At 70.6% G+C, this 57671-nt stretch carries 47 protein-coding genes and 2 pseudogenes (1 of these 49 running past the window's edge); 27 read left to right on the top strand and 22 right to left on the bottom strand.

The features are described from left to right. The first annotated feature begins 25 nt into the window (after positions 1-25). The 3 genes from AB0C62_RS18470 (at position 26) to AB0C62_RS18480 (ending at position 2333) form a co-directional block, all read left to right on the top strand. A complete protein-coding gene (locus AB0C62_RS18470; protein WP_362974352.1) occupies positions 26-724 on the top strand; it encodes a hypothetical protein in 699 nt (232 codons plus the stop codon). A gap of 266 nt (positions 725-990) precedes the next feature. Continuing rightward, the gene (locus tag AB0C62_RS18475) at positions 991-2070 is read left to right on the top strand and encodes a hypothetical protein (protein ID WP_362974354.1); all 1080 of its coding nucleotides are present in this window, start codon (positions 991-993) and stop codon (positions 2068-2070) included. Further along, entirely contained in the window at positions 2058-2333 is a 276-nt protein-coding gene (locus AB0C62_RS18480) for a hypothetical protein (RefSeq protein ID WP_362974356.1), read from the top strand. The genes AB0C62_RS18475 and AB0C62_RS18480 overlap by 13 nt, the downstream gene beginning before the upstream one ends. Positions 2334-2463: 130 nt before the next feature. Here the strand turns inward: AB0C62_RS18480 and AB0C62_RS18485 are convergent, their stop codons facing one another. Further along, positions 2464-3696 carry a metallophosphoesterase gene (locus tag AB0C62_RS18485; protein WP_362974358.1) on the bottom strand — a complete coding sequence of 411 codons (1233 nt, stop codon included), beginning with the start codon at positions 3694-3696 and terminating at the stop codon, positions 2464-2466. 302 nt (positions 3697-3998) lie between these two features. Here AB0C62_RS18485 and AB0C62_RS18490 point away from each other — a divergent pair, with 302 nt between their 5' ends. From AB0C62_RS18490 to AB0C62_RS18510, 5 genes are all read left to right on the top strand, one after another. After that, the gene (locus AB0C62_RS18490; RefSeq protein ID WP_362974360.1) at positions 3999-4766 is read left to right on the top strand and encodes an MBL fold metallo-hydrolase; all 768 of its coding nucleotides are present in this window, start codon (positions 3999-4001) and stop codon (positions 4764-4766) included. 395 nt (positions 4767-5161) lie between these two features. Continuing rightward, the gene (locus AB0C62_RS18495) at positions 5162-6109 is read left to right on the top strand and encodes a M28 family metallopeptidase (protein ID WP_362974362.1); all 948 of its coding nucleotides are present in this window, start codon (positions 5162-5164) and stop codon (positions 6107-6109) included. 296 nt (positions 6110-6405) lie between these two features. After that, complete coding sequence (locus AB0C62_RS18500) at positions 6406-6966, top strand: hypothetical protein (protein ID WP_362974364.1); 561 nt, start codon at positions 6406-6408, stop codon at positions 6964-6966. Then, positions 6963-7196 carry a hypothetical protein gene (locus AB0C62_RS18505; RefSeq protein WP_362974366.1) on the top strand — a complete coding sequence of 78 codons (234 nt, stop codon included), beginning with the start codon at positions 6963-6965 and terminating at the stop codon, positions 7194-7196. Before AB0C62_RS18500 ends, AB0C62_RS18505 begins: the two co-directional genes overlap by 4 nt. Beyond that, the gene (locus AB0C62_RS18510; protein ID WP_362974368.1) at positions 7189-7575 is read left to right on the top strand and encodes a GntR family transcriptional regulator; all 387 of its coding nucleotides are present in this window, start codon (positions 7189-7191) and stop codon (positions 7573-7575) included. Before AB0C62_RS18505 ends, AB0C62_RS18510 begins: the two co-directional genes overlap by 8 nt. Positions 7576-7753: 178 nt before the next feature. Here the strand turns inward: AB0C62_RS18510 and AB0C62_RS18515 are convergent, their stop codons facing one another. Continuing rightward, positions 7754-8458 carry a TetR/AcrR family transcriptional regulator C-terminal domain-containing protein gene (locus tag AB0C62_RS18515; RefSeq protein WP_362974370.1) on the bottom strand — a complete coding sequence of 235 codons (705 nt, stop codon included), beginning with the start codon at positions 8456-8458 and terminating at the stop codon, positions 7754-7756. Positions 8459-8592: 134 nt separating this feature from the next. On the opposite strand from AB0C62_RS18515, the gene AB0C62_RS18520 reads away from it, so the two are divergent. After that, positions 8593-10155 (top strand): FAD-dependent monooxygenase, encoded by a 1563-nt coding sequence (locus tag AB0C62_RS18520; protein ID WP_362974372.1) that lies wholly within the window; start codon positions 8593-8595, stop codon positions 10153-10155. A 328-nt stretch (positions 10156-10483) separates the two neighbouring features. Here AB0C62_RS18520 and AB0C62_RS18525 read toward each other — a convergent pair whose 3' ends face one another. Genes AB0C62_RS18525 through AB0C62_RS18540 form a run of 4 tightly spaced genes read right to left on the bottom strand, consistent with a single transcriptional unit; the run spans position 10484 to position 15288 of the window. Continuing rightward, positions 10484-11596 (bottom strand): XdhC/CoxI family protein, encoded by a 1113-nt coding sequence (locus tag AB0C62_RS18525; protein ID WP_362974374.1) that lies wholly within the window; start codon positions 11594-11596, stop codon positions 10484-10486. After that, entirely contained in the window at positions 11589-13703 is a 2115-nt protein-coding gene (locus AB0C62_RS18530; RefSeq protein ID WP_362974376.1) for a xanthine dehydrogenase family protein molybdopterin-binding subunit, read from the bottom strand. The genes AB0C62_RS18525 and AB0C62_RS18530 overlap by 8 nt, the downstream gene beginning before the upstream one ends. Beyond that, positions 13700-14692, bottom strand: a complete 993-nt coding sequence (locus AB0C62_RS18535; protein ID WP_362974378.1) for a xanthine dehydrogenase family protein subunit M — start codon at positions 14690-14692, stop codon at positions 13700-13702. The genes AB0C62_RS18530 and AB0C62_RS18535 overlap by 4 nt, the downstream gene beginning before the upstream one ends. Further along, entirely contained in the window at positions 14689-15288 is a 600-nt protein-coding gene (locus tag AB0C62_RS18540; protein WP_362974380.1) for a 2Fe-2S iron-sulfur cluster-binding protein, read from the bottom strand. Before AB0C62_RS18540 ends, AB0C62_RS18535 begins: the two co-directional genes overlap by 4 nt. 163 nt (positions 15289-15451) lie before the next feature. On the opposite strand from AB0C62_RS18540, the gene AB0C62_RS18545 reads away from it, so the two are divergent. Next, positions 15452-16039: a TetR/AcrR family transcriptional regulator gene (locus tag AB0C62_RS18545; RefSeq protein ID WP_362974382.1), complete on the top strand. Its 588-nt coding sequence runs from the start codon at positions 15452-15454 to the stop codon at positions 16037-16039. 131 nt (positions 16040-16170) lie between these two features. On the opposite strand, the gene AB0C62_RS18550 is transcribed toward AB0C62_RS18545, so the two are convergent. The 3 genes from AB0C62_RS18550 to AB0C62_RS18560 form a co-directional block, all read right to left on the bottom strand. Further along, positions 16171-17067 (bottom strand): hypothetical protein, encoded by an 897-nt coding sequence (locus tag AB0C62_RS18550; protein WP_362974384.1) that lies wholly within the window; start codon positions 17065-17067, stop codon positions 16171-16173. Positions 17068-17347: 280 nt separating this feature from the next. Further along, positions 17348-18094, bottom strand: coding sequence for a phosphotransferase (locus AB0C62_RS18555; RefSeq protein WP_362974386.1), 747 nt, complete (start codon positions 18092-18094; stop codon positions 17348-17350). Between the two features lie 86 nt (positions 18095-18180). After that, complete coding sequence (locus tag AB0C62_RS18560; protein WP_362974388.1) at positions 18181-18960, bottom strand: crotonase/enoyl-CoA hydratase family protein; 780 nt, start codon at positions 18958-18960, stop codon at positions 18181-18183. Positions 18961-19063: 103 nt separating this feature from the next. On the opposite strand from AB0C62_RS18560, the gene AB0C62_RS18565 reads away from it, so the two are divergent. Together AB0C62_RS18565 and AB0C62_RS18570 are read left to right on the top strand one after the other, a co-directional pair. Further along, positions 19064-20398, top strand: a complete 1335-nt coding sequence (locus AB0C62_RS18565; protein WP_362974390.1) for a PLP-dependent aminotransferase family protein — start codon at positions 19064-19066, stop codon at positions 20396-20398. Positions 20399-20470: 72 nt separating this feature from the next. Then, positions 20471-21004 (top strand): 2'-5' RNA ligase family protein, encoded by a 534-nt coding sequence (locus AB0C62_RS18570; RefSeq protein ID WP_362974392.1) that lies wholly within the window; start codon positions 20471-20473, stop codon positions 21002-21004. A gap of 192 nt (positions 21005-21196) precedes the next feature. Here AB0C62_RS18570 and AB0C62_RS18575 read toward each other — a convergent pair whose 3' ends face one another. After that, entirely contained in the window at positions 21197-23410 is a 2214-nt protein-coding gene (locus AB0C62_RS18575) for a LamG domain-containing protein (RefSeq protein ID WP_362974394.1), read from the bottom strand. 564 nt (positions 23411-23974) lie between these two features. On the opposite strand from AB0C62_RS18575, the gene AB0C62_RS18580 reads away from it, so the two are divergent. Then, on the top strand, positions 23975-24829 hold the full coding sequence (locus AB0C62_RS18580) for a MarR family transcriptional regulator (RefSeq protein ID WP_362974396.1): 855 nt from the start codon (positions 23975-23977) through the stop codon (positions 24827-24829). 213 nt (positions 24830-25042) lie between these two features. On the opposite strand, the gene AB0C62_RS18585 is transcribed toward AB0C62_RS18580, so the two are convergent. The 3 genes from AB0C62_RS18585 to AB0C62_RS18595 all read right to left on the bottom strand — a co-directional run bounded on the left by AB0C62_RS18585 (position 25043) and on the right by AB0C62_RS18595 (position 30053). Next, on the bottom strand, positions 25043-25381 hold the full coding sequence (locus AB0C62_RS18585; protein ID WP_362974398.1) for a thioredoxin domain-containing protein: 339 nt from the start codon (positions 25379-25381) through the stop codon (positions 25043-25045). Positions 25382-25651: 270 nt separating this feature from the next. Next, complete coding sequence (locus tag AB0C62_RS18590) at positions 25652-26317, bottom strand: nitroreductase family protein (RefSeq protein ID WP_362974400.1); 666 nt, start codon at positions 26315-26317, stop codon at positions 25652-25654. Positions 26318-26339: 22 nt separating this feature from the next. Continuing rightward, entirely contained in the window at positions 26340-30053 is a 3714-nt protein-coding gene (locus AB0C62_RS18595; protein ID WP_362974402.1) for a CHAT domain-containing protein, read from the bottom strand. 43 nt (positions 30054-30096) lie between these two features. Between AB0C62_RS18595 and AB0C62_RS18600 the strand changes: the two genes are divergently transcribed. Both AB0C62_RS18600 and AB0C62_RS18605 read left to right on the top strand, forming a co-directional pair. Next, a complete protein-coding gene (locus AB0C62_RS18600; protein WP_362974404.1) occupies positions 30097-30441 on the top strand; it encodes a hypothetical protein in 345 nt (114 codons plus the stop codon). Positions 30442-30446: 5 nt separating this feature from the next. Continuing rightward, positions 30447-31358, top strand: coding sequence for a hypothetical protein (locus AB0C62_RS18605; RefSeq protein WP_362974406.1), 912 nt, complete (start codon positions 30447-30449; stop codon positions 31356-31358). Between the two features lie 108 nt (positions 31359-31466). Here the strand turns inward: AB0C62_RS18605 and AB0C62_RS18610 are convergent, their stop codons facing one another. Then, a complete protein-coding gene (locus AB0C62_RS18610; protein WP_362974408.1) occupies positions 31467-32195 on the bottom strand; it encodes a PspA/IM30 family protein in 729 nt (242 codons plus the stop codon). A gap of 98 nt (positions 32196-32293) precedes the next feature. Beyond that, complete coding sequence (locus AB0C62_RS18615; protein WP_362974454.1) at positions 32294-34333, bottom strand: TPM domain-containing protein; 2040 nt, start codon at positions 34331-34333, stop codon at positions 32294-32296. A 446-nt stretch (positions 34334-34779) separates the two neighbouring features. Between AB0C62_RS18615 and AB0C62_RS18620 the strand changes: the two genes are divergently transcribed. The 3 genes from AB0C62_RS18620 (at position 34780) to AB0C62_RS18630 (ending at position 42246) form a co-directional block, all read left to right on the top strand. Continuing rightward, positions 34780-36303: a glycosyl hydrolase family 18 protein gene (locus AB0C62_RS18620; protein WP_362974410.1), complete on the top strand. Its 1524-nt coding sequence runs from the start codon at positions 34780-34782 to the stop codon at positions 36301-36303. Positions 36304-37359: 1056 nt separating this feature from the next. Next, positions 37360-41127, top strand: a complete 3768-nt coding sequence (locus AB0C62_RS18625; protein ID WP_362974412.1) for a S8 family peptidase — start codon at positions 37360-37362, stop codon at positions 41125-41127. Between the two features lie 114 nt (positions 41128-41241). Continuing rightward, positions 41242-42246, top strand: coding sequence for a helix-turn-helix domain-containing protein (locus AB0C62_RS18630; protein ID WP_362974414.1), 1005 nt, complete (start codon positions 41242-41244; stop codon positions 42244-42246). An 88-nt stretch (positions 42247-42334) separates the two neighbouring features. Here the strand turns inward: AB0C62_RS18630 and AB0C62_RS18635 are convergent. After that, positions 42335-42403: pseudogene (locus AB0C62_RS18635) on the bottom strand (flagellar motor protein MotB); the annotation flags it as partial. A 1-nt stretch (position 42404) separates the two neighbouring features. Between AB0C62_RS18635 and AB0C62_RS18640 the strand changes: the two are divergent. The 3 genes from AB0C62_RS18640 to AB0C62_RS18650 all read left to right on the top strand — a co-directional run bounded on the left by AB0C62_RS18640 (position 42405) and on the right by AB0C62_RS18650 (position 45367). Then, positions 42405-42893: a hypothetical protein gene (locus AB0C62_RS18640; protein WP_362974456.1), complete on the top strand. Its 489-nt coding sequence runs from the start codon at positions 42405-42407 to the stop codon at positions 42891-42893. Positions 42894-43079: 186 nt separating this feature from the next. Then, on the top strand, positions 43080-44819 hold the full coding sequence (locus tag AB0C62_RS18645; protein ID WP_362974416.1) for a serine/threonine-protein kinase: 1740 nt from the start codon (positions 43080-43082) through the stop codon (positions 44817-44819). A gap of 104 nt (positions 44820-44923) precedes the next feature. Beyond that, a complete protein-coding gene (locus AB0C62_RS18650) occupies positions 44924-45367 on the top strand; it encodes an SRPBCC family protein (protein ID WP_362974418.1) in 444 nt (147 codons plus the stop codon). Between the two features lie 87 nt (positions 45368-45454). Here AB0C62_RS18650 and AB0C62_RS18655 read toward each other — a convergent pair whose 3' ends face one another. Continuing rightward, positions 45455-46759 carry an MFS transporter gene (locus AB0C62_RS18655; protein WP_362974420.1) on the bottom strand — a complete coding sequence of 435 codons (1305 nt, stop codon included), beginning with the start codon at positions 46757-46759 and terminating at the stop codon, positions 45455-45457. 99 nt (positions 46760-46858) lie between these two features. On the opposite strand from AB0C62_RS18655, the gene AB0C62_RS18660 reads away from it, so the two are divergent. Together AB0C62_RS18660 and AB0C62_RS18665 are read left to right on the top strand one after the other, a co-directional pair. Beyond that, entirely contained in the window at positions 46859-47944 is a 1086-nt protein-coding gene (locus tag AB0C62_RS18660; RefSeq protein ID WP_362974422.1) for a DUF5937 family protein, read from the top strand. 225 nt (positions 47945-48169) lie between these two features. Next, entirely contained in the window at positions 48170-48565 is a 396-nt protein-coding gene (locus AB0C62_RS18665; RefSeq protein WP_362974424.1) for a hypothetical protein, read from the top strand. Positions 48566-48630: 65 nt separating this feature from the next. Here AB0C62_RS18665 and AB0C62_RS18670 read toward each other — a convergent pair whose 3' ends face one another. The 3 genes from AB0C62_RS18670 to AB0C62_RS18680 all read right to left on the bottom strand — a co-directional run bounded on the left by AB0C62_RS18670 (position 48631) and on the right by AB0C62_RS18680 (position 52879). After that, entirely contained in the window at positions 48631-50067 is a 1437-nt protein-coding gene (locus AB0C62_RS18670; RefSeq protein ID WP_362974426.1) for an FG-GAP and VCBS repeat-containing protein, read from the bottom strand. 327 nt (positions 50068-50394) lie between these two features. Beyond that, entirely contained in the window at positions 50395-51918 is a 1524-nt protein-coding gene (locus AB0C62_RS18675; protein ID WP_362974428.1) for a catalase, read from the bottom strand. 538 nt (positions 51919-52456) lie between these two features. Beyond that, positions 52457-52879: a hypothetical protein gene (locus AB0C62_RS18680; protein ID WP_362974430.1), complete on the bottom strand. Its 423-nt coding sequence runs from the start codon at positions 52877-52879 to the stop codon at positions 52457-52459. A 335-nt stretch (positions 52880-53214) separates the two neighbouring features. Between AB0C62_RS18680 and AB0C62_RS18685 the strand changes: the two genes are divergently transcribed. The 3 genes and pseudogenes from AB0C62_RS18685 to AB0C62_RS18695 all read left to right on the top strand — a co-directional run bounded on the left by AB0C62_RS18685 (position 53215) and on the right by AB0C62_RS18695 (position 55415). Then, positions 53215-53430, top strand: a complete 216-nt coding sequence (locus tag AB0C62_RS18685; RefSeq protein ID WP_362974432.1) for a DUF6243 family protein — start codon at positions 53215-53217, stop codon at positions 53428-53430. Between the two features lie 362 nt (positions 53431-53792). Next, a pseudogene (locus tag AB0C62_RS18690) lies at positions 53793-54528 on the top strand (hypothetical protein). A 23-nt stretch (positions 54529-54551) separates the two neighbouring features. After that, entirely contained in the window at positions 54552-55415 is an 864-nt protein-coding gene (locus AB0C62_RS18695) for a DUF3592 domain-containing protein (protein WP_362974433.1), read from the top strand. 213 nt (positions 55416-55628) lie between these two features. On the opposite strand, the gene AB0C62_RS18700 is transcribed toward AB0C62_RS18695, so the two are convergent. Together AB0C62_RS18700 and AB0C62_RS18705 are read right to left on the bottom strand one after the other, a co-directional pair. Then, positions 55629-56987 (bottom strand): dicarboxylate/amino acid:cation symporter, encoded by a 1359-nt coding sequence (locus AB0C62_RS18700; RefSeq protein ID WP_362974435.1) that lies wholly within the window; start codon positions 56985-56987, stop codon positions 55629-55631. A 165-nt stretch (positions 56988-57152) separates the two neighbouring features. After that, positions 57153-57281: a hypothetical protein gene (locus AB0C62_RS18705; protein ID WP_362974437.1), complete on the bottom strand. Its 129-nt coding sequence runs from the start codon at positions 57279-57281 to the stop codon at positions 57153-57155. A 303-nt stretch (positions 57282-57584) separates the two neighbouring features. Between AB0C62_RS18705 and AB0C62_RS18710 the strand changes: the two genes are divergently transcribed. Then, positions 57585-57671: the 5' portion of a GNAT family N-acetyltransferase gene (locus AB0C62_RS18710; protein WP_362974439.1), read on the top strand. It continues 402 nt past the right edge of the window; the window shows 87 of its 489 coding nt (coding positions 1-87); the start codon lies at positions 57585-57587; its stop codon lies off the right edge, out of view.

The raw sequence follows: 57671 nt of genomic DNA on the forward strand, positions 1-57671 counted from the left end.
TTCGCATCATATTGGAGGTTCGACCATGACCGACAAGCAGACTTCCCCGGCTGTGACCGTGACGCTCGAGTCCGGGCCTGCCGGATCCGGGAGCATCGACGACTTCGAGCTCTTCTACGCGCGGCGTGCTGTGGACCGGTTCAGGACGCGACTGGGCCGCCAGGGCCTGCTCGATCTGCTGGCAGCGGACATCGAGGAGGGCAACGCCTTCCTGCGGGAGTGCGCGCGCACCTCCGGCGGTGAGTTCCACGCGGGGACCACGGTGCTGCAGGCGAGTGGCCTGACCTCGGGCGAGTTCCTGACCTGGATGGACGCGGCCTTCGCGGGCAAGGACGAGCGCCCCCTCCTCGCGGCGCACCCCGAGCACTACGCGATGGGCACCGACGACATCGGGGCGCGCGTCGTGGAGAACATCGGCCCCCACGTCTGCTCCTTCTACATGGGCGGCTGGGGAACGGCCGCGATGGCGTGGGCCGAGGACGCGGACGAGCTTCTTCCGGAGGCGGAGTTTCCGCGCAAGATGTCCTCGAACCTGTTCCTGGAGGACGGCACGGTCGTCGGGCGGGCGCTGATCCAGTTCGGCGACACCGCCGACGGATTCACCGCGAACCTCACGGTCTACTTCCCCACGTCCTGTCCGCAGGACGTCCTGGACCACCACCTGCGGCACTACGCCGTCGAGTTCAGGAACTGGATCGTCGCAGCGGCGGCGGCCCAGGCCTGACAGATGCCGGCGACGCTCGCCGTCGGCTGACACAGGCCGACGGCGAGCCGACATCGCCGGTCGGATGTCGGGCGGCTCGGCCTCACGAGGCTGTAGGACCCGTCTTCTGCATCAGGCCCGGCCGCCCGACACCCCAGGGCGACTCGCATCCGAGCGCCGGCACCAGCGCTCCCGGCTCTCGACGCCCGGCCGACTGCCTCCACGCCTCAGCCGACAAGGGGCCAACCCTCTCCGGCGGCCGTTACCAAGCAAGGAAAGTTCCCACCATGTCGCACCACGCCACCCCGCCCGGTACGGGACGCAAGCTGACCCTGGTCGTCCTCGGACTGGCGGCCCTGATCGCCGCGATGCTGTGCGCCTTCGCGCTGCCCTCGCTCCACAGCGGTCCGCATCACGTACCCATCGGCGTCACCGGGCCCCGGCAGGCGGCCGAGGCGATCCGGGAGAACGTCGACGGGCCGGCGTGGGACGTCCGCCTCTACAAGACCACTGAAGCAGTCGAGACGGCCGTCAAGAACAAGGACATCGCGGGCGGCCTCGCCGTCACCGGCCACGGAGTCGACGTCTATACCGCCACCGCGGGCGGTCCATCGGCCACCAGCGCCCTCACGGCACTCGGTACCAGCGTCGCCGAGCAGAACACGACGCAGGCCACCGTCCACGATCTGGCGCCGTTCACCGACGACGACCCTCGGGGCGCGGGACTGACGGCCGCACTGATGCCGATGATCTTCGGCGGAATCTTCCCCGCCCTGATCCTCAGCGGCGTCTTCCCCGGCCACCGCGGACTGCGGATCCGGCTGACGGGGGCCCTGCTGTTCTCCGTCGTGGCGGGCGCCGCCGTAACCGCCGTGCTCCGGTTCGGTACGCACTCGATCGACGGCAACTACGGGCTCACCGCCCTGGGCGTCATCCTCGGTATGGCGGCCATGTCCACCACCCTGCTCGGCCTCCAGGCCTTCCTCGGTATGGGCGGCTTCGCCCTCGGCGGCGCCCTCATGATGCTGCTCGGCAACCCCCTGTCCGGCCTGGCCACCGGCCCCCACTGGCTCCCGAACGGATGGGCCACCATCGGCCAACTGATCCCGCCGGGCGCCTCCGGCAGCCTGCTGCGCACCAACGCCTTCTTCGACGGAACGGGCGCCGGCCTTCCCGCCCTGGTCCTCACTGCCTGGGTCGCCATCGGCGTCACCTTCGTCCTCCTCGCCGACCGGCGGGGCAGGCGCTCCACGGCGCCCGAGTCCAACGCCACGACCGGCTCCGAGACGGCCGACATCTCGCATCCAACGTCGGGCTGTGGGGCAAGTCCTACCTCGCCGTCACCCAGCACGCCGTGGCGAGCCTGAAACCAGCCCACCTCAAGGCGATGGTCGCCATCGGCACCGACATCGACCTGTACGAGCAGGTCGCCTACAACGGCGGCATCCTCAACGAGGAGTTCTTCCCGCACTGGTACCGCAACGGCCTGGTGCCGGCCGTGTGCGGTGAACTCGACGCCGCGGACTTCCTCAAGGCGATGCGGGACACGCCGACCAACACCCTGTACACGGGCCCGCGGCACCTCGGGTACGTCCAGCTGCCGATCGTCCCCGGTCGACTCCACAGCTGAATAGGTGCGGTGTCGCCACGAACAACGGTTTCCGCCCTCACGGGCGACAACGCGGTCCACTGCCGGGTGCCGGTGATCTCAAACGGCGCCTCCCGCCTTCTGCCCGGGAGAGGCCGAGTCAGGTCCCTGGTCAGCGCTGCGGCCCTACGGGTGGCGTGTGCTGCGGGGACCGCAGGACGAGCAGGGTGATCTCGCTGGGGGCGAAGACGCGGAACGGCGGGCCCCAGAAGCCGGTGCCGCGGCTGGTGTAGAGCTGGGTGCGGGTGCCGTGGCGGCTGAGGCCGGCGAGGGCGGGCTGGTCGATGCGGACCAGGTGATGGAAGGGCCAGATCTGGCCGCCGTGGGTGTGACCGGAGAGTTGCAGGTCGACGCCGCCCGCTGCGGCCCGGTCGATGAACTTGGGCTGGTGGGCCAGGAGCAGGACGGGCAGGTCGGGGTCGGCGCCGTCCAGGGCTCCGGCGAGGTGGGCGCGGTGGCCGGGCAGGCCGGAGGACTCGGCGGTGACGTCATCGACGCCGGCGACCACGAGGGTGTCGCCGCCACGCTCGAGCAGCAGATGACGGTTGCGCAGCGGCTCCCAGCCCAGCTCGTCCATCAGGTCGACCCAGCCCTGGGCCTCGCTGTAGTACTCGTGGTTTCCCGTCACGTAGACCCGGGCCCGGGTGGCTCGCACGGTGCCGAGCGGAGTGGCCTGGGCGCGGCGGCGTTCGGCTGTGCCGTCGGCGATGTCGCCGGTGTGGCAGACCAGGTCGGCGTCCAGGGTGTTGACCTTCTCGCAGACCCGCGTCGACCAGCGAGCCCGGTCGAGCGGGCCGTAGTGGGTGTCGGTGATGAGGACGACTCGGGTGCCGTCCAATCCGGCTCCGAGGCGGGGGAGTTGTACGTCGAGTCGGCGCACGCGGGGCACACGGCGGGCCTCGGCGTACCCCCAGGCGAGGAGGACGGCGGCCACGCCGAGCACCGCCCAGGTGACGATCCGGGCCCGTTCCTGACCGTCGCCCACGCCGGCCACGGTCATGGCGAGGCGCAGCAGAACGCCGAACAGGACGGACCAGGTGAACAGGACCCAGCTGGCGCCGAGGAGGGTGTCCCCGACGATCGCCGCCCAGTCCTGCTGTCGCCGGCCGTGGCCGCGCGCCATCGCGAGCGGCATGGCGATCAGGCCGAGGACGAACAGGGCGGTGCCGCCCAGCGCTCCGGGGAGCGGCCAGTGCTGGCCGACGTGCAGCAGCACCACACAGGGCACGGTCCACAGCAGGACGGGGGCGATCAATGGGATGTAGCGCATCAGACGGCGCAGCCGGCCCTGCTGGGTCGCATGAGCTGCGTCGTCCGCGGATCGGGCTTCGTCGGTGTCGGTCACGCTTCCCCTCCTCAAGTGGCCGGACTGGCAATGCGCGCACTTTATCCGGTCGTCCCTGAGGACGTCTTACCGATCATGGAACGAGCGGGCAGCGTTCGGGACCGCCTCCCCGTCGGGGCGGTCACCTTGATGCAGGATCGGGCTGACTCACCCTGCGGACGGCCGATCCGCGGAGGACCTGAACGTCGGCGACGACGTCCTCCACCTCAGCCACAACAGGGCCCCGGACACAGGGCGCCGAAAGTGATGAGTTCGGCCGCGAACCGCAGTCTCAGGACGGTGACCAACCGATTGGAGTGGGCATGGGCAAGCTGCAGCAGGTGGCCGATGGCGTCTGGGTCCGGCAGAGCGAGTGGGTCTGGAGCAATTCCGTCGTGGTACGCGTGGAGGGCGGGTTGGTCCTGATCGATCCCGGCATCCATGGCTCCGAGTTGAGCCGGCTCGCCGATGACGTGGACCAGCTCGGCCTTCCGGTGGTCGCCGGATTCGCCACCCATCCCCACTGGGACCACCTGCTCTGGCATCCCCGGTTCGGCGACGTTCCGCGCTATGCCACTCCGGCCGCCGCCCACGTTGCCACCCAAGCCCGAGAGCGGGCGCGGGCGATGGCGGCGGAGAGCGCGTCCGGTGTCCCTCTCGACCTGGTCGCGCACGTCACCGCACTGCCCTCGGACGGTAGGCCCCTGCCGGGCGAGATCATCGACCATCGGGCGCACGCAGTCGGCCACGCCGCGGTCCTCCTCGCCGATCGTGGCGTCCTGGTCGCCGGTGACATGCTCTCCGACGTCCTGATCCCGCTCTTCGACAGCCGTCAAGAGGATCAAGTACGAGCCTACGAGGCCGCGCTCGACCAGCTCACCGAGGCCGCCGGGCACGTCGATGTCGTCATCCCCGGTCATGGCGCCGTGGCCGTGGGTCCCGAGGTGACGGCCCGTTTCGCCGCCGACCGTGCCTACGTCGACGCGCTACGGCGAGGAGTGGAACCGGTCGACGCGCGTCTGGGGCCGCACGCGGACTGGCTCTACGGCCCCCACAGGTCGAACGTGGAGCAGGCGGCCCAAGGACGGTAGGGCCGGGTCCCCGGAGGTCTGTCGGATCGACACCCTGACCGAACTGGTCCGCTCGACACGCAGGCCCCGTGCCCGCCCGAGGCACGTCACTTCTTGGCGGTGTTCAGCAGGCCGGAGTGGTGTCCTGGGGCGGGCGCGGTGGTGGCCGGGCACTGGACGGGCAGCCCTGCAGACGCCGTGAACCTCAAAGGCGTCCGGTCGCACCGCACCCGTGTCGAACAGTCCGAAGCCGGAGAGGCATCCGGCATACGAACACGCGTGACCGAATACCGCTCTTGACGGCTCCTCAGTCCCACCTTCACCATCCAGGCACCCCATTCACCGTGGAATCCCGGACACCCCACGCACCCCACGTGGGAACTCCGCTGGATTCCCTGGAATTCGGAGCCCCCCACATGAAGCTCTCCATTCCTGGGCGCGTCTCGGCGACCGCTGTCGTCGCGGCCGCCGCGCTGCTCACCGGCGGTTCCATAGCCGGGGCGGCCCCCGCCCCCACAGCTGCGGCCGCCGCGCCCGACCTCCCCGTGGCCAACGTCAAGGCCCACCTCGCCCAACTCCAGTCCATCGCCACCGCCAACGGCGGCAACCGCGCGCACGGCCGTACCGGCTACAAGGCGTCCCTCGACTACGTCAAAGCCAAGCTGGACGCGGCCGGATTCACCACGACCGTCCAGCAGTTCACGTCCGGCGGCCGCACCGGCTACAACCTGATCGCCGACTGGCCCGGTGGCGACACCGGCCGGGTCGTCATGGCCGGTTCCCACCTGGACAGTGTGACCGCGGGACCCGGCATCAACGACAACGGCTCCGGCTCGGCGGCCGTGTTGGAAACGGCACTCGCCGTGGCCCGGTCCAACTACCAGCCCACCAAACACCTTCGGTTCGCCTGGTGGGGAGCCGAGGAGTTGGGCATGGTGGGCTCGCGCTACTACGTCAACAGCCTCACCACCGCGAACCGTTCGAAGATCAGCGGCTACCTGAACTTCGACATGATCGGCTCGCCGAACCCGGGATACTTCGTCTACGACGACGACCCGGCCATCGAGAAGACGTTCAAGACGTACTTCACCGGGATCGGCGTCTCCACGGAGATCGAGACCGAGGGCGACGGGCGCTCCGACCACGCCCCGTTCAAGAGTGCGGGCATCCCCGTCGGCGGCCTGTTCAGCGGCGCCGACTACATCAAGACGTCCGCCCAGGCCTCCAAGTGGGGTGGCACCGCGGGCAAGGCCTTCGACGCCTGCTACCACTCCTCGTGCGACACGTCGGCGAACATCAACGACACGGCGCTGAACCGGAACGCGGACGCGCTCGCGTACGCGGTGTGGGAGCTGTCGGCGTAGCCAGGCTCCGGCAGTAGGTCATCCGCGCGCTGGGCCGTCGGACTGCGCGGGGTGTTCGGTGAGGGCGGGTAGGGGTCGGCGGCCCCTACCCGCCCTCTGCTGGGCGGGCCCGCGGTCTCCGGCTTGGGGCCTGATGGTCGCGTCAGCCCTCACGACGACGAGCCCTTCGCGACGGAATCCGTCGCTCCTCGCACGTCGCTCCTCGCATCTCCTTGTATCGATCGTTTGACACAAGATTCCGCCTAGGGCATCTTGTACTCGCTACTTGATACAAGATGATCTGAGGGGATCTCCCTATGCTCGGCACCGCCCCGCTCCAGAGCCGTTTCCTCGATCACGCCGACCACTACGCCCGCTGGTCCGGCCTGGCCATCGGCGTCATCGCCGCACAGGCACTGTCCACACTGGGCAACGTCGAGTTCGAGCAGCGTGTCGTGTTCTGCATCACGGCCTTCGGCCTGTGCGCGGTGGCGGGTGTCCTCCTTGCCGACGCGCTGACCCTGGTTCCGCAGGATGTGGTGCGCACGGCGAGTCTCGCGCCACGCCTGGTCAGAGATCATGTGCCGCCGCGTATGGGCCCCTTGATCGTCCTTCAGGGTGTCTCGCTCACCGTTCTGTTGGTGATCACGGCTGTCACGGCCTCCATCGACTCCGGCCGCACCTTCAGTACGGGGAAGGTCGTCGCCGTCACCTGCAACGGGATGCGAGCGCTCCTGGGCCCCTGGCCCGGCTTGTACTACAGCCTCCCGATGTTCGGCGCGCTCGCCATAGCCACTCCCACCTGTATGTGGGCCCTGCGCCGCATCGCCGACGGGCCGGGCGGGAAGCAACAGCGTTGCGACCGTCCTGGGCGGTGACCGGGGCCTGGGGTCTGCTGGTCTCGAGCCAGCAGTTGTACGCCGTCGTGATGGTCTCCATCTCGCTGACGGAGACGGGCTGCGCCGGGGCGTTGGGTGCGCTCACCTTCTGGGTGTTCTACCCTCTGGCCCTGGTGAACCTGTTCACCGTCGCGTGGTCCCTGGTCACCGTGGTCGCTCCGCGCGCCGTCGGCGACCATGCGGCAGAGGGGTTCCCCGGCGATGAATGAGCCCGCCGTCCGCGTCGACACCACCAGCCAGGTACCGCCGTACGCGCAGATCCGTGCCCAGCTCGGCGCGCTGATCGTCACCGGACAGCTGGCCGAGGGCGACCGGCTGCCCACCGTGCGCCAGTTGGCCACCGACCTCGGCCTCGCCCCAGGCACCGTGGCCCGTGCCTACCGCGAGCTCGAGGCCGCCGAGCTGATCCGCACCCGCCGCGGGGCAGGGTCCCGAGTCGCGGCGCCCGCGGCCGGCCCGACCCGCCCGCATGCCTCCCAACTCGCCACCCTCGCGCGCGATTTCACCTCTTCGGCCCGCGCGCTCGGCGCCGACACCGAGGCCATCCTGGCCGCGGTCCGCGACGCCCTCGGCCCGGACCGCTCCTAGGCGCTGCGCTTCGGCATTGGTGGCGGAGCTGGTGTGATGGTTGTGGGGCGAGGTGGCCGAACGTGGTGCGTTATCCGGCAGCAGGTGGGCGTGCGGCGACGGGTCACCCGCGCCACTCGCCTCTCCCCGCAGGGTGGTTCGCCCTCAAGGTGGCCTGACCGTCAGGCGTACCGACCGCTCAGCGTCCGAGCCGGGCCGCGAGTCCGTCGAGTACGCAGTCCAGGCCGAACGTGAACTCCACGTCGGGGTCGAGTTCCTCGGCTTCGATGACGCGGCGGGTGAGCATCGGGTGTTCGCCGGCCGCGAGGACCTCGGTGATGTAGGGGCCGACGCTGCGCTGCCACTCCTCCTCGCTGAGCCCGGTGCGCTGCTCCGCGCGTCGAAGGGCCTGCTGGGCGGCCACCGAACCCAGCACGTACGCACGCACGGTGCCGAGCGCCTGCGAGGCCAGGGTGATGTCCGGCGCGAGCGCGACAGCGGCGCGCAGAGCGGACTCGGAGCGTCGCAACGAGTTGGGGCCGAGCGCAGGTCTTCCCGTCAGTTCACCCGCCAGCCAAGGATGCCGCAGCAGCGTCGCACGCAACGCATGCGCGACGCCCCCCAGATCGGCACGCCAGTCCCCGGTGGGCTCGGGTACTGGGTCCTCGCCCTGTGCCGCGTCGACCATCAGGTCCACCAGCTCGTCGCGGTTGGTGATGTACCGGTAGAGCGAGGCGGTCCCCGAACCGAGATCACCCGCGACCCGGCGCATCGATACCGCCGCCAGTCCCTCCGCGTCCGCGACGGCCAGCGCGGCGGTCACGTACTGGTCCACCCCGGGTGCGCGCCGACGCGGCTCGGGGCGTGGCCGGGTCCACACCGACGAGGGCACGGGTTCGGTCATCGGAGCGGTTCCTTTCCTCGTTGACCCGCATCGTACCTTCTGGCTACGGTGTAGCCATGACGGAGACGGCGTATCCAGAACTGCCAGTGCCAGTGCCAGTGCCAGTGCCAGTGCCAGTGCCAGTGCCAGTGCCCGTGCCCGTGCCCGTGCTCGTGGTCGGAGGCGGCAGCGTCGGCCTGCTCACCGCGGCGCTGCTCACCCACCACGGCGTCCCGGTGGTGCTCGTGGAACGCCGGTCCGGGCCGTCCGTGCACCCACGCGCCACCGGCATCGGGCCACGCACCGTCGAGATCCTCCGCGAACTCGGGCTCGATACCGCCGTCGACTCCGCCGCGGTCGATCTCCGAGGCGCCGTGGGCAAGGCGGTGGCGCCGACCGTCGTCGCGATGGGCGCGGGCGACGTCGTGACCGTGCCCATGCCGACCCCGGCCTCCGACGAAATGGACGTGACGCCGTTCAGGCTGCGCGGTGTCTGCGCCCAGGACCGGCTCGACGCCGTCGTGGCAGCGGACCTGGCACGTCGCGGTGCCGACCTGCGCTGGTCGACCCGCCTGGTCGGCATCGCACAGGACTCCGAAGGGGTCGACGTCGAACTGGAGGGACCTGACGGCCGTTACTCGCTGCGGTGCACGCACGTGGTCGCCGCCGACGGTACGCACAGCACCGTTCGGACCGGGCTCGGCGTGGGGACCTCCGGGCCCGGCGATCTGGGCAAGTCGATGATCAACATCCTGTTCCGCGCCGACCTGCGGCCGCACCTGCGCGGGCTGTCCTTCGCCACCTGCACGATCACCACGCCGAAGGCCCCCGGCCTGCTGGCGACCGTCGACGGGGCGACCAACTGGGTCTTCCACGTCGCCTGTGACATCGACGGCGGAGAACGCCCCGAGGACTTCACTCACGAGCGCTGCGCATCGATCGTCCGGCTGGCGGTCGGGGATCCCGAGCTCGACGTCGAGGTGCGCAGCGTGCTGTCGTGGCGGCCCCGGAGTGCGGCGGCCGAAAGCTTCGCCGTCGGCCGTGTGTTCCTTGTGGGCGACGCCGCGCACACCGTGTCGCCCCTGGGCGCCTTCGGCCTCAACACCGGTGTCGCGGACGCTCACAACCTGGCGTGGAAGCTGGCAGCCGTCCACCACGGAGAGGCCGGTGCCGGACTGCTCGACACCTACGCACACGAACGGGAACCGGTCGCCGCGGCGACGCTGGACCAGGCGATGCGCAGGATCGCCGATCCGAAGCTGCACTGGGGACGCGGTCCTGAGGCCGACGCCGCCAGGGCAGCGGCGGGGGTGTGGGCGGCGCCGGTCGTGCACCTCGGCCAGCGGTACGACTCGGCCGCCATCGTCGACCCTCGGCCGGAACTCCCGTCCACCATCGACCTGGTACTGGACGGGTCCCCGGGTTCACGAGTGCCCCACGCGTGGATCGACGGCGTTTCCACGCTCGACATGGTGGCGTCCCGATGGACCCTACTGGCGGGCGCCACCGGCGACCGATGGCTCACCGCCGCGGCGGACCTCGGACTTCCCGCTCATCGCGTCGCGGTCCCGTGGCTCCCCGACGAAGGCGCACTGCTCGTCCGTCCGGACGGCATCGTCGCGATGCGCGCCACGACGCCGGTGACGGATCCAACCCGCTTCCTCACCGAGGTCTTGGACCAGGTGCTGGCCAGGCCGGCGCGAGTGCCGAGCAAGTGAACGGGTCGCGCAAGCCCGCAAGTTCGACGGCGGTTCGACCGGACCCGAGGGGCCGGCTGTCGGCGAGGCGGCGCACTTCAGCATTGCGAAGGCGCGACCCGGGTCAGAGGTCGGGCCGTCCAAGGACGGCCCCTCGGACCGAGCGGGAGAATCCGCTGTTGCAGGTCCCACCGTACAAATGCCCCGCCGTCGCGCCCCCGATTGATCAGACGTCCAACCGCACACTGTCAATGCCGAGTTGAGGAGCGACAGGACTGCATCACGTCCGCGTGCATCATCTATGGCAAGGGCCGCATGTCCAAGCGCTCCCGTCGGGCAAGAGTGCCTTTCAAGATGGGGGAGTTGGCGGTGGGCGGTGGATCGCCCCGTCCGTTTCCCGCAGCGGCGCCCCGCTTCCCGAGCGCCGTACCGCCACGATCTCCGCGCCGATCGACACGGCCGTCTCCTCCGGTGTGCGTCCGCCGAGGTCCAGGCCGATGGGGGAGCGCAGCCGTTCCAGCTCGGCCGTGCTCACGCCCGCCTCCCGCAGGAGGCGAACGCGGTCGTCGTGCGTGCGTCGGGACCCCATCGCCCCGACGTACGCCGCCGGTCGGCGCAGGGCGACCTCCAGAAGGGGTACGTCGAACTTGGCGTCGTGGGTCAGGACGCACAGGACCGTGCGGGGGTCCGTGTGGGTGGCGCGGAGGTAGCGGTCGGGCCATTCGACGACGACCTCGTCCGCCTCCGGGAACCGCGCCCGGGTCGCGAAGACGCTCCGTGCGTCGCACAACGTCACGTGGTAGCCGAGCAGTTTGCCGACCCGTACGAGGGCTCCCGCGAAGTCGACCGCGCCGAACACGATCATCCGCGCCGGCGGCACGCTCGACTCCACGAACAGGGTGATGTCGGTGCCGCACCCCGACGCGCTCTCCGGCACCGCGCAGACCTCGGTCCGACCGATGTCCAGCAGCGCGTGGGCCTGCGCGGCGAGCCCGGCGTCGTCAGCCGTGCCGAGGTCGCCCTCGTACGTGCCGTCGGGCCGGACGAGGAGCAGTCCGCGGCCCGCGTCGAGCACACGCGCCAGGGCCACCGCCTCGCCACGCACCGCCAGGTCGAGCGCCGCCTCCAGCGTCGTACGGGCAGGAGTGCCGACCCGGAGCGGCATGACCTGTACCTCGACCGCGCCGCCGCAGGTCAGTCCCACGGCGAACGCGTCGTCGTCGCTGTACCCGAACCGTTCCCGGACCGGAAGCCCGTCCGCGAGGGCGCTCACGCACAGTTCGTACACGGCGCCCTCGACGCAGCCACCGGAGACCGAGCCGATGACCTCGCCCGTGGTGTCGACGGCGAGGGCCGCGCCGACCGGGCGGGGTGCGCTGCCGCTCACCGAGACGACGGTGGCGACGGCGAACTCCCGCCCCTGCGCGACCCAGGGAGCCAGCTCCGAGGCGAGGTCAAGCATCGGCGCGGGCCGCTTCGGCGAGCAGGACGCGGTCGGGGCGGATCGGCAACTCGCGGTGGCGGACCCCGGTGGCGTGCCACACCGCGCTCGCGATCGCGGCGGCGGCGCCGACGATGCCGATCTCGCCGATGCCCTTGATACCGACGGGGTCGTCGGGGTCGGGATCGTCGATCCAGTCGGCCTCGATCTCGGCGATGTCGGCGTTGGCCGCGAAGTGGTAGCCGGCGAAGTCGGCGCCGATGTGCTCGCCGAACGCGTCGTCCCGCACGGCCTCCTCGTGCAGCGCCATGGACAGGCCCCACGTCATGCCGCCCACCAACTGGCTGCGTGCGGTGAGGGGGTTGATGATCCGGCCGGCCGCGAAGATGCCCAGCATGCGCCGGACCCGTACCTCGCCCGTGGCGACGTCGACGGCCGCCTCGGCGAACTGCGCGCCGAACGCGTGCCGTTCCTTCTGCGCGAGGGCCGCGATGAGATCGGCGGTGTCCGCGGTGGCGGTCACGCCGTCCTTGGGCAGGTCGGATCCGAACAGGGCCAGCCGTTCGCGCAGTTGGCGGGCTGCGACGCTGACCGCCCAGCCCCAGGAGCGGGTGCCCATCGAGCCGCCGGCGACCCAGGCGTGCCCGAAGTCGCTGTCGGCGATCCGCACCCGGACCCGCTCCGGCGCGACCTCCAGAGCCTCGGCGGCGATGAGAGTGAGGGCGGTGCGGGCGCCGGTGCCGACGTCTGCCGCGGTGACCTTCACGGTGAAGGTGCCGTCGGTTTCGGCCGTTGCGGAGGCCGTGGTGGGCGCGGCACCGGCCTGGAAGGATGCGGCGGCCACGCCGGTGCCGATCAGCCAGCGGCCCTCGCGGCGCGCTCGGGGACGCGGATCACGTTCTGCCCAGCCGAACCGGCGAGCGCCCTCCTCGAAGCAGCCGAGGAGGTTGCGGCTGCTGAACGGCAGGCCGGAGACGGGGCCGACGGCGGGTTCGTTGCGCACCCGCAGCTCGATCGGGTCGATGCCGAGCCTCTCGGCGAGTTCGTCGAGCGCCGACTCGACGGCGAACGAGCCGGGTGCCTCGCCGGGGGCGCGCATCCAGGTGGGTGTGGGCACGTCCAGAGGCAGCACCCGGTTGACGCTGTGGTGGGCGTCGCTCGCGTACATCGTGCGCCCGAACCCCGCGCTGCCCTCGACGAACTCGCGCAACCTGGAGGTGAGGTTGAGGTTGTCGTGCCCGAAGGCGCGCAGCCGCCCCTGGGTGTCGGCGCCGAGCCGCACACGCTGCGTGGTGGGGCTGCGGTATCCGGTGATCGCGAACACCTGCCGCCGGGTCAGCGAGATCCGGACGGGCCGGTGCAGTTCGGTCGCGGCCATCACGGCGGCGACGTGGTGCGAGCGCAGTCCCTTGGAACCGAAGGCGCCGCCCACGTGCTCGGAGCGGACGTGGACGGCGGACGGGTCGAGCGAGAAGAGGTGCGCGAGGTCGTCGGCGATCCACTTGGAGCCCTGGTTGGAGTCGAACACCTCCAGGCGCCCGCCGTCCCAGCACACGGTCACCGCATGCGGTTCCATGGCGCTGTGGTGCTGTTCGGGCGTGGTGTAGGTGGCGTCCACCACGGCGTCGGAGGCGGCGAGTTGTGCCTCCAGGTCGCCCTTGACGACCTCGTCGTCCGCCACCTGGTGGGCGCCGTCGTGGTCAGCGCGGAAGGTGATGTCGTGCGGCTCACGGTCGTACTCGACCACAAGCGCGTCGGCGGCCTCGCGGGCCTGCTCGGAGGTCTCGGCGACGACGAGCGCGACGGGCCAGCCCGCGTGCGGCACCCGGTCGTGCTGGAACACCTCGATGATCGGGTCGGGGCGGCCGAGCGCGCCCACGACGTCGTCCCGCACCCGGGGCGCGTTCCCGTGGTGCAGCACGGCGAGGACTCCGGGCATGCCCAGGACGGCCGCGTCGTCGATCGTACGGATGCGGCCGCGCGTCACGGTCGACAACACCAGCCAACCGTGGGCGAGATCGGTGAACGGGATCTCGGCCGCGTAGCGTGCGGCGCCGGTGACCTTGTCGCGGCCCTCGATCCGGGTGTGGGCGACGCCGACCGCGTCCGCTCCTGCGACGGTCGTCATCGGGCGGCCTCCTCGTTGAGTTCGGTGAGCAGCGCGACGATCAGGTTGCGCAGCAGGGGCACCTTGTACGTGGCCTGGGGCAGCGGCTCGGCGGCGGCGAGTTCGGCGTCGGCGGCGAGCGCGAACGTCTCGCCGGACGCGGGCCGGCCGATCAGCGCGGCCTCGGCGGCGCGGGCCCGCCACGGCCGGGACGCGACCGCTCCGAGGGCGAGCCGCACATCCCGTACGACACCGTCCTCGATGTCGAGCGCGGCGGCGGCCGAGCCGATGGCGAACGCGTAGGAAGCGCGCTCGCGGACCTTGCGGTAGCGGGAGTGGGCGGCGACCGGCGCGGACGGCAGGGTGACGCCGGTGATCAGCGCCCCGGCGGGCAGCGCGGTCTCCAGGTGCGGGGTGTCGCCGACCGGGAGGTAGAAGTCGGTGAACGCCAACTCGCCGGCTCCATCGACGGTTTCGTAGTGCACGACGGCGTCGAAAGCGGTGAGGGCGACGGCCAGGTCGGACGGGTGTACGGCTACGCAGTGGTCACTCGCGCCGAGAATCGCGGAGTTGCGGTGCTCACCCGTGGCCGCGGGGCAGCCGCTTCCCGGAGCGCGCTTGTTGCACGGCTTGGTCACGTCGGTGAAGTACGGGCAGCGGGTCCGCTGCAGCAGGTTGCCGCCGACGGTCGCCATGTTGCGCAACTGCCCGGAAGCGCCCGCGAGGACGGCCTGGGTGAGCGCCGGGTAGCGGCGGCGGACCTCGGGATGGGCGGCGAGGTCGCTGTTGCTGACCGTGGCCCCGATGCGCAGACCGCCGTCGGGCGTCGACTCGACCCGGTCCAGCGGCAGTTCACGTACATCGACCAGATGCGCGGGACGCTCCACGCCCGCCTTCATCAGGTCGACGAGATTGGTCCCACCGCCCAGGAAGCGGGCCTCGGGGTCCGCGCCGAGCACCGCGACGGCGCCGGGAACGTCACGCGCGCGCTCATATCCGAACTCCCTCATACCTGGGCCTCCTTGGCGTCCTCGGCCCCGACGGCTCCGGTCTTGGTGTTCTCGGCGGCCCGGGCGACGGCCCGTACGATCGACACGTACGCGCCGCACCGGCAGAGGTTGCCGCTCATGCGCTCACGGATCTCCTCCGGCGTCAGCGCCGGCGGGCCGGCCTCGGGTCGCACGTCGTCGGTGACGGCGGACGGCCAGCCCGCCGCGTGCTCCTCCAGAACGGCGAGCGCCGAACAGATCTGGCCAGGGGTGCAGTAACCGCACTGGTAGCCGTCGAGTTCGACGAACGCCTCCTGCACGGGGTGCAGGCGGCCGTCCTGGGCGACGCCCTCGACGGTGGTGATCTCGCGGCCCTCGGCGGCCACGGCGAACTGCAGGCAGGAGACGGTCCTGCGGCCGTCGACCAGCACGGTGCAGGCGCCGCACTGCCCCTGGTCGCAGCCCTTCTTGGTGCCGGTCAGGTCGAGACGTTCGCGCAGCGCGTCGAGGAGGGTGGTGCGGTGGTCGACGGGCAGGGTGTGCTTGTCACCGTTGATGTGCAGGGTGACGGTGCTGGACGTGGGGGAGAGGTGAGGGGTCGTCCCGGCTGGGGACATGTACTGCCTTCTTTCGCGTCTTGGGGTGCGAGGAGAAGCGGCGCTGGTCGGACGAGTGGGACGAGCGTAGAAGTGGACAGCTGTCCGCTGAGCATCTCCCGAACGTAGTGGACTACTGTCCGCTCATCAAGGAGGTATCCGCGCCACGACCGTTGGAGGACGCGTGAGCAACCCGCCGAAGCGCACGCCGCTGCGTTCCGACGCGCAGCGCAATCGCGAGCGAATTCTCGAGGTTGCCCTCGCAGAACTGACCCGATCGGCCGAAACGCCTCTCAGCCTCATCGCAAAGAAGGCCTGCGTCGGGCAGGGCACGTTCTATCGAAATTTTCCGAGCCGCGAGGCGTTGGTCCTGGAGGTGTACCGCTACGAGGTGCAGCAGGTCTGCGACGCCGCGGCTCAACTCCTGGAGACCGGCCCGCCCGAGGTGGCACTGCGCGAGTGGATGGACCGGCTCGCTCAATACGCGATGGCCAAGGCGGGCCTCGCGGGCGCGTTGCGCGAGGCGACGGCCGCGGGCACGTTGAAGAACCTGGCCCACGGCCCCCTCACCGAGGCCGTCGGCCGGCTGCTGGCCGCCTGCGAGGAGGCGGGCACGATCCGCCCCGGCGTCACGACGGACGACTTCATGCTCGCGATCGCGGGCCTCTGGCTCATCGACCCGCACACGGACTGGCAGCCGAGGGCGTCCCGGCTCTTGGACCTGGTGATGGCCGGATTGCGCTCAGGCGCACCCCGTCAGGGGAGTGAATAGAGCGAGGCTCTCGGGCCATCGTCGTCGGCAACCGTCCGCGGGAGTCGGCGGCTCCGGGAGTTGCCGGCAGCTCATGTCGGCGAGCGGGGGCGCGCCACCGGCAGGGTGTTCGTGCATCTCGTCGTGACCGCTTATTGTGCGCGCTCGTATGTCATCAGTTGCTTGCGCGGACTGGTGGTGAAGTCGATGAGCGTGAGTGAACCGCCGTCCCGTTCGAGTTCGTACTCCGTCTCGAAGGGCTTCGGCGGACAGAAGCGCTCCTTGCCGCCGCGCGTGACGCGGGGCTCGCCACGCATCTCCACGGACGTACTGCCCACCTGGTAGACGGGAACCTCGACCGTGCAGGGTGCGCCGCTCAGCGTGCTGATGGTGAGGAGCGGTTGACCTTCCGCGGCCTGGGTGAAAACGAGCTGATGTGAGCCGTCCTCGGCCTTCCACGTGCCGATGAAGTCCGCCCGGATCGGTTTGTACTGTGTGTGTGGTGAGCCGAACCCCTTGCCGCTCGTCCACGTCAGGGTGCTCGATCCCGAGGACCAACGCTCCTCGAAGTCGACTCTTCCGTCCCCGAAGCGGACCTTCTCCCAACCATCACTGCCCTTGGTGCCTTTGGCGGCCCAGTCGGTGAGGTCGTCACCGCTACCGACCACCGCGACGTTCTCCATCGGCGGGTCGCCGTCGCGGCAGTACGTGGCGAAGTCCGCTATGACAGCGACCAGTTCGCCCTGCCCGCGCATCGTGATCCCTTGGCAGGGTGCCGTCTTGGTGCGGTGCACGAAGCGCTCCGCGGACCAGTCTCCGTCCTTGCGGTGGCGCTCGGTGAGCCCGCGACCGTGACGGTAGCGCAGCTCGACGCGCATGCCGTCGGCTCGCTCGAAGAGGGTGTAGTCGTCGTTCTTCTTCAGGACCCGCCCGGATCTGTCGTCACGGGGGGACCGCGTGTCCCCGCAACCGGCGAGAACACCGCCCGCGAGAAGTGAGGCGACCGCGCACGTCACAAGCCGCGTCGCTGCTGTCCTCATGCGCTTCATACCCGCACCTCAGCCCTTCCCCTGGTGATCAGCGACACGTGGCACCCCTCGATGAGTAGACCTTCGCCCAGGGAAAGGGCAGGACAGCAGCCTGTCAGACTCCGATGCGCGGGAGTCCCCCGGCCCACGATCCTCTGTCGTGCCGACCTCGGCAGTCACCACGAGATCCAGCGTGACAAGGCCCACCGCTTTCAGGCCACCCCGCATTTTGGCACGCGCGGAGTTGGGCGCGGCGCCGGCCGGGCGAGAACGCACCCACCGTAGTCGGGCCCGCGCAGCCTCACATCCGGGATCTCAGCACGTCGACCTCACAGCCCGGCGCGAACGGGTCGAAACCGTGCTCGACCAGCCAGCGCACCACCAGCAGGCTTCGCAACGACCACCACGCGTGGATCACGTCGAGGTCGACGCCGGTGCCGTAGCCGGCGATGACGTCGTCGAGGTGCTCCTCGTGTCCGAGCGTGAAGGTGGCGAGGTCGTACAGGGCGTCACCCCGGCCCGCCTCGGACCAGTCGATGATGCCGGTGACCTCGTCGCCCTCGACGAAGACGTGCGCGATCTGCAGATCGCCGTGCGTGAACGCGGGCGTCCACGGCCGGAGCGCGGCATCGGCCACCTGGCGGTTGCGGCTGACCAGATCGGCGGGCAGGACGCCGTTCGTCACGAGTAACTCGCACTCGGCGTCGAGTTCCGCCGCCAGCGCGACGGCGCCGCGGCCGGCCTGGCCCGGCCAGGTGGGCAACGGCGCGTCATGCAGCCTTCGGATGGCGGCGCCCGCCGCCGCCCACGCCGCCGGCGACCCGGTCGACGGCCCGCCGAGGCGCCCGAGCGTCGTCCCCGGGAGCGCAGCCGTCGCGAGCACGTGCGGCTTGCGCCACAGGACCTCCGGGGTCGGGACCGGCGCCAAGGCCATCGCCTCGGCCTCGACGTCGATGCGCGCCTGATCGGCGTCCACCTTCAGGAACACGGCGCCGACGCGCAGGGTCGCCCGCTCGGAATGGGCGACGACGACTTCGACCTCATCCATGGACGACCAGTATCCAGGGGACGACCGCCGGCGTCGCCGGGTTTGTCGGGTGCGACGACGCGGCTGACGCGTCGAGTAGTAGGAGTTCACCGGTCGGAGACGGCTGTCCGGTCGACGAAGCGCTGCAGCCCGGTCCGTACGCCTTCGGTGGGCACGGTCGTGGCGAAGCAGGCCGCCTCCATCGCGAGTCCTTCGTCCACGGGCAGGTTGATGCCGCGGGTGACCGCGCGCAGGCAGGCCGCCACGGCCGTCGGCGCGTGCCGGATGATCCGTTCGGCCAGGTCCCGTGCGGCGGCGAGGAGTTCGTCAGTCGGCACGACGGCATTGACGAGGCCGATCTCCGCGGCCCGCGCGGCCGTGATCGGGTCCCCGGTCAGAATCATTTCAAGGCCGCGCTTGCGGCCCACGTGCCGCGGCAGCCGCTGGGAGCCGCCGAAGGGTGGCGGGAAGCCGAGGGAGATCTCCGGCTTGGCGAACGCGGCGTGCTCGGCGGCGATCGCCAAAGGAGCGGCCTCCGTGATCTCGCAACCACCGCCATACGCAAGACCGTTGACGGCGACGATCACAGGCTTGGGAAATTCCTCAATGCGTCGGGTCAGTCCTTGTCCCCGGCGGACGATCTCACGGAGGGCGCGTTCGGTGCCGCCTGCGATGCTCTCCGCCAGAGAGGGAATGTCGGCTCCCGCACTGAACGCCCTGTGCCCGGCGCCGGTCAGGACGACCGCCCGGACGGAGTCGTCGGATTCGATGCGGTCGAGAACCGCGAGCAGTGTGTCGATCGTCGGGTAGTCGAGGGCGTTGAGCTTGCGTTCTCTGTCGATGGTGACGGTGACGACGTGCTCGTCCCGGTCGATGTGGACGGTCATGCCACGTGCTCCGCTCCCTCTGGGCTTGGACGCACCGAGGCTAGGAGCCATAACCTATGGCGATCCAACAATTGTCCTGGATACAGACGGACGCGGGTACCGTATGCGGCCATCGTCCTACAAGGCCATCGTCGACGAGTTCGCCGCGTCGATCAGATCCGGCACGCTCTCGGCGGGCACCCGGCTCCCGACGCACCGCGCTCTCACCCGCGAACGGGGGATCGCGCTGGCCACCGCCACCCGTGTCTACGCCGAACTCGCGGCCATGGGACTGGTGGTGGGGGAACCCGGGCGCGGAACCTTCGTTCGGGTGCAGTCGGGCTACGACGGCCTTGAGCCGTCGCGCGTCCTGCGGGTACCGAGGGTCGCCGACCTGTCGTTCAACCAGCCACTGGGCGAGGGGCAGGCCGACCGACTGCGCCAGGCGCTGCGTGCGCTCTCCGTCTCGGGCGAGGTCGAGGCGCTGCTGCGCCAGGACCCGCCGGGCGGCCGCCTGAACGAGCGAGCGGTCGTGGCCACCTACCTGCTGGAGCGCGGGATCGACACGGCGCCGGCGCACGTCGTCATCACCAGTGGCACCCAGCAGGCCCTCGACTCCGTGCTGCGCTCCCTGACCAGGCCCGGCGACGTCATCGCGGTCGACGCACTGAGCTACCCCGGCATCAAACTGCTCGCCTCCGCCCACGGACTCGACTTGGCTCCGATCCCCGTCACGGAGACAGGGCCCGACCTCGCCGCGCTCGACCGTCTGTGCCGTGCGCGCCCGGTCCGCGCGATCTATGCGATCCCCACCCTGCACAATCCGCTCGGCTGGGTGCTCGGCCAGGAGCAGCGCGACCGCCTTGTCGCCATCGCACGCTCCCACGACTGCCTGATCGTCGAGGACGGCACCTACGCGTTTCTCGACGCGTCGGCGCCTCCTCCGTTGCAGACCCTCGCTCCCGAACGAACCTGCTACGTCGCGGGTCTGTCCAAGAACGCCGCTCCCGGCCTGCGGTTCGGATTCGCCGTACTGCCCGGCCCTCACGTGGAGAGCGTCACCCGGAGCCTTCGCCTGGCGGCCTGGGGCGCTCCTGGGCTCATCACAGCCGTCGCCACCGGCTGGTTGGCCGACGGCACGGTCGCCCGCTGGGAGCAGGACCGCCGGGACGACGCGGCGGCCCGGCAGGACATCGCCCGCGCCGCACTCGCCGGAATGCACTACACCGCGCATCCGGTCTCGTACATGATCTGGTTGGGCCTGGAACCCCACCAACGTCCGGACCACGTCGCGACTCTTCTCGCGGAGACCGGCATCCTCGTCTCCACGGCGGACGCCTTCGCCACCGGCCGCCACCGCCCCCGAGCACTCCGGCTGGCGCTCGCTACGCCTCCTCTGGACGAACTCCGGGCTGTGGTGCTGCGTCTGAGGGATGTGATCGATGCGATCCCACCATGACGACCGGGCGGCACGACGGCCCGCACGAGCTCCAGGCGCTGTCGTGGATCAGAGAGCCGATAGGCTGCGACGGTGCGCACGGTCGAGCTTTTGCTGGATGAGGCGGCGGACCTGTCCGTCCGGGAGGCCTGGCGGCGGCTGGCGGACGCGGGACTGCCCAGTCAGGCGCTCCACCGCTCACCGACCAACAGCCCGCACCTCACGTTGGCCGCCTGCGGGGAGTTGACCGCTCCCATTCGCTGGGAACTCGCCGAGGTGGCCGCCGCTCTGCCACTTCCGGTGCGCTTCACGGGCGTGGTCCGCTTCGAACGGCCCACCTCCGTCCTGGCCTGGGCGTTGGACCTCGACCCCGCACTCGCCGGTCTGCACCGCCGGGTGTGGGAGGCGGTCGCCTCGGACAGTTCGCCCGCCACTCTCAACCCCTTCCACGAGCCGGGACGCTGGAGCCCGCATGTCACCCTCGGCCGGACACGGCGGGCCGGCGCCTTCGCCGGCCGACGGGTCCCCGAGCTGCTGCCGACGCCACCGCTGGCGGTCCGGCTCACCACCTTGCGCAGCTACGACACCGAAACCGGCGCCTTGGAGATTCTCGAGCCACGTGCCTGACGCGAGTCGGCGACCACGACCGGCCGGCGCAGCGCGATGTGGCACCTGTGCCCCGTGACGGGAACTCCTCCGACAGCCCCGTTGCGGGCTGCCTCCCGGAAGCTGCGGGGCCACCTGTCGCGCCGCCGCCTCGTGCGTCGAACGCGGCTGGGCCCGCCCGGTGAACCACCGGGCGGGCCCTGTTGGCGCCGTTCAGCGCAGGTTGTAGTGGCTCGCGGCCTTCGCGGCCGTGAGTGCGGTCGGATAGACGGCGGTCTCGTCGAGCTGCCCGTTGAACCAGTAGGACGTGGGCGCGCCGGGCACGCCGCGCAGGTTGTCGTATCCGGCGTGCCAGTAGCCGGAGTAGGCGCGGTTGCCCGCGACGGTGTTGCTCGCCTGGAGCTTGCCGTCGATGTACAGCGCCATGCCGTTCGGGCTCTGCGTGGCGACCATGTGGTGCCAGGCGTTGTTGTTGAGCGCGCCGGTGCTGGTCAGGGTCTTCCAGCCGCCGGAGTTCACTCCGAACACGACCCGGCCGGCGTTGTTCATCCACACCTGCTTGTCGTACGCGACGCTCGCCTTGGCGGTGTTGTCGCCGAAACCGGTGAGCAGGCCACCGGTGGTGGTGGAGGACTTGAACCAGGTCTCCATGCTGTACGCGGAAGGCTGCGCGAAGCGGCGGTCGCTGTAGACCCACTGGCTGCTGCCGTTGAGACCGAGCGCGGTGGAGCCGGGGACCGCGCCGGGGGACTGGCGCAGCGCGGGGCCGCCCACGTGGACGCCGTTGCTGTTGGCGGGGCTGGTGTCCGCGGCCAGTCCCGGATAGACGTCCGAGTAGCGCCAGTAGAGCTGGGCGCCGTCGCCGAGGACCGCCGAGGCGTAGGGGTCGGCCTTCGCCGCGCCGCTCGCCGACACCGAGGCCGAGAGGGCGCTGGTGTTGCCCGCCGCGTCGGTGGCGGTGACCCGGTAGCTGTGGCTCGCCCCCGCGGTGACGCTCTTGTCGGTCCAGGTCAGCTGCGGGCGTGACCAGAACGTGGAGTCGCCGGTGAGCGTGGCGACCGGGGTGGCACCGCCGTCCCGGTAGATCCGGTACGTCAGACGGGAGTCGTCGGCGTCGAAGGCGGAGCGGACGTGGACGGCGATCTCGGCGGGCTTCACGCTCTCCACCGTGGCGACCGGAGTGGAGGGGGCGCCCTTGTCACCGGTCGAGGCGAAGCGGGTCAGGCCCTGCGCCGGCGCGTCGTTGACGGTGGTGAACTCGCCGCCGGACCACAGGTAGTCGGTACTCCCCGAGCTCGCGACGGTGAGCGCGCGGGGACCGATCTGCTCGCCGAGACCGTCGTTGGTCTGCGGGAACCAGCCGTAGTGGCTGGTTCCGCCGGTCGACTGGGCGAGAAAGTGATGGCGCGCCCCGTCGGGGAACTCACCGACCTCGGAGCAGTCGTGGGCGTGCGAGGCGCTGTAGAGGACGCTGCGGTACGGCAGCACCGACTGGGTGGCGCCGTAGCAGGTGTCGCGCCAGCGCTGGGTGAACGTGGCCGGGTCGAGGCCGATCCGCCCGTCGAAGGCGTGGTGGCCGGTGCCCTCGTTGCCGGTGTAGACGCCGTCCTGGTCGGCCGCGAGCGACTTCACCACGGAGTTGTCGGCTATGAACCCCGGGTAGGGCGTGGTGACAGCGCCGCTGCCCGCGTCGACGACGGCGAGGGCGTGCGTGCTTGTCCCGTTGACGGTGAAGAAGTCGCCGCCCAGCACGACATGCTCGCCGTCGGGCGCGACCGTGATGGCGCGGCCGGGCGCGTCGGCGTTCACGGCGAACGGCAGGACGGCTCCTGTGGACGCGTCGACCGCGGCGAACCTGCCGCGGCTCTCGCCGTCCGCCTGCGTGAAGTCGCCGCCCGCGTAGACGGTGTCCGCGGTGACGGCGAGCGCCCGTACGGTGGCGTTCATCTGCGGATGGAACGAGGCTTTCGGCGTGCAGCTCGCGATGTCGATGGCGGCGAGGCTGCTGGCCGGTGTGCCGTTGACGGCACTGAAAGAGCCGCCCGCGTACAGCGTTTTGCCGTCCGGCGACACGGTGAGCGCGCGCACGGTCGCGGTGCCGCTGCCGATGGTGAACGACAGCTTGCAGTTCGTGGGATTGCCCGTCGCGGCGTTGAACGCGGCGAAATTGACCGCGTTCTGCACGGCACCCGAGCCGCCCTGCGGCGGACGGACCTGCGAGAACGTACCGCCGGCGAAGACGGTCGACCCGGAGTGCGCGAGCGCCCACACGATGCCGTTGGTCTGCCACGTGGGCAGAGCGTCGGCGGTGAAGCGCACCTGGGCGGAGGTCGCCGTCGCCCGATCGGCACCGGTCCACAGGCCGACGCCGGCCGCGACGAGCCCGCCGGCGACGGCGAGAGACGTTCCCATGACTGCCCTGCGCATGAACCCCCCAGAGTGATGCACGACGGTGCCGCGGCCCGGACCTGTGGTCGGCCGCGCCGTCGCGCTCGACGGGCCCGCGTGGAACACCTGTCCCACGAAAACGGACGCCGTTCGAATGCGCGACCATACCGCGCCGTCGCGCAACAGGTGTGCACTCCCGAACAATTCGCGTCAATGGGCCGACTCCGCCGCTTCACCGGGTGCTGATCCGATCACGGCGGTAGGGCCGTTGTTCGCGCAACTTTCGGGGTGGCATGCCACGTTGACTCCGCCGCGGGGCACCGCGACGACACCGAGCTCCTCCGGCCGCTCCTGGTGACGGGCCCCGGCCGACATCTCGGCCTTCGCCACCTCGTACCTCGCGTTCGTCGTGGCCGGGCTGAACCCGCCCGATCGGCCTGTACGCCCATGTCCTCCTCCTGCCCGAGGACCGATGAGTTTCTCGGCGAGCTCGGGTCATCATCAGGACGGCACGAAAGATCCGTACGAGCTATGACGGGGTCGGCTCGCCGGAGCCGGCCCGGCAGTCCAGGTCGGCGCGACAGACCTCATGGAGGATGCGAAATGTCAGACAGCGAACCGAGCGTTCCGGAGACCGGCACCGCCCGTCGTATGTTCGAGCTCCTGGAGCCGATCTGCCTGGTGACCTTCTTCGCGGACGAGTGCAACGAGGAACTGGCCGCCCTCGGCCATCGCACCTACTGGGACGGCTACTTCGCCAGCCGCGCCGCGCCGCTGGGGCGGGTGCCCGCGCAGGTCGTGCACGCGGCCTTCTACAACTTCGCCGACGGGGAGGCCGCGCGGCACATCCCGAGCGCGTGGGAGACGGTCCCGCCCGAGGCGTCCGTCGCCGCGCGTGAACGGGGGAGCGCGGCCTCGCTCAGACGGATTCTCGGCGACGAGCTGGCCGCCTCGCCGGGCCTGGTGCGCGCCGCCGATCTGGCCACCGAGGCCGCGATGAACGCGCCCACGGAAGGACGGGTGATGTTCGCCGGGATGCGCACCCTCGCGGTGCCGAGCGATCCGGTCGCCCGGCTGTGGCACTCCGCGACCATGCTGCGCGAGCACCGCGGTGACGGGCACATCGCCGCTCTCGTCGGCGAGCGCATCGGAGGTACGGAGGCCCACGTGCTCAGCGCGCTGGCGAGCGGCATTCACCCGCCGGAGTCGTTCGGACGTATCCACCACCTGCCGAAGAAGCGGCTGGCCGCGGTCATGGACGGCTTGCGTGAGCGCGGGCTCGTCGACGCCGACGGCCGGTTCACCGACGCCGGCCGTGAGACCAAACAACGCATCGAAGCCCTGACCGACGAGCTCGCCGCCCCGCCGTTCGAGACCCTGTCTCGCGCCGAGCTCGACGAGCTGGTCGCCGTACTCGAACCCATCACCGCGACGCTCGTGGCCGCGGGGTCGAAGTGATGAGGCGCGACGGTGCCTCTAGTTCTCAGCCCGGTGTACGGCACCGGATCCGTCGGCACCTTCCGGTGAGCTTCATCCGCTCCCGATGACGAGGCAACGGCGGTGCGTTGCTCACCGGTGCGTCAGGCCGAGGCAGGCGGCCGATCTGGCGTCCGATGTCTTCGTCCGCGCGGGTGTCCTCCGGCCGTCTCACGGGCGCTCGGGAGCGGCTCGTCAGAGGTGGTCGTCCAGGAACTCCCGTACCTGGACGCTGGTCAGAGGCCCCGTGCTGTGCGCCACCGCCTCACCCTCCTTCAGCAGGACGTAGGACGGGGCTCCGGTGATCCCGTATCGCTCGGTCGCGGCCGGGCAGCGCGTGATGTCGGCGCGGACAGCCGTCAGGCGGCCCGTGTACTCGTCGGCGATGCCACCGATGACGAGGTCCATCGCGCGGCAGGGTTCGACTGCCTTGGGCCAGGTCCCGATGAAGTAGGCGAGGACCGGGGCGCCGCTCATCCTCAGGATGAAATCGAACTCCGAGTCCTCACGCGGTTGGTGCACCCGCTTCGCCATGGAAGCTCCTGACCTTGCGTTCCGTCATTGCAGGCCCATCATCCCCCGCCCGGTGCGGCAGGACCGCCCGGGCGGTCTCCGGCCCACCTGTCGGAAGGGACGGACGGGTTCCGGCATCGCCCTCGGCACCTCCCGAACGGGCGGCCGCACCGCGAGGGAAGGTCGCTCGGCCTGGTGGGACAGGAGGCGGGCACGCGCCGTTCGGTGGTGGAGCGCACCGCCGAGCCACCCCTTCGACCACGCGAGCACGGCCCCCGGGCGCCGGAACGGTCACAGTCCGACGAAGCTCACCGTCTCTGCCAGCTCCGCCCGACCCGTTCGCAACCGGGGCACACCTTCTTCCTCGAATCCCACCGAGACCCCGCAGAAGAGTACGAGCCCGTCATCGGCTCCGACGATCTGGCTGACGGTCTCACGATACGTCGTCCACATCACCTGGGGGCAGCTGTGCAGCCCTTCCGCTCTCAGCAGCAGCATGACCGTCTGCAAGTACATCCCCGCGTCCCCCCACTGCCCGGGCCCCATCGTCCGGTCCAGGTAGCAGAACAGCACGACCTGCGCACCGAATGCCTCCGCGTTCAACGCGGCGATCCTCATGGGCCTGTCGGGATCGTCTCGCTCGATCCCCAGCGCCGTGTAGCGCTGGGCAGCGGCCGCGCTGAAACGGTCCGCGTACGGCGAGGTCAGTTCGGCCGGGTACATCGGATACTCCCGCTCATCGCCCGGGTCCGCCGCCAGCGCCCTGCCCGTCGCGCGTCTCTTCAGCTCGACCAACGGCTCGCCGGCCACGACGAACACGTGCCACGGCTGGAGGTTCCCACTCGACGGAGCCCGCGTCGCCGCGGCCAGCACTCGTTCGAGAACGTCCTTGGGCACCGGCTCATCACTGAACGCCCGCACGGCCCGGCGACTGTCCACGGCCTCATAGACATCCACGTCTGCTCGTCTCCTCACCGGGTCATGGCCCGCTGTGGATCAGTGACGCCCACAGGTGTGGTCGGGAGGGGTGCTCGGCGCGCAGATGCTGGATCACGCGGTGGAGCGTCATCGCCGCGGCTTCGGCCGACGGCGTGTCCGGCATCAGCCGGTAGAAGTGGTCGGCCGAGTCGGCCGCGACGTGGTCGTCCAGCGGCCAGAGACTCGCGACGACGTGCCTGAACCCGGCCAGTTGGAACGCGGAGGCGAGGTGGATGGACTCGTCGGCGTGTCTCCAGCCGGCATGTCCTGTGGAGCACGCGGACAGGTATGCCAGTTCGGCCTCGTGGAGGTCGAGGCGGCCGATCTCCGCGATGGACAGCACGCCGTCGTGGAGGTGGAGCCCGCCCTCGGACGGCGTGTCGGGGTCGGTGCCCGCGTGGCATGCGAAGTGGGCCCAGCTCGCTCGAGGGAGAGCGCCGGTCACACGGACGGCGGTGGCCTGGTTGTTGGTCAGCAGTGGCATGTCGGGATGGGCGGCGTGCAGGCTTGCCGCCTCGGAGGCGGTGGCCGGCAGGTCCGGCAGACCCGGGGTCCTGTCGAGGGCGACGGTGAGCCGGCGCAGGGACGTCGCGGCCGGGCGCCCGTGTGCGCGGGCCAGCGTGCGCAGGGTGGGCGTGTACGACGAGATCACCCGGTCGAGCGCACCAGGGCCACCGGGGTGTCCGGCCGCGTGCAGCGGCAGCAGTCCGAGCGGCCCGGTCGGCATCCACCACACGTGGGGCAGCACTCCCTCGTCCGGGCGGAGCCGGTTCTCGAGCGCGTCGAGGACCGGCTCGACCGTCGTGTCCCACAGCCAGCCGAGCAGCTCCGTCAGCACCCGTTGCCGGCGCAGCTCGCCGGTGAACGAGCCGGCGTCGTGGGTCGCTTCCGTCAGTTCGGCGGCCCGCGCCTCGACGTCGGCCAGCCGCAGTTCGGGCAGCGGCACCGCGAGCGGGGGCCCGTCGGCGGTGACGACGATGGCGTCGCTCCGCTGCCGGCCGGCGTTGAGCAGCACGACCGCACCGCCTGGGGCGGTCGGCCGTAGCTCGGTCCACGTCGGCGGGAGCAGGAACCGGTCCAGGCCCGGCAGTCGGCGGATCTCCGCCAACACGGCGTCGTGCTCGGCCCACAGCCTTTTGCGCCGGTCGACGAGGTCGAGGTCCTGGCTGTCGGGCGTGGCCATGGCCGGGGGATCAGGGGCGTTGAGGGCGTCACGCACGCGGCTCAGACGGCGGGCCAGAACCGGGTGCTCGGGTTCGAGGTCGGCGAGGGGCGTCCGCAGCGCGAGCCGGGAGGCCAGCAGGACGGCCCGGCCCAGCTCCGCGGCCTGGAGCGCGCCGCCCGGATCGTCGAGGGCACAGTGCACGGCGATCGTCTCGCCGACCAGTCCGCGGTTCACACCGAGGCGGTGTTCGTGGTCCGCCGACGAGGTCTCCCGTGCCGCGACCAACGGCAGCAGTTCCACCGCGGTGTCGAACAGCAGCCGGGCGGTGTGCGGTTCGTCCAGTACGTAGGCGAGCCGGCCGACTGCCCAGCAGGCACGGAGCCGGTCGAACGGGGGCGATGTCGTGGCCGCGAGCGCGTCGCCGGCCAGCCGGGCGATCAACGACCTGTCCAAGGCGCTGCCGGTGTCCCACCTCCTCGTGTGACAGATCCCGAGGAAGTAGACGCGTGAGGCTCGGCGGGGATGGTCGGCGGGGGTGGCGGCGACGCTCCCTTCCGCGGCGTCGACGGCGCGGTCGAGGTCGGACGGATCGCCGGTTCGCAGGAACCGCAGCCGATGGGTGTTGCCGAGGTTGAAGAGATGCTGTGCCCGGTCCGGATGGTCGGCGGGGACCGCGTCGGCCGCCTCCCGGGCCAGGTCGAGCGCGCGGTCCAAGTCGGCCGCGTCGCCCGAGTGTTCGTACCGTGCCTGATAGGACCGTCCGAGGTTGTACAGGCGCAGCAGTCGGTCGGGATGGTCGGTGGGGGTGGCCGCGAGTGCCAGGAGGGCGAGGTCGACGGCGTTGTCGAAGTCGGCGCCGCCGCTTCGGCGGGACCGCGCCTGGTAGGCGGTCGCCAGGTTGGACAGGTGAGTCGCCCGGCTCGGGTGGTTGTCGGGCGTGGCGGCCACGGCCTGTTCGTGGTGAGTGACGGCACGGCCCAGGTCGTGAAGGCTGCCGCTGTGCTCGAACCGTTGCTTGAGGGCGTTGCCGAGGTTGCTCAGGCGCATCGCACGGTCCGGGTGGTCGTCCGGTGTGGCGGCCACCGAGCGTCTCCCGCTGTCGATGGCCGCGTCCAGGTCGGACATCTCCCCGGTGCGGGTGAACCGCGACCAGCGGGCGACGCTGAGGTTGGACAGGTGCATCGCCCGGTTCGGGTGGTTGTCGGGGGTGGTGGCAACGGCCTGGTCGTGGTGCGCGATGGCACGGTCCAGATCGCCCACGTATCCCAGCTGTTCGAATCGTCTCCGCAGGGCCGCGGCCAGGTTGGACCGGACCATCGCCTGCAAGGGGTGATCACTGGGTGTGGCGGCGACCGCGCGTTCCAGGCTCTCGACGGCTCGGTGCATGTCGGCGGGGTCTCCCTTCCGGCCGTGCCGCGCGTCGTACGCAGTGCCCAGGTTGGACAGTCGGTGGGCGAGATCCGGGTGGCCGTCGGGCGTTGCGGCCACGGACTCCTCGTGATGTGCGACCGCACGGTCCAGATCGCCCACGGCCCCCAGCCGGTCGAACCGTGCCCGGTACGCGATGCCGAGGTTGGACAGGAAGGTCGCGAACTGGCGGTGACCCCGGGGTGCCACGGCGACGGCACGGCCGAGGTGGCCGATGGCCCGGTCCAAGTCGGCCGTCGCTCCCAGCCGTTCGAACCGCGCGTGGTAGGCCATGGCGAGGTTGGACACGTAGGTGGCGCCGTCGGGAGCGTTGTCCGGTGCGGCGGCCACCGCGTCCTCGTGGTGGCCGATGGCACGGTCCAGGTCGGCCAGGCTCCCCGTCCGCTCGAAGCGGTCGTTGTAGGCGACGGCGAGGTTGGACAGGGCGGTCACGCGGTGCGGGTTGCCGGCGTCGGCCGCGGTCTGCTCTCCGAACCTGATGGCGCGGTCCAGGTCCGCCGGATCTCCCGCCCGTCCGAACCGTGCCCAGTAGGCGGTGCCGAGGTTGGTCAGGGTCGTCGGCCGGTGCGGGGAGTCGGCGGGGGTGAGGGCCATTGCCCGCTCGCCGGCGCCGATGGCACGGTCCAGGTCCGCGATGTGCCCGGTCCCCTCGAACCGCAGCAGGTAGCCCGTGGCGAGAGTGGACAGGTGGAAGGCGATGGTGAGATCGGGACCGTTCGCGGCAACGGCTCGTTCCCCGAATTCGATGACCCCGTCCAGGTCGCTCGTATGCCCGATCTGCTGGAAGCGCGTGAGATGGGTGGCGCTGAGGTTGCCCAGGATCAGCGCCGAGTTCGGGTCGCCGTCGCGGAGAGCGGCCACGGCCTGCTGCCCGATGCCGATCGACCGGGCGGCTTCGTCTTCCCGTCCTGTCAGCGCGTAGCGCGCCCGATGCGATTCGGCGAGGTTGTACAGGCGGGTGGCGCGGTGTGGATGATCGCGCGGTGTCAGGGCGAGGATGCCCTCGAACAACGAGACGCAGGTGCCCAGCAGGGCGGTGTCACCGGTCCGGGTGGCCTGGTTGAGCAGGTCGACCGCCTGCTGGTTCAGCAGCTCGGGATCGGGCCGGTGGTCGGAGCACATGACCCGTGAGACTATCGGCCAACTGACGGAAGGAGGAGCCCCGGTGGATGCCGAACGAACGGCCCTGACCACACTGTGCCAGGAGTTCGACGCACTGATCGGCGAGACCGGGCTCCACTCCGCGGAACGCCGGGAGTTGCTGGAACGCATCGTGGCCGAGGCGCGGGCCCGGCGCCCGTTGCTCACCCTGCTGGGCCAGTTGCTGCACACCGACCGTGAGGCAACCCTGCGCACGCTCGCGACGGGGATGCCGGGAGCCGGGCCGGGCATCGCCCGTCAGGAGACCTTCCGTTGCCCGGACGGCGCCTGCGACCGGACGGCGGTCCCGCCCCCGGCGGGCGCGATCCCACGGTGCGCTGTCATGGGTCGGCCCCTGGAACGGGGGTAGTCCAGGTGGGCGGTTTCTTCCAGCAGTTGGCCAAGACGCTCGCCGACCGGTGGATCAGCCTGCTCGTACTGCCCGGTGCCTTCTTCCTCGGCGCGGTGTGGGTGTCCGTCAGTCTCGGCCACGCCGACGGGTGGGACGTCGCGCTGTTGACCCGGCGCGCCGAGCGCACCGCCACCACGGTCGCGGACCTCCCGAGCGGCGCCCAGGCACTCCTCGTCGTTGCCGTACTGGCGGCCGCCGCCGGTGTGGGTTTCGTCGTGCAGTCGCTGGCCGGAGTCACCCGGCGCGTCTGGCTGGGGCAGTGGCCCCGGCCGTTCGTCGCCGTCGCCGCGGCACGGACGGTGCGTCGCCGTGCCCGCTGGCACCAACTCGTGGAGGAGCGCAGGGCGCTCGAAGCCGCCGGCCCGAGCACACGCAGCCGCGAACAGCAGGACCGGATCGACACCGTCGCCGAACGAGTCACTCGGCTGGCCATGGCTGAACCGGGCAGGCCGACCTGGATGGGCGACCGGATCCACGCCGTGGAGTCCATCGCGTACCACCGCTACGGACTCGACCTGACCTATGGCTGGTCACGGCTCTGGCTGACCCTTCCCGATCCCGCACGTAGCGAACTCACCGACGCGCACGCGGCGTTCGCCGCGGCAGTCGCCACTGGAACCTGGGCCCTGCCCTACCTCCTGCTCACCGTGGTGTGGTGGCCGGCCGTGCTGGTGGCGGCGGGCATCGGTCTGACCGGGTGGGCCCGCGCCCGCGCCGCCGTCGCCGATTTCACCACCCTGACCGAGGCCACCCTCGACCTGCACGGCCGTACGCTGGCGGTCGCCCTGGGGGTGGGCGACCCCGCGGAGGGGGCGGGCCCGCTCACGATCAGCGAGGGCGAGCACATCACGCACCTTGTGCGGAAGGGCCGCTAGCCACACCGTCCCCCGGGCCGCCAAATCCCCGAGCGGCCGTACGAGTGGCGCGTGATGGCGGATGTTCGCCTCCTACGTGACCGCGGTCCGGCCCCGTGCGGGGGTCGCTCAGGCGGCGTGGCCCTGCTTGAGCGCGGCCAGCCGGGCCTCGATCTCCGCGGTCTTGCCGAGGTCCTCCAGGGACTCGAACTGCGCGTCGAGGGAGGACGCCGCCAGTTCCTGCTTGCCCAGGGCCATGGCCTCCTCGCGCCGGACCTTCTCCTCGAAGCGGTTCAGGTCGCTCGTCGGGTCCATCACGTCGATGTTCTTCACCGCGTCCATCATCGTGTTCTGGGCCTGCGCGGTCTTGGCCCGGGCCACCAGCTCGTCCCGCTTGGCCTGGAGCTCCGTCAACTTGCCCTTCATCGCGTCCAGGCCCGACTTGAGCTTGTCGACGACCTCCGTCTGGGCGGCGATCGTCGGCTCCGCCGTCGTCGCCTCCTTCTCGGACTGCAACTGGCGGCCCAGAGCGACCTTCGCCAGGTTGTCGAACTTGTCGGCGCTGCCGGCATCCCCCGGCGTCCCCGACGTGCGCAGCTCGTCGGCCTTCCGGCTCGCCGCGAGAGCCTTTCCGCCCCACTCGGCGGCCGCCTCCACGTCCTCCTTGTGGTCCGCCTCCAGCATCCGCAGGTTCCCGATCGTGGCGGCGACCGCCTGCTCCGCCTCGGAGATGTTGTTCGTGTAGTCGCGGATCAGTTGGTCCAGCATCTTCTGCGGGTCCTCGGCCTGGTCCAGCAGCGCGTTGATGTTGGCCTTGGCCAGCTGGGTGACGCGGCCGACGATGGTCTGCTTGCTCATGGTGGTTCTCTCCCGGTGAGCCTGAGGGGTCGGGTGTGTCTGAGGGGGAATGTCCGGGTGCCGGTGGCCAGGCGTCCCGGCCGGAGTCTGCGCGCCGGTCAGAAGCGGCCCCCGCCGCCCATGCGGCCTCGGGTTCCGCCGCCACCGAAGGAGCCCGGGCCGGCGCCACCACCCCCGAATCCGCCGCCGAAACCCCCGCCCCGGCCACCGAATCCACCGCCACCCCGCAGGATCTCGCCGAGGATGATCCCGCCGAGTACCGCGCCGCCCTGGCCGCCGCCGGAGCGCCGGCCGCCGTACGGATTCTGGTAGCCCCGAACGTCCTGCTCGGCCAACTGCTGCGCCTGCCGCGCGAGGGAGTCCGCCTGTTGGGCCTCCGCCAGCGCGCCCGAAGGGTCCGTCGAGGTCAGGGACATCGCACGCTCCAGGTGTCGGCCCGCTTCGGCCAGTCGGGTGCGGGCCTGGCTGCCGACCGCGCCCCGGCTTGTGGTGACGTAGTCCGTGGCCGCGCCGATCGCGCTGCGGGCCGAGAGCATCGCCTGGTCGAGCAGGGCCACCGCGCGCTGGCGGCCCGACTCCCGCTCGCGCGCCCCGGCCATCGCCTCGTCGAGCGCGGCGTCGGCCTCCTCGACCCGACGCAGGCCGTCGATCGGGTCGTACCGGCCCTCCCCCTGCTCCCGGCGCACGTCGGCCAGGACGGCCTCCGCCCGGCCGATACGCCCGCGCAGATCCGCAGTCGATGTGCCCTCCGTGGTGCCGGTGAGCAGCCCACGGGCGTCCGCGAGGTCCGTCTCGGCCTCGTTGAGGGCGCCCGGCAGCTTCCCGGCCGCCTCCGCCAGCTCCTGGGCCCGCCGCTCCACCGCGTCGACCAGGGTCGCGGCCTGGCCGACGGCACTCTCGGCGGCCCGGACGTGCACGGCGGCCTTCCCGTTGTCGCCGCCGCCGACCGCGGCGCGCGCCGCGTCGAGGCTGGTCGCCGCGAACAGCAGCCGGTCCTCCGCCTGCTGTGCGTTGGAGGCCACCGGCGCCGACGCGGAGTCCGCGTACTGCACCGCCAAGGCGGTCAGCGTCGCCTCCGCCGCGGCGGTGCGACCGGACAGTGCCCGGAACTGCTCCTCCACGGTGGCCAGGGCCTGCGGCGCGTTCTTCTCCAGGTCCCGCAGCCGGTCGAAGGCCACCGACTCGGCGTCCAGTCGACGGCTCGCCTCCGTGCACCGGGCGACGATCTCGTCCAGCATCCGGCGCCGGGTGGCGTCGTCCTCCGGGTAGGCGTCGTCCAACTGCTGGCGCAGCCGGAAGGCATGCGTCAGCTCGCCCTTGGCGTACTCCACGGCCTCGGTGAAGGGGCCGACCGCCTCGTCGCCGAACTGCGCGGACGCGAAGCCCAGTTCCTCCGTGCTGGTGCGGACCGCGTCATCGGTCTCCACGAGCAGTCGTTTCGCCTGGGAGTCGAGCTCCGGCAGCGGAACCGGGGTCGTCCCGCCCCAGCCCTGGCCGGTGGTCGTGCCACGCCCGGCAGCGCTGCCGCGTTTGCGTCGGGAGTAGGCGTACGCGCCCAGCGCTCCGGCCGCGCCGACCGCGACCACCGGGAGGACGAAGTCACCCGCCCCGTTCCCGCCGTCCGCCGCGCCGCCCGGGTCCGCCGGGCCGGGGGTGATCGTGGGCACCGGGACGGGGCGGCCGCCGAGTACGGCGGAATACCCGTTGGCCGCGCCGATGGCGGCGCCCGCCCAGTCGTTCTGCTTCAGGGCGGGCTCGATGGCGGTCTGCGCGACGGTCGCGAGCTGCTGCTCGGTGAAACCGGACCGGGTGTCGGCCGAATAGGCGTACTGCCGGGCTCCGGTCGCCACGGCCAGCAGGACGTCGTTCTGGCCGAGGCCGTTCCTCTGCGCGGTCGCGTCGGCCCAGCTCTGGGCGGAGCGCCCGGAGAAGTCGCGCACGTACGCCACGAAGAGCTGGATCCTGTGCTCGGCGTAGAGCTTGTCGAGGGCGGCCGTGACCGAGCCCCCCCGGTCGCCCAGCGCGTCCACCCGGTCCGTGATCTGCCCCTGCTGCGAAAGAGTGACGGGGTCGTCCGCCCACGCCTGCGGCGCCCCGGCCACTCCCAAGCCACCGGCCGCCAGGATCGCAGCGGCGATGGCCAGACCGGCCCGCGGGCTCGCGCCCGCGGTGAGGCGTCTCTGCGTCCTGTTTCTCGGCGGAATCACAAGGGGGACGTTATGGCGGCTTTCCTGCCGTCGCATGCGGAGGCGGCGGACCGCATCCGACCACCTTCGGGAGGGGACCCGTCCTCCGGTTCGTATGCGGCGGGACTGCTGTGGGGGAGGTGCTGGGCAGTCATCCAGCCTTGACCGGATTCAGCCGTCGCTCGTCGTGTCTCACGGCGGCCGGCCTTCGAGAGGGCGGAGGAGTGGTTCAGCGTGCGATGCGCCTGCTGAAGAGCGGCCCGGCCCTCCGTTGCGAGAATTGGTCTAGTCCTCTCTTGGTCCAGACCATTGACTCGGCTGCGGCTGTGACGGTATTCCGTACCTGAACGCCAATGCCCCAGAACGGAGTTGGCGGCCCCCCTACAGCTGGGACAGCTATGAGACGCATACGATCCGTCCGCGCGGTTCTGGCCGCAGTGGCCACCACGGTGGCCACCGTCGGCGTGGCCGCGATGGGCGCCGGTACCGCTCAGGCGGCAACCCCCCTGCCCAAGCACGTCTTCGCTCCCTACTTCGAGGCGTGGACCGGCGAGAGCCCGGCTGCCCTGGCCGCGCAGTCAGGGGCGAAACACCTGACCATGGCGTTCCTCCAGACCGCGTCCGCGGGCTCCTGCACGCCGTACTGGAGCGGCGACACCAGCCTGCCGATCTCCTCCGCCAGCTTCGGCGCCGACATCCACGCCATCCAGGCGAACGGCGGGGACGTCATCCCCTCGTTCGGCGGCTACACCGCGGACACCACCGGCACCGAGATCGCGGACAGCTGCACCGATGTCAACCAGATCGCCGCGGCCTACGAGAAGGTCATCACGACGTACGACATCTCGCGGCTCGACATGGACATCGAGGTCGACTCGCTGAACAACACCGCCGGGATCAACCGGCGGAACAAGGCGATCAAGCTGGTCCAGGACTGGGCGGCGGCCAGTGGTCGCACGGTGGAGATCTCCTACACGCTGCCGACGACCACCTCCGGGCTGGCACCCGAAGGGCTCGCGGTGCTGCGGAGCGCGGTCACCAACGGAGCACGCGTCGACGTGGCGAACATCATGACGTTCGACTACTACGACAACGCCACCCACAACATGGCCAACGACACCCAGACCGCGGCACAGGGGCTGTACGACCAGCTCGCGCAGCTCTACCCGAGCAAGACCTCCGCCCAGCTGTGGGGCATGATCGGCATCACCGAGATGCCGGGTGTCGACGACTTCGGGCCGGCCGAGACGTTCACGTTGGCCAATGCCACTCAGGTCTACAACTGGGCGGTGGCCAAGGGGATCAACACCCTGTCGTTCTGGGCACTCCAGCGTGACAACGGCAGCTGCCCCGGCGGCGCGGCCGCCGACGGCTGCTCCGGCATCCAGCAGAACACGTGGGACTTCACCCACATCTTCGCGCCCTTCACCGGCGGTACCACCACACCCGCCGACGACTTCTCGGTGAGCGCGGCCCCCGCCTCCGGGTCGGTGGCGGCCGGCAGTTCGACGACCGCCACGGTGAAGACCGCGGTGACAGCGGGCACGGCGAAGACGGTGAACCTGACCGTCAGTGGGGCCCCCGCGGGCGTCACCGCGTCGCTCAGCCCCGCCTCCGTCACGGCGGGCGGTTCGTCGACGCTCACCCTCGCCACGACGAAGGCCGCCGCTTCGGGCACGTACAGCATCAAAGTCACTGGTACGAGTGCCTCCGGCAGCCACACGGCGACCTATGCCCTGACCGTCACCGGCGGCTCCGGCGCCCAGTGCACGGCCGCCGCCTGGGCCACCGGGACGATCTACACCGGCGGTCAGCAGGTCTCGCACAAGGGCCACAACTGGAAGGCCAAGTGGTGGACGCAGGGCGAGGAGCCCGGCACCACCGGCGAGTGGGGCGTCTGGCAGGATCTCGGCGCCTGCTGAACCGGAAGGCTCTCCACAGGTGATGCCCGGCAGCCCCCTGCCGGGCATCACCTGTTCCAGGCACCGCTGTGAGGAGCCGGAATGCGACCGCCGTCGACGGCAGGGTGGAGCGGGGCGCACCGGACGGACGCCACGGGCGGCCGCTGCCGCGCGGTGTGCACGGGTCCGCACAGCTCCTGGGCCGACGATCCGGCGACGCCCGGCCTCGTGGGGCCGTCCCCACGATCGTGTGCGCCGGGACCAGAGCGGGCCGGGGTGACGCGAGAACGAAGTGGTCGACACGGCCGACCACCAAGCCGTGGGCCACGGCCTCCAGGCGGCCGGCCGCCGTGTCCTCGCGGATCCCGATGTCTGTCCTGGGGGAGCCTTTGATGCGGTGGCCCCGTCGGCCGACCGAGCCTGACCGGCGGTGACCACCGCACCTCGGGGTGGCCGGACTCGGCGGGTGGGCAGACCGGGTAGCCACTCCGGGCCGTTGATCTGACCGCTGCCCCAGAACATCAGGTCCGCCGGTGAGGACGGGCGCCGAGCCCTGTGCCGGGGAGAACCTGGCCGCCGCGTGGGAGGTGTGGAACGGGTCGTCGGCCGTGCCGTCGAGCAGGTCGCGGCCGGTCGCCTGGGCGGAGGCGTAGCGGGGCAGCCCGGAGCAGTCGAAGGCTCTGCGCTCGTGGTCGTGGCGGCTGTCGGGCTCGGAGCCGTCGTGGGCGCCGTAGATCGCGCCCGGGGTGGCAGCGTGGCCGACGCCCCAGCCGTACCGGACACCGATCCGGCCGCGCGGCGCGGACAGCGGCCTCGGCGGTCGCCGACGCGCCCGGGGCGAGGACGTCGCAGGCGGCCTGCGCGGACGCGGGTCGGCCGACGCGGCGTGAGCCGTCACGGGCAGGGCGGCGGAGAGGGTGGGGGCGGCCGGTGAGCGGCCGACGACGTGGCAAGCGTCTGTCGCCCTTGGGACATGTCGCACCTGTGCCAGCGGATTGGCGTGACACCCGCCTCGTGATCACCGGATTCTGTCAACCGGGTTAACAAAAGCCTGTGTTCAAGGAAAGGCACGAGACGATGAGACAGATCCGCCTGATGGCGGCAATATCGGCGGGGCTGGCCCTGACGGCGGGAGCAGTGGCACCAGTGGCCGCACGCGCGGACGCGGCCCGATCCACGAAGACGACGAGCAAATCCACCACCGCCACGGTGCGGTTGCTCACCGGCGACAGCGTGACCGTGGGGGCATCCGCGGGCGGGAAGCAGGTCGCCTCCATCGAGCCGGGCCCGGGACGGCGGCACATCCTCTTCCGGACCTTCGAACACGACGGGCACCTGACGGTTCTCCCCTCGGATGCCAGTGAGCTGGTCGCGTCGGGCCGGCTCGACCGCAACCTCTTCGACGTGACGGCCCTGGTCGCCCAGCAGTACGACACCGCCCACACGCGTGCCCTTCCGCTCATCGTGAGCCGGCCCGCCGGGGTGGAAGCCTCGGCCGTGGGCAGGCTCACGGCGTTCGCCGCGGACGAGTCGCCGGTCCGGAGGCTGAAGAGCATCGGGGCCCAGTCGGTGCAGGTTCCCGACGGGGACCTCGGCACCTTCTGGAAGGAATTCACCGGCGCGGACGGCCAGATGAAGGCCTCGGAGATCAAGGCCGTGCCCCGGGTATGGCTCGACGGCCGGGTGAACGCCGTGCTCGACCGCAGTACAGCCCAGATCGGCGCACCAGCCGTGTGGGACGCCGGATACCACGGTGAGGGTGTCAAGGTCGCCGTGCTGGACACCGGGGTGGACCAGACCCACCCGGATCTCGCCGGGAGGATCGCCGAGGCACAGGACTTCTCCGGCAGCGCCGGCACGAACGACGTCTTCGGACACGGCACGCACGTCGCGTCGATCGTCGGCGGGACGGGGGCCGCATCGGGCGGAACACGCAAGGGAGTGGCGCCGGCAGCACAGTTGCTGGTCGGCAAGGTCCTCGGCGACGACGGCTTCGGCTCGGAGTCGCAGGTCATCGCCGGTATGGAGTGGGCCACGGCGCAGGGTGCCAAGGTGGTCAACATGAGCCTGGGATCGGACCAGGCCACCGACGGCACGGACCCGATGAGCCTTGCGGTGAACGAGATCAGCGACCGTACCGGGGCTCTGTTCGTGGTGGCCGCGGGCAACAGCGGTGAGCAGGGCACGGGCACGGTCGGCTCTCCCGGCGCGGCCGACGCCGCCCTGACCGTCGGCGCGGTGGACCGGGACGACTCTCTCGCACCGTTCTCCAGCCGCGGTCCCCGCGTGGGGGACGGCGCCGTCAAGCCGGACGTGACGGCGCCCGGCGTCGGCATCGTCGCGGCCCGGGCGGCGGGCACGACCATGGGTGACCCGGTCGACGCGAACTACGTCGCGGCCTCCGGTACTTCGATGGCCACCCCGCACGTGGCGGGCGCGGCCGCGTTGCTCGCGCAGCGCCATCCGGACTGGACGGGATCCCGACTCAAGGACGCCCTGACGAGTACGGCACACACGGTGTCAGGACAGGAGGTCAGCGAGCAGGGCGGCGGTCGCATCGACCTGCCGGCCGCCGTACTGGGCTCGGTGACGGCCACCGGCGGTGTCACGCTGGGTTCCTTCGAGACCGGCTCCGGCAACGCCCGTACGCTTCCCCTCCGTTACACGAACAGCTCCGACACCGAGGTCACTCTCGCGCTGACTACGCGCCTGACGACCCAGGGCGGCACCAGCCCGGGGGAGGGGGCTGTGCGGCTCGGCTCCGACTCCGTCCGGGTTCCGGCGCACAGCACGGTCGAGGTTCCCCTCACCGTCGATCCGGCAACGGCCCGGCAGGGCAAGTACTACGGCTACGTGACCGCCGCGTCCTCGGACGGGAAGGCCGCCACTCACACCACGCTCAGCCTGGTCGTGCACGGTCCGATACACCGGATCACCGTCAGGACGTACGACAAGGACGGCACGCGCGTTCAGGCGCTGCCCACTATCTGGGGCGCCGACGGATTCGTCGGCTACACGGATCCTGACAACGCTGTCGCCGAAGTCGAGGAAGGCGTCTACCAACTGGACTACGCCAGCACCGACAAGGCGAGCGACGGCGACGAGCTGCGCCAGGTCGTCCTGCCCCAGGTCGAGGTGACCAAGGACAGGACCGTCACGCTCGACGCGCGGAGGACCACGCCGGTCACCATCCGCACGCCCAAGCCGGCCGAACAGCGCGGCATCTTCAGCTACCAGACGTACCGCCAACTCGACGGCCACAGTCTGACCGCGGGCACCATGTACTTCGACGTCGCGAAACGGCTGTACGTCAGCCCCACCGACACCGTCACCAAGGGAACGTTCGAGTTCTCCTCCCGATGGCAGCTCGTCGCCCCGCTCCTCACCACGAAGGTCCCGGGAACGAAGCTGGAGCCGGACGCCTACTACATGCCCGCGTCGCCGCTGTTCGGTGACGGCGGGGCGACTCTGACCGCGGTCGACGCGGGCGACGCGGCCCACCCCTCGTTCACCCACGCCCGGGGCCGCATGGCGCTGGTCACCAACAACGACGGCGTCAACGAACAGGAGTTGGCCCAGAAGGCCGCACACGCGGGTGTGCGTGCCCTCATGCTGGTGCACTTCAGCGACATCGGCTGGACGCGCTGGTCACCGGTCGGCGATCGGTGGGCCGTTCCGACCGTGCGCGTCGGGGCGAGTACGGGTGCACAGCTCGCGGCACGGGTTCGCGCCCACGCGACGACGGTGAAGTTCTCGGGCACGGCCGCAAGTCCGTACCTGTACGACGTCATGCAGGTCTCGAAGCAGCGCATTCCCCAGCACGTCGAGTACACCGTCTCCGAGCGGAACACCGCCGTCGTCCACGCGAACTACGCGGACAACGGAGGAAGCGGCTGGGCCAGTGAACAGCGCTTCGGCAGGCGCCCGTACCAGGACACGGCCTGGCTCCAGTACACCCGCTTCGTGCCGACCGGGTTCGGCCGGACCGAATACATCAGCGCGGACGACACCAGTTGGCAGCATCTCGTGCACTACACCACGACGTTCGACGTCGACATGCCGCTTGCCGTCGGACTGCGGGATGCTCCGCGCACCTACCAGGCCGGTACACAGGAGCAGGAGACCTGGCAGGGTGCCGTCACCCGGCCGTCGATCCCCGCTCACTTCCAGACACCCAGCGTGCGTGACGGTGATCAAATGCGCCTGCGCATACCCGAGTTCACCGACTCGGCGGGCGGCCACTGGTCACGCCTGGTGGAGGCCGGGGACGGTGGCATCGGAACCTCCGCCGCCGCGCCGGCCGGTGACAGCGCCGCCGCACAGCTCTACCGGGACGGAGTGAAGATCGGGGAGATGGGCGGTGCCTGGTCCGACGTGGACGTTCCGGCGGGCGCGGCGAGGTACCGGCTTGATCTGTCGACGGCGCGCTCCTCGGCCGACTGGAAGTACGGCACGGCCACAACGACTTCCTGGTCGTTCCGTTCGGGCCGGACGACGAAGGCGACGCCCCTCTCGTTGCTCCAGGTCGACTACGACGTACCGGTCGACGTACACAACACGGTGCGCTCCGCGCACACGACAACGATCGGCCTGAAGGTCCGGGCCCAGGACGGGCTGACGGCTCCGCACGGGGTGGACGTCCGCGTCGAGGCCTCGTACGACGACGGCAGGACCTGGACGCGGGCGAAGGTACGCGGCCACGGCCGCAATGCCTTTGACGCACAGGTCGGCCGTCCGTCGTCCGTGCGGGGCAAGGAGTTCGTGACGCTTCGGGTCACAGCCACAGCCGACGACGGGAGCAGTGTGCGCCAGACCGTACAGCGCGCCTACGCGGTGGGCCGCTGACGGAGATGTCATGGGGCGGGTGACGGCATGTGACGTCGTCGCCCGCCCCAGTGGTCCCAACCCTCGTAGTACAGTGTTCAACTGTCGCAGCCGCTGTTACGGGGGAGGGCGGCAGTGTCTCTGGAACCCGCTGGTATATCGCCGGCAGAAGAAGCCGTGTACCGAATGCTCGTCCTCTCCGGGCGCGTCAGCGCCGAGGACGTCGCCGCCCGGTCGGGCCTTGCCGAAGCCGAAGCGGCAGAGGTCCTGGACGCGCTCACCGCCACGGGGCTCGCCAGCCATACGGACGGCACACCGCGTCACTTCAGAGCCGCTCCACCGGACGTGGCCCTGCTGCCTCGTCTGAAGCAGAGCGCCGAAGCGCTGGATCTCGCTCGGAGCGAGGCGGCGCAGCTCATCGAGACGTACCAGGAGACGATGCGCCGCCACGACGCGAGCCAGCTCCTGGAAGTCATCACCGGCGCGGAGGCGCTGCGTCAGCAGTTGCGACAGATCCAGACCAGCGCGCGGGACGAGATGCTCTGGTTCTGCAAGGCCGAGTACGTGGCCATGCCCTCCGGCAGCAACGTCGAAGAGTTCGAAGCGCTCGCGCGAGGCGTCCGGTACCGAGTGCTCTACGAGAAGGCGTTCTTCGACGACGACGGCGCTGTCGACAACGTGGTCGCCGGGGTGCGCGCAGGAGAAATCGCCCGGTCGACCCCCCAACTCCCCCTGCGTCTCGCCATCGCCGACCGATCCGTCGCCATCTTCCCGCTCGTGCCGGGCGGGCCCTCGGGAAGCCCGGGGGAGCCCACCACCGCACTGGTCAGGGACAGCAACCTGCTCAGCGCGTTGATCGCTCTGTTCGAGCGCTACTGGCAGGACGCTGTCCCCCTGCGTGTGGACGACAGCGGGCTCGCGGTGGACGCCGAGGACCGGGAGGCCCTGTCCCCGCTGACCCCCATCGACCGGAAACTGCTGTCACTGCTGGTGGCCGGCGTGACCGACAAGGCGATCGCCTCGCAGCTCGGGCTGAGCCGGCGCACCGTACAGCGACACATTCAGCGCATGATGGAACTGGCCGACGCCGAGACGCGCATGCAACTCGCCTGGCAGGCCGCTCGTCGCGGCTGGCTGTGAGGACAGTGCAAGGCCGGGAGCCGATCGGTTCGCCCCGTGGCCGGTGGGCCCGGTCCACAGTGCTCATGGGCGCCCGTGCCGCGCGGCCCTATTTGTAGAAGACGGCCACGCCTCCGTGGTGCGAGCAAGCCCCTTGGTGGTGCGCGGCGTAGGAGTACGTGCCGTCGTTGCAGCGCGCGGTGGCGCCGTTTCCGGCGGCGCTGGAGCCGCCCGAGGAACTTGAACCGCTGCTCCCGGAGGACCCTCCGGACGAAGTGCTGCCTGATCCTCCGGACGAGGTGCCGCCGGATCCGCTGACGGTGGCGGCCCTCGCGGTGACGGTCACCTTCACCTTGACCGTCTTCGTGGCGGTCACCGTCGGCGCGGGTTTCGCCTTCGCCGTCTCTGTGGCCGTGGCCGTGGTGGTGACGGTAGGGGCGGGCTGCGCCTTGGTGGCTGCGGTCTTCGTGGTGCTGTCGTCCTGGCTGCTGCCGCCGGCGCCGACGCCGATGATGAAAGCGAGGCCGATGGCGGGCAGCATGTACCGCTTGCGCCCCCACTTCGGTCTGGGCGGCTGCGGGGCCGGCGCGGCCGGGGGCCAGTGTCCGGGCGGTGGCGGCGGTTGGTTGTACGACATGGTCCCCCCAAGGCGGTTCGTGGTCGGGTGACCGTAACAGGAGGTGTGAAGGAAATGTGAGTGAAATGTGGTGACGGTGACACGGCTGTAGCTCTTCACGGACGGGTGGAGGGCTCCGCTTCGGCCGCTGGACCAGAAGAAGGCTGCAACGCGTCGGCCAAAAGACGCGGGTGACCTGGACGGGGCTGTGTCACCGACATCTCATAGGCTCCCAGCCATGAGTGACGCAGAATCCGGCAGACGGATCATCGATGGGCGCTTCGAGCTGGAAGCGCGGCTCGGTGGCGGCGGAATGGGCATGGTGTGGCGAGCCCGCGACCTGGTTCTTGACAGGGCCGTCGCGCTCAAAGAGGTTCGGCCCTCCGACCCGGGACTTGCCGAATTCGACCCGCAGGGCGCGGCGTTGCTCCGGGCCCGGGTGCTGCGCGAAGCGCGTGCACTGGCCCGTGTCGACCATCCCAACGTGGTCACGATCTATCACGTGGTGGATGGCGGCGAGCACACCTACCCCTGGCTGGTCATGGAGTTGGTGACCGGCGGATCACTGCAGGACCGGCTCGGGAAGGGGCCTCTCGCGCCCGTCGCAGCCGCCCGGCTCGGCCGTGAGGTGTTGGCCGCCCTGCGGGCCGCGCACGACGTCGGCATTCAGCATCGGGATGTGAAGCCTGCCAACGTCCTGTTGAGGCACGACCATCGTGCGGTCCTCACCGACTTCGGTATCGCGGCCATCCGGGAGTCGACCGTCCTGACCGCGACCGGGTCCATCATCGGAACGCCTGACTACATGGCGCCCGAGCGCATAGCCGGCGGCGAGGGCGGACCGGCCTCCGACCTGTGGTCGCTGGCGATGATGCTCTATGTCGCCGTCGAAGGGCACCATCCGCTGCGCAGGGGAACCACCCTGGCCACCCTGGCGGCCCTCCTGAGCGAAGAACTCCCGCCGCCTCACCAGGCCGGAGTACTGACCGACTTCCTGAAGGCCGTGCTCGTCAAGGACCCGACGGTCCGGGCGGATACGGAGACCGCGGACCAGATGCTCGCGTACGCGTCCGGGGAGCCGGACGCGACCCCACGCGCTCCCCGCACGGATGCCGAGAGCACCTCGTACCGGCTCGCGCCTCCGCCGGCACCGACACCCGCCCACTCCTCGGCGGCCGGCACGGGACCGGTTTCCGGCTTCAGCACGCCGAGGGGCTTCGGCCCTTCGGTTCCGTACGATGCCGTGCCCGGGCCGGTCGTGCATCCGACGGTCGGCCCGGAAGGCGCCACGCGACCGGTACGAGGGCTGGGAGGCCGGGCGAAGAGGTCGGTCGCGATCGCATCGTCCGTCGCCGGGACCGTGTTGGCGGGAGTCCTGGCGTGGACGCTCCTGCCGGACGGCACCCACAAGGACCAGGGAGAGGGCGCCAATTCACCGAGCTCGTCCTCGACCCGAACCGAGGACCCGACTTCCGCACCACCGAGAGCGTCCCGTTCCGCTGCGGTTCCCCAGACCGACACGAAGGCCGACCTCCTGACCCCGGCCCGTATCCGTACGGCGGTAAGCGCGATCGAGGCGGCAACCGGCACGGACCGAGCCTGCGACCTCACCATCTACGCGGACTACGTGTCCGCGGACATCATGGTTAAGGGCAGCGACACGAAGTACGACAGCTACATCTACCGCCCGGGCCGGGGCGTCGAGAAGGGCATCATCAGCAGCGCGATCTTCGGCGGCAAACGCCCCTTCAGCCTGGGCGCCTTCGACTGGGATGTCATTCCCGCCCTGCTCAAGCGCGCGCAGAAGGACCTGAACGTGAGCCGGCCGACCATGCGTTACGTCGTGGTGAACCCGGCCGACGACACGTTCGGCACACCGCTGGGGCTCGCCGTCTACCGCGTCGACGACCACGTCACCGGATATCTGACCGCGGACCTGAAGGGCAGGGTGACCCGGGTGATGCCCGCCCAGGACTGAGTTGCCGGTCGGCTTCAAGAGCACCCGGGTCAGGACTGTCGGGCGGATCAACACGTCCGATTCGTTCAAGAAGGCGGCGACGTCGGCCCACTACCCTCGCGGTCATGAGCAGCGCAGACAAAGAATCACGCCACCTCAGCGTCCCTATCGACCGCACCGTCGACGAGGTCTACGCCTACGCGTCGGACCCGGAGAACCTGCCCGCGTGGGCCCTGGGCCTGGGCGGCTCCATCAAGAAGATCGATGATCAGTGGATCGCGGAATCCTCCCCCATGGGAAGGGTCGTGGTGACCTTCGTGCCGCGTAACGAGCTGGGCGTGATCGACCACCACGTCACGCTCCCCTCCGGGGAAGCGGTCTACAACCCGGTCCGTGTGATCAGCGACGGCGAGGGAAGCGAGGTCGTGTTCACCCTTCGCCGGCAGCCGCGGATGACTGACGCCGACTTCGAGCGCGACGCCGACATGGTCACGGGCGACCTGAACCGGCTCCGAGAGCTGATGGAGTCCGCCGCGCTGCCCGGAACGGAGCCTCGCAGGGCGAGGTGACGGCATACCGGGGCGCGGCGGAGCGAACCCCACCGATCATCTCCTTGTTGTCGCGGAAGACTGCGCCGATGGCAGGGTCCGCGCAGGTCAGACCCTTCGGCCGGCCCCGACTGCCGACGCTGCCTGCGGGGAGGCGATTACTGTGCCGACGGGTACGGACGTGCACACGCCCGGGGGCGACTGCCGTGCCGTGCTCTCCTGATCCTTCTCGGTGGCGACGGCGGAAGCGGACAGGAGCGTGCCCGCGGCGAGGCTGCCCCACAGGGCGGCCGGACCGTGAGGTGCGAGACCGGTGATGACCGCGGGCGAGACGGCGAGACCGAAGCCCGTGGAGAGCTGGAAGCGCGCGAGGGTGCGTCCCAGAACACGGGCCGGGGCGAGGGCCGTGACGAGAGCGGTGGAGCTGCCGGCGTAGATGATCTCCCCCAGGGTGCAGACCACGGACACCAAGGCCACAGCGGGAGCACCCCAACTGCCGCCCAGCGAGGTGGCAGCGAGGAATCCGAGGTAGGACACGGCGAGCACCACGCCGGCGAACGCGAGCACGGCCCGCCGGGAGAAGCGGGCCAGCAGGGCGGTGACGGGGACTTGGAGGGTGACGACCAGCGCCGTGTTCGTCACGAAGATGACCGCCGACCACACCGGGGACGCCTGCAACTGCGTTACGAGCACCAAGGGCAGAGCGATCTCAGGGACGTTGAGACAGAAGACGTAGATCACGTTCGCGGCCAGCAGCGCGCGCATCCGAGGGGCGGGCACCTCGCCGCGGACAGCGGCCGGAGTACCGGCCGGGCGGGCGCGCAGGTGGACCGACCACGCCAGCACCGCGGCCGTGAGATAGGCGAGCCCGGTGACAACTGCCAGCATCTGCAGGGCGTTGGCGCCGCCCGCCAGGCACGCGGTGGCCAGGAGCGCGCCCGCGCCCATGCCGGCGTTGCGCAGGGAACGGGCCGCCGCGAGAGCGGTGTCGCGTTCCCTTCCGTCGGTGACCGTGGCCACGAGGGCGGCGTGGGCGACCGGCCACGCCTGGTTGCCGATGCCGAGGAAGAGCGCCGCCGTCGAAAACAGCCAGACGTGTCCTGGCGGGGTGGCCAGCAGCAGTGTCACGCCCAGGACCCGTATCAGCATCGACGCCGCCACGACCGTGCTGCGTGCGCCCCGGTCCAGCCACCGGCCCACCGCGGGCATGCACACCAGACCCACGACGACACCGCCCGTCATGGCGATGCCGGAGGCCGGCGCGGTCAGGCCCAGCACCATCACTCCGTAGAGCAGCAGAAAGGGCCGCAGCATGCCGGTGCCGAGCGCGTCCACGCCGAGGGCGATGGCATAACGGGGGCCTCCGAAGGCGCGGATGAGCGCGCGGGACCGGATCTTCAGGGTGGTTGCCATGGGGTCAACCGTGGGTTCGGCCGCCGCGCCGGCCACGTCGGTTGACGGACATCGTCAACCGACGCCGCCATGGGTTGTCGAGTCGGTGATGATGAGGGAATGACGCTGAGGATCGACATCAGTGGCCTGCCTCCTGAGCGACTGCGGTTCGCGGCCTCCCCGCTGGCCGAGCTGACCGCGATGCTGCACGTGCTGGCCGAGCCCGAGCATCATCCGCGGCTCGGCGGCTGGGCCGGCGAGGTCTGGGCCGGGCTGCGGCCGGAGCTGGCCGAGCGGCTGCGGGAGGCGGAGTTCCTCTGGCGTTCCACACGAGCCGACTTTCTCGTCCCCGCCCGGCCTCGACAGACTCTTGCCGAGGAACTGGACGAGGTGGACCAGATCGATGACGAGACGTACGTGAGAGCGGCGCTCGTCAGTTCCTGCGGCAGCAACCGGGGCCGCTACTCGACGCCGTCGCCGCTGACCGACGCCGCCGCGCGCGAGCGGGCCCTGGACCGGGCCCAGGCCCGCGGTGCGACACAGGAGGCCTTCGCCGAACGGTTGCTCGACGACCCGGCCGCCGTGCGGGCGCGAGTGCGTCACACCCTCGAACAGTGCGCCGAGGCCTTCTTCGACGCCGCATGGGCGGGCGTCGCCGTGCAACTCGCCAACGACCTGCGCCTGAAGAACGACCTGCTGAAGCGCCAGGGCATCGGACCGGCCCTCACATCGGTCTCCGGGGCCGTCTCCCTGTCACCGGACGACAGCAGCATCGTCGTGGACAAGCTGCAGGACACGGCGACCACCGCCCGCGGCACCGGAGTCACCTTCATCCCCAGCGTCTTCGGCCGCCCGCACCTGGTGGCGGTCTACGCCCGCGGATGGCAGCCGGTCCTGCAGTACCCGGTAGCCGAGCAGACTCCATCAGAGCCGGTAGCACTGGAGGCGGTGACGCTGCGCTTGGAAGCCCTTGCACACCCCGTGCGGCTGCGACTCCTGCGCACCCTGGCCCGCGGTCCCCACACCACCGGCGAGCTGGCCGACGCCTGGGAGCTGACACCACCCGAAGTCTCCCGCCACCTCGCTGTCATGCGCCGCGCGGGCCTTCTCACGGCCCGCAGGCATGGCCGCTACGTCCGCCACACCCTCAACCTGCCCGACCTGACGGCACTGGGCACCGACCTGCTGGCGGCCGTCCTGCGCTGAGCGGCACCCGTCACCGGAAGGACCGGTCCACTGGTCAGGTGCTCGCGGTCGTCGCTGCCGGCGGCATAGGGCCGTGCCAACCTCGGGCATCGCGCCGATGACGAGGCGGACGCCTGTCGACGCTAGAGTGCGGCCGCGGGAGCCCGGGCTGGTGGGACCGCGCAAGCCGACTCATGCCGGACGTGTACCGGATCGCCGGTGACCGACGAGGAAGACGAAGGATCGATGACGCTGAATGTGGGCCAACGGGTGCGACTGGCGGCGGATCTCCGCCTGGCCGGGTCGGTGATCCCAGCAGGGGAGCCCTCGGACGAGACGAGTACCTTCGCCGCCTCGCTGGCCCTGGCGGAAGGCATCGAGGGCACTGTCGAGCGGGTGGACGAACATCACCGGCAGCAGAACCACGAGGTCCGCGAGTACCTGCGCCTCAAGTCGCTCCTCGACGACTTCGGCCACCAGATGCCGTCGGCGAGCAGAAGGCAACTGGATGAGCAGGTAGGGGCCCTGGAAGAGCAGTGGGCCGCCTACCAGCGACAGATGCTCCGCGTCACGGTCCGCGTCCGGCTCGACAACGGATTCGTCCTCGACGATGCCCCCGAGGAGACATTCGCCCCTGCCTGATCAGACGTCGAGGCGGTCGCCTTCCGCCCGACATGCCCGGCGATGCCACCCCGCGGCCGGGTTGTCTAAAGCCCCAGTACCTCGCCGTACTTGATGGCCCCGTGGGGGAGAGCGAAGCCGAACGGAGTCAGTGACTTGCCCAGCGGGTACGTCTCCTCGGTGCTGCTCGGCACGAACCAGACGCCACCCGACCTGGGCTCACCGGCGTTCTCCCCGGGCGCGCTCACCGCGGTGTCCCCCAGTGCGTCGCGGTTGTAGTCGCCGACGGCCACCTGGGCGCCGAAGCGGTCGCCGGCCTCGGCCGTGCCGGGCATGTTCGCGGTGCTCTGGCTGCGGGCCAGACCGCCGTAGAGGCCGTGGTCCGTGCCGTTCAGCGTGACGTACCCGCCCGCGTCCTTGACGGTGCCCACGTCCTCGCCGGGCACACCGACCACCAGTTCCGGACGGCTGTCGCCGTTCAGGTCGCCCGCGGCCAGCGCGGCGCCGAAGTCGTCGCCCGCCTCGGCCGCGCCGCCGACCTCCGGGCTCGACTGGGTGACGCACTCGCTCCGATTGCCGAAGTTCTCGGTCTTCGAGCCCTTGAGCAGGAGCACCGCACCGCCGAGCCGGTCCTCGCAATGTGTGGTCTCCGACTCGGGGTTGGGCTGTACGAGGCCGATCGCGAGGTCGTCCGTGCCGTCCCGGTCGAAGTCGGCGGCGGCGAGTGAGCTGCCCCGGTCGGCGTCGGCGTACCACTGGGCCGGCTTGGCCTGGTCGTCCCAGCGCGTGATGAAGGTGCTGGAGTCCTCCGTGCCCTGCCAGGTGGCGGCGAGGTCGTCCCGGCCGTCGCCGTCGAAGTCGCCGGTGGCCAGGTCGCGGGTGGCGCCGCCCATGCTGTAGCGGCGCAGGGTGGTGGTGGTCACGGGGGCCGCGGTGAGCGGGCCGGGGCGGAACCGGAGCGAACCGCTCTCCTCGCTGTTCTCGCCGTACGCGAGGTCGGTGTCGCCGTCGCCGTCGTAGTCGCCCGTCGCGATGGTGCGGCCGATGCTGCTGAACTCGCCGGAGCCCCTGGCCACGGTGGTGCCCTCGATGTTCCACCCCGAGCCGTCCAGGACGGTGATGGTGCCCTCGTCCTTGAGCTGGTCGGAGGTGAGCGACTCGCCGCTCGCGCCGACGACGAGCTCGAAGACGCCGTCGCCGTTCACGTCGACGGGTGCCACGGAGGACCCGAAGCGGTCGCCCGCCTCGGGCGTCCCGGGTATGCCGGCCTCCGCCTGGCTGATGACGCCGGTGGACTGGCTCGGGCTCTGCGGGCCGCCGTAGATCACGCTGACGTAGCCGGCCTTGGCCTTGCCGTCGACCGTGGCATCGGGCATGCCGACCGCGATGTCCGCGTATCCGTCGCCGTTGAAGTCGAACCGAGGAGTCGTCGCAGCCGCCGCGCTCCCGGCGAGTGGCAGGGTCAGACCGGCGGCGGTGAGGGCCGCTACGGCGGCGGTTGCGGCCAGGGTGCGTGCGCGCACGGTGGAACTCCCGTAGTCGAAGGGGGCGATGAGAGCGAAGGCTCTCGCAGAGTGACTCGCGAGGTGCACGAAGGGTTGTGCGAAGACAGCGGAACGCGACGCAGACCGTGTCCTACAGGTCAGTTGCCGCCGCTCGCGCCGGCCTCACCGGCTCCCGACTCCTCCGCTCGGCTTCCTCCGCCGCTCAACGGCGCTTGAGTTAGTAATCGACTACGAAGAAATGTGAGCGCTCATGCGAAGACGCTGTTGCTGTCAGCCCCAGGAGGGGCTGACAGCAACAGCGTCGAAAGCGCGCCCGCGCAAGGGCCGTGTCCTCGCGCAGATCGGTCAGGCCTTGCCCTGCATGCTCCGACGTGCGGGGTTGCCCTGCTCGGAGGCCTTGGGGTCCTTCTCGTCGGCCTTGGCACGCACCCCCTGCTGGATGCGCTCACCGATCGACTTGTCGATGTTCGACCAGTACTCGAACGCTCGCTGCAGCACGGGCTCGGTGACGCCGTTGAGGAGATGGCCCACCACGTTGTCCACGAGCCGGTCCCTCGCCGCGTCGTCCAGGACCTCACGCACCATGGTGCCGGCCTGGCCCCAGTCGTCGTCCTCACGGTGCGAGACGTAGGCGGCGCGGGTGATCTCACCGTCGGCGTGCCAGCTCGGAGGAGTGCCGAACCGGGCGGTGTCCGCGGCGGGGCCACCCTTCGAGTTCGGCGCGTAGACGGGGTCGCTGGTCTTGCGGTACGCCATCGCCCCGTCCTTGGAGTACGTGTGCACCGGGTTGACGGGAGCGTTGACCGGCAGTTGCTGGTAGTTGGCTCCGATGCGGTAGCGGTGCGCGTCCGCGTAGGAGAACAGCCGCGCCAGCAGCATGCGGTCGGGGCTCGGACCGATGCCCGGGACGAGGTTGTTCGGCTGGAAGGCAGCCTGCTCGATCTCCGCGTGGTTGTCCGTCGGGTTGCGGTCCAGCGTCATCCGCCCGACTTCGATCAGGGGATAGTCGCCGTGCGGCCACACCTTGGTCAGATCGAAGGGGTTGAAGCGATAGTCGACCGCTTCTTCGTACGGCATGACCTGCACGTACAGTGTCCAGCTCGGGTACTCGCCGTCACGGATGTGCTCGAAGAGGTCCCGTGTGTGGTAATCGGTGTCCGCCGCCGCCATCTGGTCACCCTCGTGCTGGGTGAACGTCTCGACGCCCTGGTCGGTCTTGAAGTGGTACTTCACCCAGAAACGTTCGCCCTGCGCGTTGATCCACATGTAGGTGTGCGACGTGTAGCCGTTCATGTGTCGCCAGCTGCGCGGGATACCGCGGTCGCCCATCAGCCACGTGACCTGGTGGGCCGACTCGGGGGAGAGGGTCCAGAAGTCCCACTGCATGTCGTGATCACGCAGGTTGTTGTCCGCGCGGCGCTTCTGGGACCGGATGAAGTGCTGGAACTTCATCGGGTCCTTCACGAAGAACACGGGGGTGTTGTTGCCCACCATGTCGTAGTTGCCCTCGCTGGTGTAGAACTTCACCGCGAAGCCGCGCGGGTCGCGCCAGGTGTCCGGGCTTCCACGCTCACCGGCGACGGTGGAGAACCGGGTGACCAGCTCGGTGGTGGTGCCAGGCTGGAAGACCGCGGCCTTGGTGTAGGCGCTGACATCCGCTGTGACCTCGAAACGACCGAACGCACCACTGCCCTTCGCGTGCGGCTGACGCTCGGGGATGCGCTCCCGATTGAACTGTGCCATCTGCTCGATGAGGTACGAGTCCTGCAGCAGAATCGGTCCGCCCGGGCCGACGGTGAGCGAGTGCTCATCGCTCTCCACCGGGATGCCTGCGTCGGTGGTGGTCGGTTTGGGTGTGGTGTCGGTCATTCTCGATCTTCCCCTTCGATGATGCTCGCGGGTACACGGAACACTGACCTCAACCGTGGACATCACGGCCGGGGGCTGCACGTTCACGGCTGCACAGCCGCGCACCTGCCGCCCCTACTCCGACAGCGAGTCACGAGTAACCCGCGATCGACGTCGTAAAACGCTCATGAAGCGGGTTAAAGCGCCACCCCCAACATCCCCCGACCCGCCGCGCTCCGCCAGCGACAGCCAGTCACCCCGCCCCCGGCCGGCCTCGTCCTGAAACGCGGGACTGAGCCCCGAGGTGGCGGCCGCAGCGATCGGACAGTCCAGGCCTGGTGCGGCCATACGAGTGACGAGCGATGAGTGGCGGGCGGTCCCGTGGCGCGACCGTGGTCCGGGTCCCCGTTCTCCGTGGCGCGAGTTGGGGTGCGGCCGCCGAAACGGGAGCGCGTGCAAGCCAGGCTCCATCACTCGGTAGAGAGCGTCCGCATGAACCGCGGGGTCCGTCCGGACGATGCTCCAGCACTCGTGGCGGCTGCGGTGCCGGCCAGTCCGCCTACTGGCAGGCCGGTGCGTTCGGCAGCCGGGTGACCCGAGCACGGTGGGCGGCCCGCGTGACCCGGCGCTCCCCGGCCTCGGTGAGCACCGCGACCCTGGCCTCCTCCCCGGCGTCGATCGGTGCCGGGAAGAAGCGATCGCACGCCCTGACGTGCCGTTGCCGGTCGTCCTGCCAGAACTCCACCGTCCAGCCCGGCCACAGTTCCGGTACCTGGTACGCCTGCGGGGACGAGGAGAGGGACCACCAGCCAAGACGACGGCGTTCCGGGTCGAGGTGGATGCCGGAGTTGACGTGTACGCGGCAGATTCCGTGCCCGGGTGCGTGTTCCAGGCGGTCGAGCAGGGCGACGCCCTCGCGGACGGGATGGTCGAAGGAGTCGGAGGCGATGTGGCAGAGGCCGGCGCCGACGGTGACCACCACACCGCCCGGGTCGGGCCAGGCCGGGTCCTCGTCGTCAGAGGCAAGGAACGGCGCCGAGGAGAGGTCCGAGCCGCGGCAGCGGACGTACGGTTTGCTGCTTGGCCAAGCAGCAAAGACAGAGCCCCGCGACGACCCCGAGGGGCCGGCCCGACGCCTGGGACGGCGATGGGGTTGGTGTGCGGGGGCGATGGAACCGGGTAACGTCTTTGTCATGTTCTTCCAGACGGCGATTTACGAGTGAGGGCGTGATGGGCCCCCGCTGACGTCCTTCGACGGCGCCGCCCGTCCCCACCGATGAATCCGTAGATCACTTCACCTCATTACCGGGAGAACCCATGACCGTGAGCAAGAACATCAACAACCCTGTGGGCATGGGCGGCGGCCAGCGCAAGAAGCTGTCCCGCGCCGAGCGACAGAACAACGGGCCGTACCGCAACCTCGACCGCCAGGGCGCAGCCGATCAGAAGGCGGAGCTGGTGCGCAAGATGCGCGAGAAGGCAGCCGCGGCTGAGGCCGCCGGGCAGTCGGGCGACGACACCGCACAGAGCTGACGCATCGCCGCCGCAGGGCGGCACCGTAGGGGCAGGGTCCGGACCGCGACGCGTGGTCGGGACCCTGCCGTCGTATCGGGGCTCTGTTGCCGTGCCGGAGGTGGCCGGTCTCGCTCAGTTCTCAAGCGCGCCTGGTGTCCCAACCGATCACCTGGGACAGCCGCCGGGGTCTCCCGCCGCCGCTCCGAGTCGAGAGGGGAAGACGCGCCGGCTGCGCGCGGTGTAGGGCCAAGGCTCGCGCCCGCACGTGACGACCGGCCCGGTTGGGGGCGCCTGTTCAGGGAGCCGTGGCTCAAAGGCAGGGCACAGGGGTCCATCGCCAGGTCTGTCGGCCGTTACCCGCGACGTGCACAATCGGCCGTATGACGATCACCGCGGGCGCGCCGCCGAAGCACAGCCCGCCCGCCGACCTCGCTCTGGGGTTCCTGACGGGCGGTGTGATCGGGGTGTCGCTGACGGCCTTCATCGGTGGCTGTGTCGTCGAGAGGGCGCACCTGATCGTCACGGGGCTGGTCGTGCCTGGGGTCTACGGGCTTCTCGCCCTTCTCGCCACGTTGCCGCGCCGTGCCCGGGAGTCGGCCGTCGCGCCGCGCGCGGCGCTCGCCGTGATCGAGCGTCTGGAGGCCGTGGGGGGTGACGCCGGCGACGTGCCGGTACGGTTCGAGCTGTCCGTGGCGCCCGACGACGCACCCGCGTTCCGTGTCGAGATGCGGCAGGACGTCAACCTCGTCGAACTGCCCGACTACCGGCCGCGCGAGGTCGTGGTGGTGGAGTATCCGCCGGGCCGGCCGTGGAAGACGCGGATCGTGAAGCGGCCGACGCCGGAGTGGGAGGAGCCGCCTGCTGACGGTCGTTTTCTCCCCCACCGGCGTGAAGAGCGCCGGGTTCGACCCGAGGTCCCTGCCCTACGACCGTGTCCCCGGCTTGGTCGAGGAGGCCAGGACCACCCTTGGCGGTGAGTCCCCGCAGAGCTGGCAGCTCACCGCGGAGGGCGTCTCCGGCTCGCTGACGCTCAGGGTTGTGGTCACCGGCGGCGGGCGTGCGGGAACGCTGGAGGCGGACAGCCAGGGCAAAGTGCTGCGGCCTAACGGCAGTTGAGCGGATCGGCATGAGGAGGGCGTATGGGGTGGGACGAGTTTTTGTTGCTGTGGTGTGCCGTGTGGGGTGTCGTGGCGCTCGTCGGGTTCGGCAGGTCGCTGTGCGGAGTGACCGAGGCGCAGCGGACGGTTCGGTTCACAGGGCGGATCGAGCGGGTGCGGGAGCCCCGGCATGGCGGGTCCCGGACGGGCGGGATATGGGTGGTCGTGTCCTACCGCGACCCCGCCTCGGGGCAGGAGGTCACCGTCACGAACGACGGCGAGCGTGGCGAGATGATCACCTGTGCGTGGGAGGGCCGGGAGATCGGGGTCGGCTACCCGCGAGGCAGACCGCACGCCTACCGGTTCTCGAACACTCCTGAGGCGCCCAGCCGTGGGCTGGGTTGGCCAAGTTTCGCGAGCTTCCTGGTCTACGTCGGGCTGGTGGTCCTCGTCGCGATCGGCTGGGGCTGGCCGTGGGCGCTGAGCGGCTTCGGCGGGCCGTTGGCGATCTCCGGCGCCGTACAGCTGCCCAGGGCGGTACGCGAGAAGAACCGCCGCGTCGAGAGACTGGCCGCGATGGACACCGTGCGGGGACGGATCGTCGCGGTCCTGAAGGACGTCAGCGTCGATCAGGACGACGGCCACACCTCGACCACCATCACCCCCGTGGTGGCCTTCGCGACCCGGGAGGGCGTGGCCGTCACGGCCCATTGCACGTCCAACCTCCCGGAGCCCGCCGGTGCGTACGGCCGTGATGTCACGGTCCACTACACGTCCGCTGATCCGGCGGAGTTCACCCTGGACCGCGCGGCTGAGCATCGCTCGGAGCAGCAGGACGTGACGTTCCATGTCCTGGCGGTCGTCGTGCTCATAGCGACGGCCGTGGCGGGAGTGGTGATGCTCTGAGAGGCTCAGGAGAGCTCTTCCGGCCGGCAGCGGACCGGCCCGCCGGGTCCGTCCCGTTGACCGTTCCTGCGGCCGTACGTCCCGTGGTCTCCCGACCGAGTCGGCCACGCAGAGGAGTACAGGCGTCCCACGAACGATGTCCCTCGTGGAGCCTGACCCTTGTGCCCCCGGACATGAGGCGGGGCACAAGGGTTGGGTGAGTTGGCGCCGGGGTCAGCCTGCTACTCCGGCCGGTGTGGGGGCCAGGTCGGCGTTCTGCTGCGGCTCGTCGTACACGCTCTCCACCTCGTCGACGAGTGCGGCCGTCGCTCCGTTGTACTTGTCGCGGTCCAGGATGTTCTCCCGGGCGGAGACGAGCACCGGGACCAGGGCCTGGCCCGCTACGTTCGTCGCCGTGCGCATCATGTCGAGGATCGGGTCGATCGCGAGCAACAGACCCACGCCCTCCATCGGAAGGCCGAGTGTGGACAGGGTGAGGGTGAGCATGACCGTCGCGCCCGTGAGCCCGGCGGTCGCCGCGGAGCCGATCACCGAAACGAACGCGATGAGCAGGTACTCCTTGATGCCCAGCTGTACGTCGAAGATCTGCGCGACGAAGATCGCGGAGATGGCCGGGTAGATGGCCGCGCAGCCGTCCATCTTGGTGGTCGCGCCGAACGGCACGGCGAAGGAGGCGTAGTCCTTCGGAACGCCGAGGCGTATCGCCGACTGCTGAGTGACGGGCATGGTGCCGACGGAGGAGCGGGAGACGAAGGCGAGCTGGAGGGCCGGCCAGGCGCCCTTGAAGAACTGCAGCGGGCTGAGCTTGGCGACGGTGGCCAGGAGCAGCGGATACACGCCGAACAGGACCAGGGCGCAGCCGATGTAGATGTCGGCGGTGAACGTGGCGTAGTTGCCGAGCAGGTCCCAGCCGTACTGGACGATGGCCCGGCCGATGAGGCCCGCGGAGCCGATCGGGGAGAGCACGATCACCCACCACAGGGCCTTCTGCAGGAGTTCCAGGATGGACTCGGAGAGGGTGAGGATCGGCTGGGCCTTCGAGCCGATCTTCAGGATGGCGATGCCGGCGACGACGGCCATGAAGACGATCTGCAGGACGTTCAGTTCGGTGAACGGGGTGACCACGTCGGTCGGGATGATGCCGGTGAGGAAGTCGATCCAACTGCCGGAGTGCTCCGGCTTGGAGCCGTCGGCGGGGGTGAGGCTGGATCCGGCTCCCGGGTCGGAGATCAAGCCGATGGCGAGGCCGATGACAACCGCGATCAGCGAAGTGATCATGAACCAGAGCACCGTGCGGCCGGCCAGCCGTGCCGCGCTGTTGACCTTCCGCAGGTTGGTGATGGACACAAGGATGGCGAAGAAGACCAGCGGTGCGACGGCCAGCTTCAGCAGCTGGACGAAAATGCCGCCCACCTTGTCGAGGGTGGTGGCCAGCCAGGAGACGTCGTACGTACGGGCGACGAAGCCGAGGACGAGGCCGACGGCGAGGCCGATCAGGACCTGGGCCCAGAACGGCACGGGCAGCCGGAAGCCGGGCTTCGAGGATCGGGTATCGGCGGTATTCGCGGACACGACAAACTCCAGTGAGGACGCGCGGGTGAACAGGGGGAGACGCGCGAGCGCCGGCCGTGCGGGGCGAGGAGGCGACGCTGCTGCGGTAGGGCTGAGGCTTGCCGTCGTCGAGGTCGTCGAGGAGGCGGCGTTGCTGTGAGAGGCGGGTGAGCCCGTGAGTCCGGGTCAGATGTGCCGGACCGCGGAGCGACAGCGACAGAGATCGCTGTGCGGACGGCCCGTCGGCAGTGCGCCGAAGGCAGCGCGGACGTCGCCCAAGAGCAGCTCGACGTGGTGCACCACAGCGATCTTCATGTCGCCGAAACTAACACGTGTACTTTGAAACGATCAAAGTCTTTCTTTGATCTCCACTGTGCTGCCCGGGACCGGGATCTTGGAGTCGTCCTCGTGACCGAAGTACGGTTGACGCCTGTGACCAGTCCTCCAACGGACGATCCTGCGAGCAGGACGCCAAGGACGCGGACGCCAAAGACGGTGGCGGGGCGCACCCTCCCGTACCAGGCAGCGTGGGGGACGAACCGTACGCCCGGCAGGAACGCCTGCCCGGGAAGTCGCCCCCGGCCGGAAAGGCGCAGCCCGGTGCGAAATACTTTCCCGATGAGGCCACGCACTTTGCCGGTCAGTCGGCCGATCACGATACGGAGGGCCGTCGCGCGGGATGCCAAACGGCTCACGCGGCTCGTG

This window comes from Streptomyces sp. NPDC048643, assembly GCF_040650615.1.
GTDB lineage: Bacteria > Actinomycetota > Actinomycetes > Streptomycetales > Streptomycetaceae > Streptomyces.

Coding starts and splice junctions, on each gene's coding strand:
- AB0C62_RS18470 (WP_362974352.1), top strand. CDS start 26: ATGACCGACAAGCAGACTTCCCCGGCTGTGACCGTGACGCTCGAGTCC.
- AB0C62_RS18475 (WP_362974354.1), top strand. CDS start 991: ATGTCGCACCACGCCACCCCGCCCGGTACGGGACGCAAGCTGACCCTG.
- AB0C62_RS18490 (WP_362974360.1), top strand. CDS start 3,999: ATGGGCAAGCTGCAGCAGGTGGCCGATGGCGTCTGGGTCCGGCAGAGC.
- AB0C62_RS18495 (WP_362974362.1), top strand. CDS start 5,162: ATGAAGCTCTCCATTCCTGGGCGCGTCTCGGCGACCGCTGTCGTCGCG.
- AB0C62_RS18500 (WP_362974364.1), top strand. CDS start 6,406: ATGCTCGGCACCGCCCCGCTCCAGAGCCGTTTCCTCGATCACGCCGAC.
- AB0C62_RS18510 (WP_362974368.1), top strand. CDS start 7,189: ATGAATGAGCCCGCCGTCCGCGTCGACACCACCAGCCAGGTACCGCCG.
- AB0C62_RS18515 (WP_362974370.1), bottom strand. CDS start 8,458: ATGACCGAACCCGTGCCCTCGTCGGTGTGGACCCGGCCACGCCCCGAG.
- AB0C62_RS18525 (WP_362974374.1), bottom strand. CDS start 11,596: ATGCTTGACCTCGCCTCGGAGCTGGCTCCCTGGGTCGCGCAGGGGCGG.
- AB0C62_RS18530 (WP_362974376.1), bottom strand. CDS start 13,703: ATGACGACCGTCGCAGGAGCGGACGCGGTCGGCGTCGCCCACACCCGG.
- AB0C62_RS18535 (WP_362974378.1), bottom strand. CDS start 14,692: ATGAGGGAGTTCGGATATGAGCGCGCGCGTGACGTTCCCGGCGCCGTC.
- AB0C62_RS18540 (WP_362974380.1), bottom strand. CDS start 15,288: ATGTCCCCAGCCGGGACGACCCCTCACCTCTCCCCCACGTCCAGCACC.
- AB0C62_RS18550 (WP_362974384.1), bottom strand. CDS start 17,067: ATGAAGCGCATGAGGACAGCAGCGACGCGGCTTGTGACGTGCGCGGTC.
- AB0C62_RS18555 (WP_362974386.1), bottom strand. CDS start 18,094: ATGGATGAGGTCGAAGTCGTCGTCGCCCATTCCGAGCGGGCGACCCTG.
- AB0C62_RS18560 (WP_362974388.1), bottom strand. CDS start 18,960: ATGACCGTCCACATCGACCGGGACGAGCACGTCGTCACCGTCACCATC.
- AB0C62_RS18565 (WP_362974390.1), top strand. CDS start 19,064: ATGCGGCCATCGTCCTACAAGGCCATCGTCGACGAGTTCGCCGCGTCG.
- AB0C62_RS18575 (WP_362974394.1), bottom strand. CDS start 23,410: ATGCGCAGGGCAGTCATGGGAACGTCTCTCGCCGTCGCCGGCGGGCTC.
- AB0C62_RS18580 (WP_362974396.1), top strand. CDS start 23,975: ATGTCAGACAGCGAACCGAGCGTTCCGGAGACCGGCACCGCCCGTCGT.
- AB0C62_RS18585 (WP_362974398.1), bottom strand. CDS start 25,381: ATGGCGAAGCGGGTGCACCAACCGCGTGAGGACTCGGAGTTCGATTTC.
- AB0C62_RS18595 (WP_362974402.1), bottom strand. CDS start 30,053: ATGTGCTCCGACCACCGGCCCGATCCCGAGCTGCTGAACCAGCAGGCG.
- AB0C62_RS18610 (WP_362974408.1), bottom strand. CDS start 32,195: ATGAGCAAGCAGACCATCGTCGGCCGCGTCACCCAGCTGGCCAAGGCC.
- AB0C62_RS18620 (WP_362974410.1), top strand. CDS start 34,780: ATGAGACGCATACGATCCGTCCGCGCGGTTCTGGCCGCAGTGGCCACC.
- AB0C62_RS18625 (WP_362974412.1), top strand. CDS start 37,360: ATGAGACAGATCCGCCTGATGGCGGCAATATCGGCGGGGCTGGCCCTG.
- AB0C62_RS18645 (WP_362974416.1), top strand. CDS start 43,080: ATGAGTGACGCAGAATCCGGCAGACGGATCATCGATGGGCGCTTCGAG.
- AB0C62_RS18650 (WP_362974418.1), top strand. CDS start 44,924: ATGAGCAGCGCAGACAAAGAATCACGCCACCTCAGCGTCCCTATCGAC.
- AB0C62_RS18655 (WP_362974420.1), bottom strand. CDS start 46,759: ATGGCAACCACCCTGAAGATCCGGTCCCGCGCGCTCATCCGCGCCTTC.
- AB0C62_RS18660 (WP_362974422.1), top strand. CDS start 46,859: ATGACGCTGAGGATCGACATCAGTGGCCTGCCTCCTGAGCGACTGCGG.
- AB0C62_RS18665 (WP_362974424.1), top strand. CDS start 48,170: ATGACGCTGAATGTGGGCCAACGGGTGCGACTGGCGGCGGATCTCCGC.
- AB0C62_RS18675 (WP_362974428.1), bottom strand. CDS start 51,918: ATGACCGACACCACACCCAAACCGACCACCACCGACGCAGGCATCCCG.
- AB0C62_RS18685 (WP_362974432.1), top strand. CDS start 53,215: ATGACCGTGAGCAAGAACATCAACAACCCTGTGGGCATGGGCGGCGGC.
- AB0C62_RS18695 (WP_362974433.1), top strand. CDS start 54,552: ATGGGGTGGGACGAGTTTTTGTTGCTGTGGTGTGCCGTGTGGGGTGTC.
- AB0C62_RS18705 (WP_362974437.1), bottom strand. CDS start 57,281: ATGAAGATCGCTGTGGTGCACCACGTCGAGCTGCTCTTGGGCGACGTC.